This is a genomic window from Limosilactobacillus pontis, assembly GCF_002940945.1.
Taxonomy (GTDB): Bacteria; Bacillota; Bacilli; order Lactobacillales; family Lactobacillaceae; genus Limosilactobacillus; species Limosilactobacillus pontis_A.
Map to the genome: position 1 here is coordinate 1 of NZ_PNFV01000002.1, position 57,671 is coordinate 57,671.

The 57,671-nt window shown below is 50.3% G+C and carries 48 protein-coding genes and 2 tRNA genes (1 of these 50 running past the window's edge); 13 read left to right on the top strand and 37 right to left on the bottom strand.

The annotated features are described in order from the left end of the window. Both CK797_RS01765 and CK797_RS01770 read left to right on the top strand, forming a co-directional pair. Positions 1 to 598: helix-turn-helix domain-containing protein (locus CK797_RS01765; RefSeq protein ID WP_104688099.1), on the top strand; the 598-nt coding region annotated here is incomplete at its 5' end. 29 nt (positions 599 to 627) lie between these two features. Beyond that, entirely contained in the window at positions 628 to 1,446 is an 819-nt protein-coding gene (locus tag CK797_RS01770; RefSeq protein ID WP_263851295.1) for an IS3 family transposase, read from the top strand. A gap of 94 nt (positions 1,447 to 1,540) precedes the next feature. On the opposite strand, the gene CK797_RS01775 is transcribed toward CK797_RS01770, so the two are convergent. Together CK797_RS01775 and CK797_RS01780 are read right to left on the bottom strand one after the other, a co-directional pair. Further along, positions 1,541 to 3,325 (bottom strand): glycerophosphoryl diester phosphodiesterase membrane domain-containing protein, encoded by a 1,785-nt coding sequence (locus CK797_RS01775; RefSeq protein WP_104688101.1) that lies wholly within the window; start codon positions 3,323 to 3,325, stop codon positions 1,541 to 1,543. Positions 3,326 to 3,455: 130 nt separating this feature from the next. Beyond that, entirely contained in the window at positions 3,456 to 4,322 is an 867-nt protein-coding gene (locus CK797_RS01780; RefSeq protein WP_104688102.1) for an aldo/keto reductase, read from the bottom strand. A 128-nt stretch (positions 4,323 to 4,450) separates the two neighbouring features. Here CK797_RS01780 and CK797_RS01785 point away from each other — a divergent pair, with 128 nt between their 5' ends. Beyond that, positions 4,451 to 5,170, top strand: a complete 720-nt coding sequence (locus tag CK797_RS01785) for a gamma-glutamyl-gamma-aminobutyrate hydrolase family protein (protein ID WP_104688103.1) — start codon at positions 4,451 to 4,453, stop codon at positions 5,168 to 5,170. A gap of 33 nt (positions 5,171 to 5,203) precedes the next feature. On the opposite strand, the gene CK797_RS01790 is transcribed toward CK797_RS01785, so the two are convergent. The 11 genes from CK797_RS01790 to CK797_RS01840 all read right to left on the bottom strand — a co-directional run bounded on the left by CK797_RS01790 (position 5,204) and on the right by CK797_RS01840 (position 25,881). Then, the gene (locus CK797_RS01790) at positions 5,204 to 6,544 is read right to left on the bottom strand and encodes a glutamate--cysteine ligase (RefSeq protein ID WP_104688104.1); all 1,341 of its coding nucleotides are present in this window, start codon (positions 6,542 to 6,544) and stop codon (positions 5,204 to 5,206) included. Between the two features lie 191 nt (positions 6,545 to 6,735). Further along, the gene (gene pgmB, locus CK797_RS01795) at positions 6,736 to 7,401 is read right to left on the bottom strand and encodes a beta-phosphoglucomutase (RefSeq protein ID WP_104688105.1); all 666 of its coding nucleotides are present in this window, start codon (positions 7,399 to 7,401) and stop codon (positions 6,736 to 6,738) included. Between the two features lie 19 nt (positions 7,402 to 7,420). Continuing rightward, positions 7,421 to 9,673, bottom strand: a complete 2,253-nt coding sequence (locus CK797_RS01800; RefSeq protein ID WP_104688106.1) for a glycoside hydrolase family 65 protein — start codon at positions 9,671 to 9,673, stop codon at positions 7,421 to 7,423. A gap of 78 nt (positions 9,674 to 9,751) precedes the next feature. Continuing rightward, the gene (locus CK797_RS01805; protein WP_104688107.1) at positions 9,752 to 11,098 is read right to left on the bottom strand and encodes an SLC45 family MFS transporter; all 1,347 of its coding nucleotides are present in this window, start codon (positions 11,096 to 11,098) and stop codon (positions 9,752 to 9,754) included. Between the two features lie 213 nt (positions 11,099 to 11,311). Then, positions 11,312 to 12,487 (bottom strand): acetyl-CoA C-acetyltransferase, encoded by a 1,176-nt coding sequence (locus tag CK797_RS01810; RefSeq protein WP_104688108.1) that lies wholly within the window; start codon positions 12,485 to 12,487, stop codon positions 11,312 to 11,314. A gap of 98 nt (positions 12,488 to 12,585) precedes the next feature. Then, positions 12,586 to 13,521, bottom strand: coding sequence for a LacI family DNA-binding transcriptional regulator (locus tag CK797_RS01815; RefSeq protein ID WP_104688109.1), 936 nt, complete (start codon positions 13,519 to 13,521; stop codon positions 12,586 to 12,588). Next, on the bottom strand, positions 13,508 to 17,719 hold the full coding sequence (gene addA, locus CK797_RS01820) for a helicase-exonuclease AddAB subunit AddA (RefSeq protein WP_104688110.1): 4,212 nt from the start codon (positions 17,717 to 17,719) through the stop codon (positions 13,508 to 13,510). The genes CK797_RS01815 and addA overlap by 14 nt, the downstream gene beginning before the upstream one ends. Continuing rightward, positions 17,719 to 21,474, bottom strand: coding sequence for a PD-(D/E)XK nuclease family protein (locus tag CK797_RS01825; RefSeq protein ID WP_104688111.1), 3,756 nt, complete (start codon positions 21,472 to 21,474; stop codon positions 17,719 to 17,721). The genes addA and CK797_RS01825 overlap by 1 nt, the downstream gene beginning before the upstream one ends. Before the next feature lie 100 nt (positions 21,475 to 21,574). Next, a complete protein-coding gene (cls, locus tag CK797_RS01830) occupies positions 21,575 to 23,038 on the bottom strand; it encodes a cardiolipin synthase (protein WP_104688112.1) in 1,464 nt (487 codons plus the stop codon). Between the two features lie 333 nt (positions 23,039 to 23,371). After that, positions 23,372 to 25,567 carry an ATP-dependent Clp protease ATP-binding subunit gene (locus CK797_RS01835; protein WP_104688113.1) on the bottom strand — a complete coding sequence of 732 codons (2,196 nt, stop codon included), beginning with the start codon at positions 25,565 to 25,567 and terminating at the stop codon, positions 23,372 to 23,374. Positions 25,568 to 25,638: 71 nt separating this feature from the next. Continuing rightward, a complete protein-coding gene (locus CK797_RS01840; protein ID WP_104688114.1) occupies positions 25,639 to 25,881 on the bottom strand; it encodes a transcriptional regulator in 243 nt (80 codons plus the stop codon). 462 nt (positions 25,882 to 26,343) lie between these two features. Here CK797_RS01840 and CK797_RS01845 point away from each other — a divergent pair, with 462 nt between their 5' ends. The 3 genes from CK797_RS01845 to CK797_RS01855 all read left to right on the top strand — a co-directional run bounded on the left by CK797_RS01845 (position 26,344) and on the right by CK797_RS01855 (position 29,018). After that, positions 26,344 to 27,528 (top strand): aminotransferase class I/II-fold pyridoxal phosphate-dependent enzyme, encoded by a 1,185-nt coding sequence (locus CK797_RS01845; protein ID WP_104688115.1) that lies wholly within the window; start codon positions 26,344 to 26,346, stop codon positions 27,526 to 27,528. A gap of 2 nt (positions 27,529 to 27,530) precedes the next feature. Further along, positions 27,531 to 28,526: a D-2-hydroxyacid dehydrogenase gene (locus CK797_RS01850; RefSeq protein ID WP_104688116.1), complete on the top strand. Its 996-nt coding sequence runs from the start codon at positions 27,531 to 27,533 to the stop codon at positions 28,524 to 28,526. Between the two features lie 66 nt (positions 28,527 to 28,592). Then, on the top strand, positions 28,593 to 29,018 hold the full coding sequence (locus CK797_RS01855; protein ID WP_104688117.1) for an OsmC family protein: 426 nt from the start codon (positions 28,593 to 28,595) through the stop codon (positions 29,016 to 29,018). A gap of 92 nt (positions 29,019 to 29,110) precedes the next feature. Here CK797_RS01855 and CK797_RS01860 read toward each other — a convergent pair whose 3' ends face one another. From CK797_RS01860 to yycF, 11 genes are all read right to left on the bottom strand, one after another. Then, a complete protein-coding gene (locus CK797_RS01860; RefSeq protein ID WP_104688118.1) occupies positions 29,111 to 30,283 on the bottom strand; it encodes an iron-containing alcohol dehydrogenase in 1,173 nt (390 codons plus the stop codon). Between the two features lie 201 nt (positions 30,284 to 30,484). After that, positions 30,485 to 31,021, bottom strand: coding sequence for an NADPH-dependent FMN reductase (locus tag CK797_RS01865; protein WP_104688119.1), 537 nt, complete (start codon positions 31,019 to 31,021; stop codon positions 30,485 to 30,487). 83 nt (positions 31,022 to 31,104) lie between these two features. Further along, positions 31,105 to 31,380, bottom strand: coding sequence for a hypothetical protein (locus tag CK797_RS09035; RefSeq protein WP_146085273.1), 276 nt, complete (start codon positions 31,378 to 31,380; stop codon positions 31,105 to 31,107). Between the two features lie 120 nt (positions 31,381 to 31,500). Then, a complete protein-coding gene (rlmH, locus tag CK797_RS01870; protein ID WP_104688120.1) occupies positions 31,501 to 31,980 on the bottom strand; it encodes a 23S rRNA (pseudouridine(1915)-N(3))-methyltransferase RlmH in 480 nt (159 codons plus the stop codon). Between the two features lie 467 nt (positions 31,981 to 32,447). Next, positions 32,448 to 32,945, bottom strand: coding sequence for a phosphatidylglycerophosphatase A (locus tag CK797_RS01875; protein ID WP_104688121.1), 498 nt, complete (start codon positions 32,943 to 32,945; stop codon positions 32,448 to 32,450). An 87-nt stretch (positions 32,946 to 33,032) separates the two neighbouring features. Then, a complete protein-coding gene (locus CK797_RS01880; RefSeq protein ID WP_104688122.1) occupies positions 33,033 to 34,319 on the bottom strand; it encodes a S1C family serine protease in 1,287 nt (428 codons plus the stop codon). Between the two features lie 82 nt (positions 34,320 to 34,401). Next, positions 34,402 to 35,208, bottom strand: a complete 807-nt coding sequence (locus tag CK797_RS01885; protein ID WP_104688123.1) for an MBL fold metallo-hydrolase — start codon at positions 35,206 to 35,208, stop codon at positions 34,402 to 34,404. Positions 35,209 to 35,223: 15 nt separating this feature from the next. Beyond that, positions 35,224 to 36,063, bottom strand: a complete 840-nt coding sequence (locus CK797_RS01890; protein WP_104688124.1) for a two-component system regulatory protein YycI — start codon at positions 36,061 to 36,063, stop codon at positions 35,224 to 35,226. Between the two features lie 14 nt (positions 36,064 to 36,077). Next, a complete protein-coding gene (locus CK797_RS01895; protein ID WP_104688125.1) occupies positions 36,078 to 37,376 on the bottom strand; it encodes a YycH family regulatory protein in 1,299 nt (432 codons plus the stop codon). Next, positions 37,354 to 39,225, bottom strand: a complete 1,872-nt coding sequence (gene walK, locus CK797_RS01900) for a cell wall metabolism sensor histidine kinase WalK (RefSeq protein ID WP_104688126.1) — start codon at positions 39,223 to 39,225, stop codon at positions 37,354 to 37,356. Before walK ends, CK797_RS01895 begins: the two co-directional genes overlap by 23 nt. A 13-nt stretch (positions 39,226 to 39,238) precedes the next feature. After that, positions 39,239 to 39,946: a response regulator YycF gene (gene yycF / locus CK797_RS01905; protein ID WP_104688127.1), complete on the bottom strand. Its 708-nt coding sequence runs from the start codon at positions 39,944 to 39,946 to the stop codon at positions 39,239 to 39,241. Between the two features lie 159 nt (positions 39,947 to 40,105). Between yycF and CK797_RS01910 the strand changes: the two genes are divergently transcribed. Then, a tRNA-Lys gene (locus tag CK797_RS01910) sits at positions 40,106 to 40,178 on the top strand. Between the two features lie 176 nt (positions 40,179 to 40,354). Continuing rightward, positions 40,355 to 40,427: transfer RNA gene (locus tag CK797_RS01915), tRNA-Lys, on the top strand. A gap of 103 nt (positions 40,428 to 40,530) precedes the next feature. On the opposite strand, the gene CK797_RS01920 is transcribed toward CK797_RS01915, so the two are convergent. Continuing rightward, positions 40,531 to 41,244, bottom strand: a complete 714-nt coding sequence (locus CK797_RS01920) for a winged helix-turn-helix domain-containing protein (RefSeq protein ID WP_104688128.1) — start codon at positions 41,242 to 41,244, stop codon at positions 40,531 to 40,533. A 119-nt stretch (positions 41,245 to 41,363) separates the two neighbouring features. Between CK797_RS01920 and CK797_RS01925 the strand changes: the two genes are divergently transcribed. The 5 genes from CK797_RS01925 to phoU are packed head-to-tail and all read left to right on the top strand — an operon-like array spanning position 41,364 to position 45,492. Continuing rightward, positions 41,364 to 42,233: a phosphate ABC transporter substrate-binding protein gene (locus tag CK797_RS01925; RefSeq protein WP_104688129.1), complete on the top strand. Its 870-nt coding sequence runs from the start codon at positions 41,364 to 41,366 to the stop codon at positions 42,231 to 42,233. A 4-nt stretch (positions 42,234 to 42,237) separates the two neighbouring features. Next, entirely contained in the window at positions 42,238 to 43,137 is a 900-nt protein-coding gene (pstC, locus tag CK797_RS01930) for a phosphate ABC transporter permease subunit PstC (RefSeq protein ID WP_104688130.1), read from the top strand. After that, positions 43,137 to 44,018 carry a phosphate ABC transporter permease PstA gene (gene pstA / locus CK797_RS01935; protein WP_104688131.1) on the top strand — a complete coding sequence of 294 codons (882 nt, stop codon included), beginning with the start codon at positions 43,137 to 43,139 and terminating at the stop codon, positions 44,016 to 44,018. The genes pstC and pstA overlap by 1 nt, the downstream gene beginning before the upstream one ends. Before the next feature lie 9 nt (positions 44,019 to 44,027). Beyond that, a complete protein-coding gene (pstB, locus tag CK797_RS01940; RefSeq protein ID WP_104688132.1) occupies positions 44,028 to 44,783 on the top strand; it encodes a phosphate ABC transporter ATP-binding protein PstB in 756 nt (251 codons plus the stop codon). 10 nt (positions 44,784 to 44,793) lie between these two features. Next, positions 44,794 to 45,492: a phosphate signaling complex protein PhoU gene (phoU, locus tag CK797_RS01945; RefSeq protein ID WP_104688133.1), complete on the top strand. Its 699-nt coding sequence runs from the start codon at positions 44,794 to 44,796 to the stop codon at positions 45,490 to 45,492. 45 nt (positions 45,493 to 45,537) lie between these two features. On the opposite strand, the gene CK797_RS01950 is transcribed toward phoU, so the two are convergent. The 12 genes from CK797_RS01950 to gyrA all read right to left on the bottom strand — a co-directional run. Beyond that, positions 45,538 to 46,413, bottom strand: coding sequence for a PPK2 family polyphosphate kinase (locus tag CK797_RS01950; protein WP_104688134.1), 876 nt, complete (start codon positions 46,411 to 46,413; stop codon positions 45,538 to 45,540). A 131-nt stretch (positions 46,414 to 46,544) separates the two neighbouring features. Continuing rightward, positions 46,545 to 47,666: an NAD(P)-dependent alcohol dehydrogenase gene (locus CK797_RS01955; RefSeq protein WP_104688135.1), complete on the bottom strand. Its 1,122-nt coding sequence runs from the start codon at positions 47,664 to 47,666 to the stop codon at positions 46,545 to 46,547. A 216-nt stretch (positions 47,667 to 47,882) separates the two neighbouring features. Further along, entirely contained in the window at positions 47,883 to 48,191 is a 309-nt protein-coding gene (locus CK797_RS01960) for a hypothetical protein (protein WP_104688136.1), read from the bottom strand. A gap of 12 nt (positions 48,192 to 48,203) precedes the next feature. Then, positions 48,204 to 49,409, bottom strand: a complete 1,206-nt coding sequence (locus CK797_RS01965) for an MDR family MFS transporter (RefSeq protein ID WP_104688137.1) — start codon at positions 49,407 to 49,409, stop codon at positions 48,204 to 48,206. A 188-nt stretch (positions 49,410 to 49,597) separates the two neighbouring features. After that, positions 49,598 to 50,986: a replicative DNA helicase gene (gene dnaB, locus CK797_RS01970; protein ID WP_104688138.1), complete on the bottom strand. Its 1,389-nt coding sequence runs from the start codon at positions 50,984 to 50,986 to the stop codon at positions 49,598 to 49,600. A 48-nt stretch (positions 50,987 to 51,034) separates the two neighbouring features. Continuing rightward, a complete protein-coding gene (rplI, locus tag CK797_RS01975; protein ID WP_104688312.1) occupies positions 51,035 to 51,487 on the bottom strand; it encodes a 50S ribosomal protein L9 in 453 nt (150 codons plus the stop codon). A 5-nt stretch (positions 51,488 to 51,492) separates the two neighbouring features. Then, positions 51,493 to 53,517 carry a DHH family phosphoesterase gene (locus CK797_RS01980; RefSeq protein ID WP_104688139.1) on the bottom strand — a complete coding sequence of 675 codons (2,025 nt, stop codon included), beginning with the start codon at positions 53,515 to 53,517 and terminating at the stop codon, positions 51,493 to 51,495. 266 nt (positions 53,518 to 53,783) lie between these two features. Continuing rightward, a complete protein-coding gene (locus CK797_RS01985; RefSeq protein WP_104688140.1) occupies positions 53,784 to 54,770 on the bottom strand; it encodes an amidohydrolase family protein in 987 nt (328 codons plus the stop codon). Positions 54,771 to 54,843: 73 nt separating this feature from the next. After that, a complete protein-coding gene (rpsR, locus tag CK797_RS01990; protein ID WP_025022578.1) occupies positions 54,844 to 55,080 on the bottom strand; it encodes a 30S ribosomal protein S18 in 237 nt (78 codons plus the stop codon). Positions 55,081 to 55,108: 28 nt separating this feature from the next. Beyond that, the gene (gene ssb / locus CK797_RS01995) at positions 55,109 to 55,699 is read right to left on the bottom strand and encodes a single-stranded DNA-binding protein (RefSeq protein WP_104688141.1); all 591 of its coding nucleotides are present in this window, start codon (positions 55,697 to 55,699) and stop codon (positions 55,109 to 55,111) included. A 37-nt stretch (positions 55,700 to 55,736) separates the two neighbouring features. Next, complete coding sequence (rpsF, locus tag CK797_RS02000; RefSeq protein WP_104688142.1) at positions 55,737 to 56,033, bottom strand: 30S ribosomal protein S6; 297 nt, start codon at positions 56,031 to 56,033, stop codon at positions 55,737 to 55,739. Positions 56,034 to 56,240: 207 nt separating this feature from the next. Further along, positions 56,241 to 57,671: the 3' portion of a DNA gyrase subunit A gene (gyrA, locus tag CK797_RS02005; RefSeq protein ID WP_104688143.1), read on the bottom strand. Its footprint extends 1,074 nt past the window's final position; the window shows 1,431 of its 2,505 coding nt (coding positions 1,075–2,505); the start codon falls outside the window, past its right edge; the stop codon is at positions 56,241 to 56,243.

Consider the following 57,671-nt stretch of genomic DNA (forward strand, 5'->3'; position numbering starts at 1 on the left):
ACATTGGCAATTACTTTATAAATACCAAGGGATTGATGGATTGCGATCTACTCACCACAATCGTAGCTATTCAAAGGAATTTAAGCTGGCTTTGGTTCAACAATATCAGGAATCAACAGACTCCCTTGAAGTATTCGCAATCAAACATGGACTAAAATCAAAAAGACAATTATCAAATTGGATTATCCAGTATAATGAATCAAAACTAACGGCTTGTACGCCAAGAAAGCGAGATTCAATTATGCCAGGACGTAAAACTACTTTTGAAGAACGATTATCGATAATTGAGGAACTGATTAAACATGACATCAACTACAATTGGGCAGTAGATAAATACCACGTTAGTTACCAACAAGTCTATGGTTGGTATCAAAAATACCGTAAAAGTGGCAATGACCCGCAATCACTTCGTGATCGGCGGGGTAAAGCCAAGCCGAAGGAAGTATGGACAGAACTTGATCAGCTAAAAGCCGAAAATCGATTATTAAAGGCCCAACTTCTTCGTAAAGAAATGGAAGATGCCTATTCAAAAAAAGTAATGGAAATACGCAATCGGGAGGTGAACGGTTCCTCAAACAACAAGCCATCAAAGAACTAAATCAAGAACATGACTGGCCAATTAGTACCTTGTGTCAGATCGCTGGTATAACTAGAGATGCCTATTACAAGTGGCTTTATAGAAAGTCAAGTAATTATCAAGCTGAGCAGTCAGAGCTACTTAAAGCCATTTTAGAACTAGAAGAAGAACACAAATGGACACTGGGCTACCTAGCAATGACAACACAGTTAGCTTTCGAAAATAAGCTAAGTTTCAAGGCGGGACTAAAGCGGGTAACTAATTGTATGAGAAACCATGGAATCAGAGCTAATATCCGGAAGAGGAAACATAATCGCGTTAAGCGCCACGAAGAATATATCAATGACAATTTACTCAATGAACAATTTGATCGGCAGAGTAAAAACGAAGTTTGGGTAACCGATACTACAGAGGTCTTATATGGGATAGACCAGGTAAGGAAGGTTCGCGTACATGTCGTTTTGGATCTATATGGACGTTACGCTTTAAGCTACAATATCTCATCTACAGAAACCGCAGTGTCAGCAATTGAAGTATTTGAGCGTGCCTTCAAAGTGGAACCAGATGCCCATCCACTGATCCATACGGATCGCGGATCAGCATATTGTTCAATGGCTTTCAATAACTATTTAGCCGACCAAAACTGTATTCACAGCATGTCACACCCAGGCCATCCTTGGGAGAACTCGCCGATGGAACGCTGGTGGAATGATTTTAAGCTCATTTGGTTAGCCAAACGCTCGCGGCCTAAAACATTGACGGAATTAGAACAATCAGTAAAGGAAGCTATTAAATATTTCAACACTCAACGAGCTTATACATCCAAAAACGGCTTGACCGCGGAAAAATTCCGCGCTCAAGCCGCATAAACTATTTTTCTATTTGAACTGTATACTTGACAGGCGCTAGTGCCGATTCTGAATACCTGGCGTTTTTGTTGTTTACTTTCTTTCTTACTTTGTACTATGGCTCAAATTCCTGACTGCCCGGGATCACCATGATGTAGTTAAGAATCCGCTGGGCATAGGATTGCTTGTTTTCATAAGATTGAATGGCGGAATTAAGTTCAGCCAGGTTGTTGGTAATAAGTCCATCGACATTGTTATACATTTCCTGCATCATTACTGGCCGTTCATCAACTGTCCAGGCGTAGACAACCTTACCCTGAAGATGAGCCAGGCTAATGAAGTCGTCCGTTAAGGTCGAATACTCCATTGAGTAACCATTTGCTGCTGTATTCGGGTAGGTGAAATTGTAGGGCTGGATATAGATAACCGGAATCTGAGGTGCATACTTACGCATTCCCGTGACCACCCGGTAGTCCAAAGATTGCACCTGGTCGTGGTGACGCAGCAGCGTATCGGCGTAACGGTGGCTGAATCGTGTCAGCATATCTTTAGAGTCGTGCGGGGTTGTTTTAACTTCGACCAGGAGTTTCTGATGCAAACGATCGGCCGCTTTAAGGTAGTCGTCGAAACTGGCAATCTTAGCTTTGTGGCCGTTCTCATGGACCTTTAGGCTGGTCAGCTGGCGAAGAGTCAGTTGGTAAGGCGCCTTATTCACGCCAGCCAGTTCCTTGAGGTTCTCGTCGTGCATGACAACGAACTGGTGATCCTTGGTCTCATGAATATCCATCTCGATGTAATCAGGATGGAGATGGTGGGTCTTCTCCATCGCCGGAATCGTGTTCTGCACCCCGTTCTTCTCAGCAACTCCACGGTGAGAGATTGTCAGCGGCCGGCGGTTCGTCCCGACTAAGTAAAAGCTAGCGCTGACCAGGGTAACAAAGACGATCAGGCTGCCAGCCACAGCCAGCACCCGTTTGACCCCGCAACTAGCAGTGAAGGCAATCGGGTGATCAGGCAGGGCGTTCCCCAGTGGCGTAGTCAATGCCTGAATCGTTACCACGCCAATCCAGATGGCCAGGCACTCACTGCCCAGCTGGACCAGGGTTAAGTTGATGATGGCAGTCACCAAGGATAATTTCCCGGGTAATAAATCTAATAGGCATTGAATTCCCACCAACATGCCATAGAAGACAACCATGACAACGCTGGCGACCAGACCGATCAACAAGATTCTGGCAACCAGCGGCCACCACCGCCCATGATTGGTTAGGCGCCAGCTATTAGCCAAAGCCACCCGCGGCCGTTGCTTCTTATAGACCATCAGTGGCAGGGCCAGCAGGTAGCGAACACCTAACACAACCATCACCGTGTAGAACAGGATTAGTACCGTCAGCAGGAAGGTATTGCGGGTCATGAAGTCGAGAATAAAAGCCGGAATCTGCACCTTTGATAGCAATGGGGTTCGAAAGACAAGGTCGGCAAAGGGAATCACTAAGACAAAGTAGCCCAGCAGGACCAGAAGCGAGGAAAAACGCAGCTGACGAAGGGCCTGCCCGCTCTCCTTAAGCAGGTGTCGAACGCTAATCGTCCCATTCTGAATATCGCGAACACCAAGAAGGACGATCGCAAACTGCCAGTAGATAACAAGAAGAAGGGCTACCAACTCAAGCAGGAGCGCTACTACGACCAGAGGATGCTGACTGACAAGCGTCATAATATTTTGGTAGGAAACAAACGGGATCGCCCCCGCCTGGAGAACATAGGTGGTCATCAGACGAAAGACCGGGATGGCTACCAATTGGATCACCAGATCAACACTGACGAAGAGAGTCAGGTAGACCCACCAGTGTTGACGGAATCGCTGAGTACCCCGCTTGATTTCCGATAAGGTATTTTTCATGTTGCTGCTTCTTTCAAATAGTCTTTATTGAATATTATACGTGTTTCCTATGGTAAAGAATGACAGAAACGCAAATGACACCAGATAAATCCGCGGATTTATCTGGTGTCATAACTCAAAACCATTTATCCTAGAAATCAACCTCATCGGGGTCCTTACACTGGCCACCGAGGTTTGGCAGCTCGCTGATCGTCTTCATGTCCGAATCGCTCAGTTCGAAGTCAAAGATCTGTGTGTTCTGAACCATCCGATCAGGGTGGACCGACTTCGGTAACGGCAAGACGCCCTGCTGGAGAATCCAGCGCAGGCTAATTTGAGCAGTCGTCTTGCCGTACTTTGCAGCCAGCTTCTCCATCGTCGGATTGGTCAAGACCTTGGCACCCTGACCACCTAACGGCCCCCAACCTTCGACCAGAATGTTGTGGGCCTGGAGATACTTAATCTCCTGGGTGTGTGGCCAACCAGGGTGGACCTCAATTTGATCAACCGCTGGCGCTACCTTAGCCGTCTTCATTAGGTCAATAACATGGTGCGGCATGAAGTTGCTGAGTCCCAGCGCCCGAATCTTGCCCTCATGATAGGCATCTTCCATTGCTCGCCAGGTTTCAGCATTAATTTCAGCGGCCTGATCACCGAATTGCTTCTGATTAGCTGGCCAGTGGATCAGGTAGAGGTCTAAATAGTCCATTCCCAGTTTCTCTAGGCTTTCGTCCAGGGCCTTCTTAGTTGATTCATAGCCCCGTTCCGTATTCCAAAGCTTGCTGGTGACAAAGAGACGGTGCCGGTCAATCCCGGAATCCTTGATTCCCTTGCCAACAGCTTCCTCATTACCGTAAACAGCGGCCGTGTCGATATGACGATAGCCGACCTCGATCGCATCGGCGACAGCCTGTTCAGCGACATCGGCCGGGGTACGGAAGGTCCCGTAACCGACACATGGGATCGTGACCCCATTGTTCAGTCGCAGTGGCGAGTTGATATTCTTTAATTCTGCCATATTTCTCACTCCTTTTAATGTTACCTCAATTGTATAATCAATCTGTAATAATTGCACAGATCATGACTTCTACGGTAATATATGGTAAATTATTAAAATATAATTAGAAAAAACAAGGAGATCATCTTATGCGACCACGAATTGCCATCCCTGCTGACACCCTGAATGAGGCCACTAACATCATTAACGAGCGAAACGCCGCCTTCGCCCCGCGGCCTATGATCGAAGCAATCGTCAAGTCGGGTGGCCTTCCGGTGATCCTCCCCAGCGTTGATCCAGCCTTGGCCGTCGAATACCGTGACCTGTTTGACGGCGTAATCTTCGCAGGCGGAGCAGACGTTGATCCGGCTTTCTTCAACGAGGAGCCCCATGAGGCACTTGGTTTAACCTATCGCAAACGGGACCTCTTTGAGATTGCTCTGGTCAAGGAGGCAGTCCATGCCAACAAAGCCATCATGGGGATTTGCCGGGGGATGCAGCTAATTAACATTGCTCTCGGCGGCTCAGTCTACCAGGACCTGTCGGAAGACCCGCTCAAGACCCTCAAACACGATCAAGAAGCTCCAGGCAACCTACCTTCCCACCACATTAACGTTAAAAAAGACAGCCGGATCTTCCAATTAGTCGGCAAGCGTCCCTACGTTAACTCCCGTCATCACCAAGCCCTTCATAAAATTGCCCCCGTACTCCGGGTTACAGCAACAGCAGATGACCAGGTTCCTGAAGCTGTCGAATCCATCAATAATGACCGAATTCTCGCCGTTCAGTGGCATCCTGAGAATATGTTCAAGCACTATGAGTATTCTCAAAGTCTCTTTAGGGATCTGATTAAACGGGCGGCAGAATAATAAAAACTGGAGGAAACTGTCCTCCAGTTTTTATTATCTCGCCAATGCTGCGCGCAGTTCATCGGCGGTATAGGTCTTACCATCCTCAAACCCCTTGAAAGGATGGATAGTCTCCAAGGCCGCCTCTTGGTAGCGTTTGGCCCGGCGCAGGGCATAGGCAGTCAGGGAATTATCTTGGACATATTTGAGGAGCTTGGCACTCGGTGTCGTCACCGGGTTGATAATTCGATCCTCTAGGTCTTCAAGGATTTCGGAATACTCCGGCCCCAGCTGGATCTGGTTGGCGTAACGCTCCAAGTGCTTAATAACGGCAAGAGCTTTGGCCTGATAATGGCATGGATCTGTCGGTAGCTCCTCGGCAACCACCTCATTCATTTGGTTGGCCAAGGTGAGCACCGGATTGACCTCGTCGTCCTTTAGCGCTGGATGTGTAATGAAGTAGGAAGCCAGCAGGCGGATGAAGCGCAGGGTCCCCGTCCGTACACCCACTGAACTACTTGGATCTAAATCTAGCATCCGCAGTTCAAGGTACTCAACCCCAGTTTTTGGTAGCTGTTTAAGGTTTTTGTTCCCCTTAAATCGCACCGAATCGTGAAACTCATAATCTGAGGTCAGGATCCCTTGTTTAACCCCCTCCTCAATCCGGTCGACGTAACGCTGGACGTTCGTGTAGTCCCCCGTGAACTTGGTCCCAAAGCCACGGCTGCTTTGTCGGATACTACGGACAGGGTGAGGCATTTCATGACCAGGCGCAAAATAGTTTTCCTCGGCAATCGGACTGGCCCCAAACAGGTAGGTAATAAACCAGCGGTAGCGGACAAACCCTTGGGCGAGAACGGCGTAGAGGTAGTTACGTACCGCCACCTCATTTGCAAATTGATCGCCACACTTGTCTAGGACCAGCTGAATGACCTGCTTATCAATGCTTAGATTGATGTGGGCGCCACAGGGAGTTCCTTCAGAGTAGCCATGACGCTTGGTCCACTCCTTCAGGTAAGCCTCCATCTTTGACCCCCGCTTAGCTATTTGGAGCTGGGTTTTATCCTTAGGGAGTTTAGGTGGCATCGATAGCGGCCAGAGGAGCTCACCTGGTGCCAATGCAGACCGTAGAGTATTATTGATGACATAGAGGTAATGCATGGCGTCAAGAGCATGTTTAGCCGACGGTGTAACCATCTCAGACATTGTCTCCAGGTAGTCGTTGGTCAGCCAAGGATTGGTTTTCTCGTCGCCAATACCAGCAGGATACGGCTCTTGACTAATCTGGCCCATTTCGTCAACCCGTTGCATCTCAATCTCCAGACCCATCGTAAAGTTCGAGGTCTTGGCAATCGCCTCGTTATCAAAGATTAGTTGACCGATCCTGCTAAACATAACCCTTCCCCCTTAAATAAGATTTTTCTAATAATTAAATAATTTTTTAATAATATAACTTATTGTCAAACGATCAGCAAGTTTAGAAAATAATAAAATACGCCCGCGATATATCGTCGCGAGCGTATTTTACTTAAGAAACAAATGACCAATGATTGATCGGTTGTAGTATGAGAGTCATTTGTTATTTATTACTTGTCCATTTGTTCCTTAATGGCTGCCAATGAAACATCACTAGTGTGAGCGAACTTTACATCGGCATCCTGTAGTGATGAACCGAAGCCGATTGACGTTTCGCCAGCCCGGTTAATCGATTCGATCCCGGCTTGAGCATCTTCTAAACCAGCAACCTGATTAGCAGGCAGGTTCATCAGTTTGGCTGCTTCGCTGTAGATTTCCGGATCCGGCTTACCGTGTGTCAGCTTAGCCGGGTCAACAATCCCTTCAAAGTAGTCGGTAATTTGCAGGTACTTGAGAACCTTTGGCGCGTTCTTGGAAGCTGAAGCCAGTACAATATGATAATTATGAGCCTTCAATTCATCTAACAGGTCCTTCATCCCAGGCAGGATGTCGGCCGGCGTCAGGGTCTCAACCAGTTTAATGTAGTTGTCGTTCTTTTCCGTTGCCAGAGCAACCTTCTCATCCTGGCTATAGTCGTTTTCGTGGCCACCAGCCTTAAGGATTAGCTCCAAAGAGTCCATCCGGCTGACTCCCTTCAAACTGTCCGCGAGTTCGGGTGTCCATTCAGTGCCTACCTTATCGGCAAGCTGGTGCCATGCCTGGCCGTGAAAACGAGCCGTGTCGGCAATCACACCATCAAGGTCAAAAGCAAAACCTTTAAGATCTTCAAACTTCATTCTCTGTCTGCCCCCGTAATTACTTTAATTCGAGCTTCTTGCCAGCAAGGTCGATGGTGATTGGGTCCCCGGATACCAGGTCGATCTTAGTACCATGCTTATCAACCTTGACCTTCAAGATCCGACCACGGAACATCTGCCGGAATTGGTAGGAGTCCCATTTCTTTGGCAGGAATGGTGCATAGTGGAGTTGACCATCACGAACCCGCATGCCGGCAAACCCTTGTACAATATCGAGCCATGAACCAGTCATGGAAGTGATGTGCAGGCCATCGACGGTATCGTTATTGTAGTTGTCCAGGTCAAGACGAGCGGACCGTTCATACATCTCAACGGCCTTGTCTTCATAACCAAGGTCGGCAGCAATGATGGAGTAGACGGAAGCGGACAAGCTTGATTCATGAACCGTGTATTGTTCATAGAAGTCGAAGTTGTGCTTCTTCTGTTCCTTGGTGAAGTCGTCAATGAAGTCCCAAAGACCCTGGATAACGTCACCCTGCTTGATATATGGTGAGCGCAGAATCTTGTCCCATGACCAGTGCTGGTTGATTGGCAGTTGGTCGCTTGGGATGTCGGCGACTGGCTTGAGGTCCTTATCCATAAAGCCATCGTTTTCTGGGAAGATGTCGCGTTCCTTGTCGTATGGAAGGTACATGTTGTCCACGATTGCTTGCCATTGCCGTTTTTCGTCTGCAGAGACATTCAGCTTCTTAGCAACCTTGTCATCGACTTCCTTAAGGATTTCCAGGGTGTACTTCAGTGTCCAACGGCAGAGCAGGTTAGTGTACCAGTCATTGTTGACGTTGTTGTCGTATTCGTCAGGACCGGTTACACCATGGAGCATGTACTTGTTCTTCTGTTGTGAGTAGTGAACCCGGTCAGCCCAGAACCGTGAGATTTCGGTCAGAACTTCTGCACCCTCATTCAAAACGTAGGACTTGTCGCCGGTGTACTTCGTGTAGAGGTAAATAGCGTAGGCAATGTCCCCATTACGGTGAATCTCTTCAAAGGTGATTTCCCATTCATTATGGCATTCGATTCCGTTGAAGGTAACCATCGGGAATAATGCACCCTTGAGGCCTTGTTCCTGGGCGTTGATGAAGGCACCATCGAGTTGCTTGTAACGATACATCAGCAGGTTACGAGCAATCTCGGGGTTGGCAACCCCTAGGTAAACCGGAATACAGTAGGCTTCAGTGTCCCAGTAGGTTGCACCACCGTACTTCTCACCGGTGAAGCCCTTTGGTGAAATGTTCAACCGGTAGTCGTTACCGTAGTAGGTTGAGAAAAGCTGGAAGAGGTTGAAACGAATCCCCTGTTGGGCGCCCTCGTCACCTTCAATTTCAACATCAGACTTAGTCCACCGTTCAGCCCATTCGGCAACATGGTCGTCGAGCAGGGCGTCGAAGCTCTGGGTGTCAATTTGGTCGCTCAGTTCATCGAGGTGCTTTTCAATGGCTTCTTCGGTGTCAAAGTCACGAGAGGTTACCGTCAGACTCCGTTTTTCGAGGTTGACTTCCTTACCAGCAGCGACCGTGCCTGCAAATGTGTTGTAGGCGGTCTTGTCACTAGTACCATCACCGGCGTGGTCCAAGTTAGTCTTGGTCGTCGTCTTCATGCCAACAATGAATTGTGGTGTGCCGAAGTCGTTCTTCTTAGTCATGGAGGTCAGTTCGGCGTGTTCACCCGCAGCACTCTTGTTGAGGACATTCCAGAACTGTTCATCGTAGTTGGAATCCTCGTTGTAGACATCAGCATCGATCATGCTGGTGATTTCAACCTTAGCGTCATCAGCACCGCGGTTCTTGATGTGCAGACGTTGACCAACCAGTTCTTTCTGGGTAGCGCTGACAAACCGTTCAAAGTTGAAGTACATGGTCGTACCACCGATTTCAACGGTGAATTCACGTTCCAACACGCCCCGCTTCATATCGAGGTCCAGCTTGAAGTCCTTTGGCGTCTGCTTAGCCAGGTCCAGCTGTTCGCCATTAACCTTGATGACCAGCTTCATGAAGTTGACAGCATTAATCATCTTACCAAAGTACTTCGGATAACCGTTCTTCCACCAACCAACACGGGTCTTGTCAGGGAACCATACCCCACCGAGGTAGAGGCCCTGCATATGGTCGCCGGAATAACCTTCTTCAAAGAAGCCCCGCATCCCGAGGTTTTCGTTTGCCAAACTTGTCATAGATTCTTGGAGACGCTTGTCTTCAGGATCCCAGGTCTTGGTAGCAACATGCCATGGGGCGATATCGAATGTCCGTTTCATTGCTTTCTCAATCCTTTCATAGAAATAAGGGTGTATTAGCTACGCCCTTATTGTAAATCCATTTATCAACTATTTTAATTATTCAGCGTAGGTTTCCTTGATTGAGCCAACCGCCAAAGCACCACAGGCAAGGACGATCCCACCAACTAAGAACATGTTGACTTGGGAACCACCAAGCAGCGGGAACAGTGCGAAACTGAGCAGGGAGGCAACAATTTGTGGAAGACAGATAGAACCGTTGAACAGACCCAGGTAAGTACCCATGTGCTTACCAGAGAGGGCGTTCGTAACAATGGTCAGTGGGTAAGTGTTCATACCAGCCCAGGCAATTCCGACCAGGATGTAAGAAACGATCAGAGCACCTTGTGAGTGAATGAAGAACACTGACAGGAAGCCAAGGGCACCAAGCAGCAGACTGCCGGCATAACCAGCCTTGTGATACTTGTTAGGAACCTTGGCCAGTACGTATGACCATACAACGGCGGCGATTGATTGAACGGCGGCTAAGACACCGTACCAGTTACCAGCGGCTTGGTAGCCAGCGGAAGTAGCGTTAGTCGTGTTCCAAACATTCTTGGCAATCGCACCGGCGGAGTAAGTCCACAGGTATTGGAATGCGAACCAGCAGAAGAACTGAACCAGGGTAACGGTCCAGAAGGCCTTTGGTGCGTGCTTCAACAGCTCGAACCAGTTACCACCCTTACTGTTATCTTCTTCGGAGATCCCGTGATACATTGCGTAGGTTGCTGGGTCATATTCGTGAACACGGAAAACCGTGAACAGGCTGGTGATAACCAAGAGAGCGGCACCAACATAGAAGGAAATGATAACTGAATCAGGAACGACACCCTTCTTAGCGGTGTTGGCAACCCCGAACCAGGTCAGCAGGAACGGGAAGATGGCGGCCAGAACAGCACCAGTGTTTGATAAGAAACTCTGAATCCCGTATGCATAACTCTTTTGGTCGTCGTTGACCATGTCCCCGACCATCATCTTGAATGGTTGCATAGCCACGTTGGATGACAGGTCCAGGAGGGCAACAGTGATGGCTCCGAACCACAGAGCGGCCAGTGAACCATAACCAAAGCCAAAGCTACCAGAGTTCGGCAACAGCAGCATAACAATAACCGCCACGATCATCCCTAGCAACAGGTATGGAAGACGGCGACCACCGAGCTTTGGTGCCCAGGTACGGTCTGAGTAATAACCGATAATCGGTTGAACAATTAAACCAGCCAGTGGTGGCAGGATGAAGAACCATCCCAGGTTGTTAGGGTCGGCACCAATCGTTTGGAAGATCCGGCTCATTTGTGAACTTTGCAAGGTAAAGGCGGTTTGGACACCAAGGAACCCGAAGTTAATCATCCAGATGGTTGACTTCGAGAGCGCTGGTAATCCGGCACCGGCGGACTTTTCTTGACTCATTACAAACAACTCCTTAATTCATACAACAATAATTGCTCTCCTATGAAGTTTCTTGTAAGCGCTTCATAGACTTTACGGTAATAATATACCAAAATTATTCTAATTGTGCAACCGTTTGCGCAAAATTTATGCAAACGGTTGCAGTGAAAATAATGAAAAAGGCCGTGATCACGGGATTTCACGGCCAAAAATTTTAACTAAATTTTTAACTTATTAGCGACGGACCAAGGCCGCGATTCCCATTCCCCCACCAACACAGAGGGAGGCGACCCCAGTATGCTGATCATGGTCGCCCAACTCATGAACTAGGGTAACCAGGATCCGGGCCCCGGAACAGCCAACCGGATGACCGAGGGCAATCGCTCCACCACGGGGGTTAACCGTCGCCGGATCGAGTTTCAGCCAATTCTGACAGACCAGAGTCTGACTGGCAAAAGCCTCATTGATCTCATAGCAGTCGACGTCAGTAGGGGTCAGGCCAGTTGTTTGAAAGAGCCGGTTGATCGCGTAGTAGGGACCGAGGCCCATCACCGCCGGATCGATTCCGACTAGGGAGGCGCCTGCCCACTCGGCCAGCGGAGTCAAGCCAAATTCTTTTACCGCGCTGGCCGATGCCAATGCAACGGCGGCTGCCCCATCGTTGATCCCCGAAGCGTTACCGGCCGTGACGGTACCATCCGATTTGAAGGCCGGCTTCAGCTTGGCCAAGGCCGCTAAGGAGGTATCTGGGCGTGGCGCCTCGTCCGTGTTGACCACGCGGCTGCCATGACGGTCAGTGACTGTCACCGGGGTAATCTCCGCATTAAAGGCCCCGGCGGCTTGAGCACGGACCGCCCTCTGGTGACTGACCAGTGCGAACTCGTCTTGCTGAGCACGGGTGATCTGGTAGCGATCGTTGATGTTCTCTGCAGTAATCCCCATCGGGTAGTCACCATAGACGTCCTGAAGCGCATCCTTCTGCATGGCATCAATCAGGGTACCATTACCGAAATGGTACCCACCCCGCGCCTTTGCAAGAACGTAAGGGGCATTGGTCATGCTCTCCATCCCCCCAGCGACAATGACTCTGGCCTGACCGGACTGAATCAGACTCGCTGCCATATTAATGCTGGAGAGGCCGGACGCACAGACATCATTGATCGTTATAGCAGGCACCCCCTGGCCCAGACCTGCAGCCATAGCAGCCTGACGGGCCGGGTTCTGGCCGCTACCTGCCTGGATAACGTTCCCCATCAGGACCTGGTCAACTTGGCCGGCACTCAGGCCTGCCTTGGCCACCGTGTCTTTGATTACCGTCGCACCAAGCTGGACAGCCGTCAATGGTGCCAGGGCCCCATTGAATTTGCCAATTGGCGTCCGCTGAGCCGCCACAATGTAAACTTTCTCCATGAATTGATTCCCCCATCTCTCAGTTATCAACCCAATTAGTTTAGCGATATCCGTTATTTTAAGCAAGAAAAAGGAGTCCATGTCAGACTCCTTTTATACTAATCATAAATTTTAAAGTCCACCTGCTGGTGATCCTTGCGAGAATTGAAGAGCAATTCCACCGCTGCTTTACCCAGTTCGCGGGGCTGGAGATCGATCCGCTCACTCTCGTGCAACAGCATTCCCATCAACCGGCTGTTGTTGAAGCAGACTGTCGGCAGGTTATACCGCTGCAGTTTACGGTTCAACCGACCATACAAGATATCATCAGCACAGACAATCCCGTCAATCTCAGAATGATGATCTAGGAACTGGTCGATACTTTCGTCCCTGCTAGCTGCCCAGGTGAGGGCTGGCAACTGGTGAGCAGTCATGCACTGCCGGTAACCGTCACGCCGATCCAGCTCGTAGGTCCAGTTAGCCCCCGACTCGACGAAAACTGGCTGTCGGGCGCCATGACGGGTCAGCAGCTGTTCCGTTGCTACTTGCCCTGCTTTGATATTGTCATTGTCGACAAAACGGTCAGGGTGCTGGCCAGTCGGTCGCCCAATTACCACAAAATTAAGCCGATTTTTCCGCAGGTAAGCGGTCACCGGATCGTTAACCATCGTATAGAAGACCAAGAAGTTGTGGACCTTGGACTGGGTCACCATCGACTTGACACTAGCCAGAAGCTCCTGAGAATTAGGGGCAATTGCCACCACCATCTCGTACCGCAGCGGCTTAAGAGCGCTACTAACCCCCCGCATCAGGTCAATATGAAATGGGTTAGCTGGCGCCGTGTCACTGGTCACCGGAAATACCAGGCCGACCATGTTCGATTCGCCCCGTGTCAGGTTCTGGGCGTTGTAATTAGGCTGATAGTTCAACTCGCTAGCCACCTGTTTGACCTTCAGCCGAGTCGCCTGGCTGATACGCGGGTTATCATTGAGCGCCCGGGACGCAGTCGATACCGACACCCCGGCGCGCTGGGCAATATCCTTAATGGTTGCCACTCTGCTCACCTCTACCTTGAATTGATACAAACTCACTCAATTCTAACAGGTATAAGCCCATTTGAACAACTGGTCTTGGTTGCATGATGTTTAACGCCTCGGCATACAGGCGCAACTGACCACTGTACTTTTTAACGACCTGCTTAATGGCAGCAGGTGTGTGGGCTGGCAGGTGGTCAGTCTTGTAATCGACCAGGATGATCCCATCATCGGTGACCAGGTAGCCATCGATAATCCCGTGGATCAAGACCTGGTCATCATCGTCAGGGGCAATATCAGCAAACGGTTCGTGACCATTCATGATCATCGCAAATGGTTCCTCTCGATGATAATTATCCGGAGCGGCCAGGATCTGCGTACCGACTGCGGTCTTGAAGAAATTCACAATTCCGCTGATGTTGATCTGACTAGCAACGGCCGGAGTCACCAAGCCCTGACGCTGCAGGCCGGCAATCTCATTCTTAACCACGGCCGTTGTGACTGGCGAGTCAAGGGGCAGCTTCTGAAAAACGAGGTGGGTTGCCGTCCCCACTTGGGTCGCCTGAGGTCGGCTAGTGTCCTGCTGGATGAAACTCGGCACAGCAAAGTCAGGATTGATATAGATCCCACTATGCCGCCGTTCAGCTACCTGATCATCTAGCTGGTCTGGATTGTCAGCGTAATCGTACTGACCCAGGCGGGGATCATCATCCTCGAAGACCCGCTTGACGTCAGTGACCGACTGGTAGGCCGTCGTTTTGGTGGCTGCCTGGTGTGGGTATTGGTAGCCTAGGACTTGGGCAAAGTCCAATTGCTTAGCTGGTTGGTCTGAAGCCGGTGACGTGGTGCTAGCCGCAGTAGCTGAATTGCCAGTAACCGTCAACTTAGCAAGACCAGCCGCGTCGTAAGCCCGAACTACAAAATCCTGGGCAGCGGTTTCTTTGGCCCGCGAATCATTGCCTGCCAGGGCACTGGCCGTCAGGGATACGTCCCCCACCGTCAGAGCCGAGGCAGTAAAACCGTTAGTCTCATTGGCGTAGCGGGCGAGGGCCAGGCCAATCCAATCCATGAACGAGTTGGCATCAAGCCGCGGCTGGGGGCTCAGCACCGTCTCCGGACTCTGAAAGGCCTTCTGCCACCGCGACCAGGCGGTGACCAGACTCTTTTTCTTCATCTCTTCGTTGAAGGAACCAGTGATAAAGAGCCGCTGTTCGGCCCGGGTCAAGGCTACGTAGAGTACCCGCAGGTCCTCCGCCCGTTCACTACGACCGATCATGTCGACAATCACCTGTCGCTGAGGAGTATCATAAACCACTCGATCAGTATCCAACCAGCGGATACCAGCACCAACCTTAGCATCCACCACGGCAGACGTCCGTTTGGCGCTATCGTTGAAGCCATGGGTGGTATCGACCAGGAAGACGATTGGAAACTGGAGTCCCTTACTCCCGTGAATGGTCATTACGTTGACCGTGTTGGCCGTCAGCTGGGCCGGCGCTACCCCGAGATCCTTGTCGTGTTCCTGCATTTTCTCGATGAAGCGGATAAACTGGTAGAGGCCCTTGAAGCTGCTCTCCTCATAGGTACGAGCCCGTTGGTAAAGCGCATGCAGATTGGCCTGACGTTGCTGACCACCACGCATTGCACCCACGTAGTCCAAATAACCGGTCCGCTGGTAAATCTGCCATATCAAGTCAACCAGGGTCTCCTGCTGGGCGGTGTGCCGAAACTGATCAAGTTGGTCCATCAAGGTGACTAATTTCTGGTAGAGGGTCCGCTGACGGGTGGTGTTCAGCAGCTCATTGGCGTTCTTATAGGGCCGCATCTTATGATGGTGCTGGTAATTGAAGATAAAGGTCTTCAAAGCGGTGTAGTAGTCAGCCGCTTGATTCTGCAGACGGATGAAGGCCAGTTCCTGGTTATCCAGGCCAACAACTGGCGAGCGTAGGACTGCCACCAGGGGAATGTCCTGGTGGGGGTTATCAATCACTTTAAGCAGGGACAGCATAACCCGGACCTCGGTGGCCTGAAAGTAGCTCTCAACATCATGCACGGTCAGAGGGATATCGAGACGGCTAAACTGTTCCATCAGCGTATTATTTACTTCCTTAGTTCGCTCAAGGATGACGATATCACCGTACTGGACGGGTCGCATCTTCTGCTGGTCGGCATCATAGATCTGAGCGTGTCCCTCAACCAGCTGCTTAATCCGTCGGCCAACCATCTGGAACTCGCCAACTAACTTGTCGGTTTCACGCTGAAGACCCTGATCAGCCGAAGTCTCCTGCTGATGAGCATTGGCATCGTAGAGCATAATCTCAACCGGCTTAGGCTTGTCGGCATCATCGTAGTAATGAGCAGCATACTTAAGATCTGCATCCTGATCATAGGCAATCTCGCCGACGGTCGGATCCATCAGCTGACGGAAGAGAAGATTGGTGAAGGTAGTGACATTTCGCATTGAGCGAAAATTCTCCCCCAAGACGATTGCTGCGCTCCCAGCTGCGTGCTGGTAGCGCTGATACTTGTTAAGGAAAAGCGAGGGATCGGCCTCCCGGAAACGGTAAATCGACTGCTTAACATCCCCCACCATAAAGAGGTTATGGGCATCATCCTTGGCTAATCGCATCAAGATACTTTCCTGGAGCTGGTTGGTATCCTGGTACTCGTCAATCATAATCGCCTGGTAGTGGTCCTGCAGGTTAGCGACCAGGGCCTGCCAGTCTGGATCATCTGCTTTCGGACTGAGGATCTGGTAAGCGTAGTGCTCTAGATCACTGAACTCGAGAACATGACGGTTAAGTTTGGTTTGCTGGTATTGGTCCAGAAAGTCCTGGGTAACCAAACTCAGCTTGCGCAAGATCTCCTGAGCATGCTGCGAAACTGTCCGGAGCTGATTCTCATCATAGATAAAGAAGTGATCATTGAGCCGCCCGAGTTGTTCCCGAATCCCCTTACGTGTCGCCTTGATTGTCTCGTGGGCGACGATCATCTCCGCGGTTGCATCCTTGGGCTTGTTGGCGATGCGGCCAAAGGCCAGGTTGGTAAAGGCCGCCCGTAGTGAGTCCCAAGTCACAGGTTTGAACACATCAAGGACCACTTGGAGGCGCTGCTGGTCCTGGACCAGCACCTGTTGCGCCGACGGCAGATCTGCCGCTCGATCGGCCAAGTCGGCAAACTGTTTCTGCAGCATCTGAACCTGAGTCACCAGTTGGGCCTCGTCATTTTCGTTTCCTAGGTAGTCTGAGACCAGCTGCTCCCAATCTTTCTTGAGCTGGTTGCGGTCGTCTCTGAGGGAATTGTAGGTATCTAGCAGGTCGGTATCCTTTGGCTTACCCCGAAAGTTAGCGAAATTGACTTGTTTAAGGGCCACCTGCACGTCACGATCTGCCCCACCATTTACCTGATCAACTAGCTGCTGAAGGGCCGCTCGATCCTGGCGTACCGTTGCGGCGTCCCCGTCCAGCCCCGCCTGTTCGGCTCGCTGAATGGCTTCCTCCTCATCGCGTTGAAGCTGGTGAAGCCGTTCAATCAGCACTGGCCTAAGACGGCGCTGATAAAAGGCTGACGTCAGCACGTCCCCCGCTGCGAGGTCATAGCTGGATGGCAGCTGTTGCAACCAGGCAGCCGGATCGGCCTGGGCATTGGCCACATCGTAGAGTTTCAGGATCAAGTCGTCAAGGCCCTGATCATCCCGGTCACTTGAGAAATTGAGTACCAACTGGCGGAAGGAAGCCACACCGTCATCTTTCTGGTCGGCATCTGCGTAGTAACGCTCACTAACCGCACTCCAAACCTCTTCCTCAAGCAAGAGCTGCTCCGTTTGATCTGTCAGCATCCGAAACTGGGGATCTAGGTTGATTAAATAGTAATAGCGTTTAATAAGCTTTAAGCAGAAGGCGTGGATGGTACTGATATCGGCCGCGGCCAGACGATTAATCTGGTTGGTCATCCGATCGCGCAGCGCCTTGGGTTTGCTAGGATCCTGGGCGATCTTTTGAAGAGCCGCTCGAATCTTGTCGCGCATATTCTTAGCGGCCGCGTCGGTGAAGGTTACCAGCAGCATCCGGTCGATGTCCTGGCCTTCCTGGATCAGCTTAATCACCCGGTTGACTAGGACAGCGGTCTTCCCGGATCCGGCTGAGGCTGAAACCAGGATATTCTTTCCCCGGGTATCGATTGCCGCTGCCTGGGCTTTTGTAGGCTTAAATTCTGCCATTATTGATCCTCCCCATCGTCTTTATTCTGCTCTTCATGCTTACGTACATCCTCAAACTTCTCCTTGGCGATCCGGGCATCCAGCTCATGGTAGAGTCCCTGATCAAGCATGCTGTCAAACTGGTAAATATCTAAATAGTCTGTGTAATCAAGCCCAGTCTGCCGAGTACTACCATCAATCAGGCGGTAAGGATTCAATTTGAGCTGACCGCTAAGGATCCGCTTACCAGCCTCGATAATCAAGCGACGGTTATTATCCCGCAACCACTGAAGCTGCTGGGCATCAGCCAGCAGGGCTCCCTGCCCCGGCTTGAGATTTTTCTTCAGGGGATAAACCAAATCCGCATGCCCCTGCTTAGCAATATTGTTCAACAGGTCGCTGTTGTTTAAAAGAATTCCCTTGTATTGGTGAGCTTTGAGCCGAAGGTCGACGAGGCGCTGGGTCTGGTGGGCCGGGGACCCCTTCAATAACTTAGCCGCCGGGATCGTCGGGTTGCTTAGGTGGAGATAGAGTGCCCCTGCCAGGTCGGCCGAGTTCAAGTGGAGCTTATCAAGATTAACCGCGAGTCCGCTGAGGTAAGTCAGCAATTGGAGGGAGATTCCGTAGTAGGCCGCAGTCAGGTCAAAGAGTCGGTTACCCGACTTGTAGTCAACCACGGCAAGGTACTTTCGGTTTCCAACGTCGATCTGATCAACCCGGTCGATCCTTCCCCGCAGCTGAATGTGACGATGAGCGTCAAGCGGATACTCAAGCGGTGCCCAGGCATTCTCCCGCTGGCCATTGATCTGACCAAACTGGACCTCAGTTTCACGTGGAACAAAGTGGGCGTTGGCCGCCTGTTGACAGAGAGTCATCAGCATCGTCTTGACGATCGCCGTCAGCTGCTGATACTGGAAACGAGCCTGGGCAGATGAACCGACTAGCCGTAGCAGCTCAGGCTGAAGCTGGTCAGCTGCATCTAGAGCCCGACTAGTGAATTCCAACAAGGTCGGCTGATTCTCCGACTTGGCCAGGTCGGCAAAGGTCAAAGCCGAATCACGGACAAGGTTGACAAAAACCTCCATCGCCCGGTGAAAGTAGGTCCCGATCCGGTCATTGGAAAGAGCCAACTCATCACGCTTTCGCAGACGTAGGCCATATTTTAGAAAGTATTCGTACTGGTTAATGTAGAAATCCTGAAGCTGTGAGATCGACGCGTAAAGGACCCGGCCCGGTTCATCCGCCGCGGTATGCAGGTATAGAGCCTGGGCCATTGGAGCTGTAATACTCTTTGCATGATTTTGATAAGCAAAGCCGTGTTGGATGATGGCCAAACGTGCCTTCAGCTGATCGTCATCCTTAGCTAATCGACTGAGGGCTTGGCCGACCTGCTGCCAACTGGCAGTCCACCTTGGCCGTTGACCAACCGCGGTTCCCTGGTCATCACTGAACTGACGAACCACCTGAACTAACTGACTGGTAGTTGCCAGCGGCGCACTGACAAACGGGGTGGCGTCAACTTGACCGGCAGGGCTGGTGGCTAATGGGATCACCTTTCCGTCAATCTGGAAGTAACGGGCCGTATCGATCAGGTAGGGCGACGGCTTAAGTTCCTTATCGTCCTCCCCAAACTGGGGGGCCGAGATGACCAGCCGATCACGGGCACTCATAAAGCCCTGATAGTGAAGGAAGGGCTCATCGGCCAGCTGATCAACCACGGTGGCTGGCAGGTACTGAGAATCCTGATCAAGGTACTGGCTCAACAGGTCTTTATCGCTGTCGGTCAGCAGATCTTCGTCATCGCGAATCTCCGGCATGACATCATCGGTAGCCCCGATCATGAAGACGACCCGATGATCCTGACTCTGGGTGATCCCAGTTTCGGAGATAACGACCTGATCCAAGGTTGCCGGAATTTGGGAGTACTGGGCCGCCGCAAAGCCTGCTTGAAGAATCTCACTGAAGTTAGTCAGCAGGGTTGTACGACTGTCATCCCCTACCTGACGGTCACCAAGAATCAGAACGTACTCCTCAATGATCTGACAGAAGGTAGCCCAAACCTGTTTGGGTTGCCGAGCAAGATCCAGGTTGCCTTGATCGGCTTGATAGTTCTGCCAATTGTTCAGCCGGTCGGTTACCCCGTTGGCAATAAGAAAGTGGTAGAGCTTGGTGGCTAGTTCCCGCCCTGTTTGGACCTCCTTAAGTTCATCGAAGAAGGGAACCAGCGTCTGGCCGACAAAGTTGCGAATCAGGGCCAGCTGGTCATTAACCCTTTTCTGCCGAGAATGGGCGTAGTTAGCTGCCTGGGGGGTAATCCCCTTCGCCTGCCACAGGTCGGCAATTTCCTGAGGATCCTGGGTCGTCCATGCGTGCTTCCCAGCAATCGCCTGCTTGAGACACCAATTCTCTGTCGTGAAGACCGCTTCCGCTAATTTAGTCGGTTCTTCCCCTGCCGGTAGCAGAAGCCACGTCTTCAGGAGTTGGATAATGTCCGCTGTCTGATAGCCATAGAGTGGAATCTTCAGAAGGGTAGTCAGCAGGACAACCAGGGGATGCTTATCCATCCGCCGCTCGTGATCGTTAAAAATGGGAATCTGGTGATTGGCAAAGACCGGTTCAATCATCGTCTGATAGCCGTCCAGGTGCCGAGTCAGGATCAAAAAGTCCCGGTAACGGTACTTCCCAGTCGCCACTAATTGACGAATCTGCGTGGCCACATGGTTGAGCTCGGCCAATCGGTTTGGAACCGCTTGAACCTGGATGCTCCGTGAATCAGCCAGCCTCATCCCCGCCGTCAAATCAATTGGAGCAGCCGTGTAGCGCTGGAAAAAATGATCAAATTCCGCTAGATCCACACTGACTCGAGGGGTTTGGGCGTATTCAACGTTGGCCACCAACCGGACCTGTTGGGGATGAGCCTGGGCGAACTTCCAGAGACGATGATACTGCATCGCCGAATTGTAAAAGAGATTGCTCTTTGCAGGCAGCTCGCTGGTATTAGGGTGCCGCTGGTCTGGATAGCCACGATCGAGGGTGAGGGAAACCGTGGTTGTACCAGCGTTGAGAATAATGGCATCAACAACCTGTTGTTCCATAGCGGTGAACTGGGTGAAGCGGTCGAGGAAGAAGTGCATATGCTGGCTTGTTGGCTGCGAATAGAGGTAATGGGCCAGCTGCTGGTAGAGGTCGTTATTCCCCAGGAAATACTTCTGCATTTGCTCCTCAAAAGCGTGATATATCAGCCCAACGTCGTGCATCTTTGCCAACCAGGCCGGGTTGCCCTTAACCCGATCGTCAGCCTGAGCCTGCTGAATAATTGCGGAAAAGTCGTCAGCCGTGATATTTGCTTCCTGGAGCTCGGCCAGCTGATCGGTCAGTTTCTGAACGAAACCAGGATGCTGGATCTCGCTGCCATACAGACGCAGGTCCGCAGCGTGTTCTTGGAGGATTTTGGTCGTCAGCATGGCCGTCCCTACTTTAGACAGCCGGGTTCGTCTGAAGAGCGGGGTATCCCGCAATAAGTACCAGGCCAGCCGGCTAAAGGAGAGAACCTGGATTCGGCTAGCAGCGAAACGGTCCTGTTTGCTACCGTGATTCAAACGTTTACGCAGGCCGGCGAGCACGCTGATTTCCGTCTCAAACTTGATGTGGTTGGGCACAATGTAGAAGAAGGTGTCCGTGGCAGGGGCCATCCGCAGCTGGTCCGCTAGCTGATCGACCAATACCTGTTGATGGTCAACCGCCGCGGTCCCTAAAACAAAACCCAGGCTTCCCATAAATCATTCATCCTTTCACGTGTGTTATACCTGCATTTTACCATACGAACGCACGTTCTGAAAGCGACAAAAAAGACTGGTGAACCAGGTCACCAGTTTATTACAAGATCGGGGAAAGCAGGCGGGAGAAACGTTGCTTAAAGTGCAGCCAGTGAGACTGTTGATCAAAAGCAGCCACCGTCTTCACCCGGCTATCCCGAATGTCATTGACAAAGATCTGTTCCAGTTGGTCAGTGATGCTGCTATCGTAGATAAAAGCGTTAATCTCAAAGTTTAGTTTGAAACTCCGAAAGTCGAGATTAGCCGAACCGACCGAGGCCATCTTCCCGTCGATCATCATCGTCTTAGCGTGGAGAAAACCACGCTGATAAGTGTAAATGGTAACCCCCTCATTGGCCAGGGTATGCGCATAGTACTCAGTTGCCCGATATACAAAGGGGTGGTCCGGCTTGCACGGGATCATAATCCGGACATCAATTCCCGAATGGACGGCCACTCGTAAAGCATCCAAGACGCTGTCATCAGGAATCAGGTAGGGAGTCTGGATCCAGATGTGGTCCTGGGCAGCGTTGATCAGGCGCAGGTAACCCAGTTTGATCTTCTCCTGTTCCGACTCTGGACCGCTGGAAACCACCTGAAGAGCGGTACTGCCATACTTAACCTTGATCTCTGGAAAGTACTGTCGATAGTGGGCCAACTTCTCGGTAGAACGCACGGAGGCATTCCAGTCACCAATAAAGCGGCGTTGAAGGCCATAGACTCCCCCGCCGACGACCCGTAGGTGGGTGTCACGCCAGGGGCCAAACTTCGGTACCCGCCCCAAGTACTGATCCCCAATGTTGAACCCGCCAACGTAGCCGATCTGGCCGTCAAGGACAACAATCTTCCGGTGATCACGATAATTTAGCCGAAAGTCGAAGAGGTTATTGTGGGTCAGCAGGAACTGAGTGGCGTGTCCGCCACGCTCTCGTAAGCCATCATAAAAGCTTGGCCGAACCCCCATTGATCCCCAGGAATCGTAAAGGACCCGAACCTCAACCCCCTCAGACGCCTTACGCTCTAAAAGGGTTCGAAGCTGGTTTCCAATCTGATCATTGTAGATTGTGTAGAATTCAATGTGAATGCTCTTCTTGGCTGCTGCAATCTCATCAAACATCTTGGCGAAAAGCTCCTGTCCAGTCGTGTAAATTGTTACCTGGTTATGCTGACTGAGGAAGGAGTCGTCGAGGCTTTGGAACAACATCACCGTCCGTCGGTAGATCTGGGTAGTAGTATGCTGCGGTCTCGGCATATTGATAAACTGCTGCTTCTGCCGGTCGATGGCTTCCTGGATCCGAAGCTGGGTCTGGGTCTTCATCAGGTTCAACCGCCGGTGGGGCAGCTTCCGGCCGAGAAAGGCATAGATAATGAAGCCAATAACTGGGATCAGGGTCAGGACCAACAGCCAGGCCCAGGTTGCCGCAATGTCGCGTTTCTCACGAAAGACAGTGTAGATCGCTGCCACCTCGTTAATCAGGACGATCGTCAGCAGGAACCAACGAATGATTGTCCACGTTAACGCCATCACAACACCTCCCTTTAAAAATCATTATTATCATTTTAACGCACGGTCTCCCGATCGAATAGCAGCAAATATGCAAATCTGTGTTACGACGTACACAAAGTTAACAGCTAGTGCGTATCGCATCTCAAATTTATCCCCATTAAACCCTGTAATACGATGCCAGGCTCGGAGGCAAGATCCCCCTCATATCACTGAACACCAAGAATATTTCCCAGGAAATTAGCTGGATTCTCGTGGCCGATTGGCAGATAGCTTTCGGGACTATCACCTCAGATAACGCAAAAAGACCCGTCTGGGAAATCCCGGACGGGTCTTAGTGTTCAATCAGCTGAATTATTTATCTTCTTTTTCGTCCTTAGCATCAGCCTGGTCATCCTTGGCCGTATATTCCTTGCTGTCATCCTTGGCAGCATCCTTGGCGTCCACGATTACCAGCTTACCATCCTTCATCTCGGCAACCAAGTGCTTGGCGTCGAGGTGGTCAAGGTAGTAGTCAGTAACCTTGTCGCGGATTTCACGTTCGATAACCCGACGAAGTGGACGAGCACCCATGGTCTTGTCGTAACCTTCGTCAATCAAGAACTTCTTAGCTGTTGGCGTTACCTTAACGTCCATGCCCTTCTTGGCCAGTGTCTTGTTGACATCCGCCAGCATCAGGTCAACGATCTTTTGCAAGTCGTCCTTAGTCAAGCTGTGGAACTCAACAATGGCATTGAACCGGTTAAGGAATTCTGGACGGAAGTAATTCGTCAGCTTCTTAATCAGATCCTCTTCGTCCTCATTGTTACCCAACTTGATTGGTGCATCGTTGGAGTAACCAGCATTAGATGTTGCAATGATGATCGTGTTCTTGAAGTCGATGGTGTTACCCTGACCGTCAGTCAGACGACCGTCATCGAGCACTTGCAGCAAGAGGGTGATGACTTGCGGGTTAGCCTTTTCGATTTCATCAAGCAAGATGATGGAGTACGGGTGACGACGAACCTTTTCCGTCAGGGTGTTGCTGTTGTCATCGTAGCCAACATACCCAGCGGTTGTCCCGATCAGCTTAGAAACCGCAGTCCGGTCTGAGTATTCAGACATATCCAACCGGATAATATCATTCTTGGAGCCGAACATGTCAAGAGCTAACTGCTTAGCCAGCTCGGTCTTACCAACCCCGGTCGGCCCAACAAAGAGGAAAGAACCAATTGGTTGATCACCTTCGTCAAAGCCCGCCCGGTTACGCCGAATGGCACGAGCAACGGCTTCAACGGCTTCGTCCTGGCCGATAACCTTACCTTCAAGCCGCTTGTCCATGTCCTTAAGACGTTCAACATCGCTAGCTCCGATCTTAGATACCGGAATACCAGTCATCTGTTCAACGGCATTTGCAACATCTTCTGGCGTTGCCGTAACCTTTTCGTCTTCTGAGTTTTGACTGAGCTGCTTCTTCAGGTCAGCAATCTTATCCTTAGCTGCCTGAGCGGCCTTGTAGTCTTCCTTAGCAGCAGCGTCTTTCTGTTTCTTTTCTTCCTTCTTGATCTCGGCCTCAATCTGCTTTGCATCATGTGCTGGGTGCTTAGCAGCCAAGTGAGCAGCCGTCATATCAATTAAGTCAATGGCCTTGTCAGGCAGAGCCCGTTGCGGCATGTATTGAACAGAGTAGTCAACAGCTGCCTGGAGAACATCATCAGGCAACTTAACATTGTGGTGACGTTCGTACAGGTCCCGGATCCCCTTCAGGATAGCAACCGTGTCAGCCTTGCTTGGGGCGTTAACCGTAACCGGGTTAAACCGCCGTGCCAAGGCGGCATCCTTCATGATGGTGTTCCGGTATTCATCTTGGGTCGTAGCACCGATCACCGTAATTTCACCACGGGACAGAGCTGGCTTGATGATGTCAGCCATCCCCTTGGAGCCGCTATCGGAACCAGTAGAACCGGCACCGATGATCTGATGAATTTCATCGAAGAAGAGGATGATGTTCCCTGCCTTCTTGACTTCATCGATCAGCTTTTGCATGTTCTCTTCAAAGCTGCCCCGGTATTGGGTCCCAGCTTCAAGGCCGGAGATGTCAATGCTGATGATTTCCTTGTCCTTGATTGGTGCTGGTACGTCGCCGTGAATGATGGCTTGAGCCAATCCTTCGACAACGGCTGTCTTACCAACCCCGGCGTCCCCAACCAGTACTGGGTTGTTCTTGGTCCGCCGGCTTAAAATTTCCGCAGTTTCTTGAATTTCCTTGTTCCGACCGATTACAGGGTCAAGCTCACCTTGCCGGGCTTCCTCAGTCAAGTTTCGACCAAGCTTGTGGAGAATGCTCTCCTTACCTTCGTTTGGTTGTTGACCTGGGTGGCCAGCTTGTGGTGCTGCACCACCAGGTAATTGGCCAGTCTGCCGGTATTGAGCAAACTCTTCTGGTGTAACTTCACGACCATTAATCATGTAGCGCCGGTTCTCAGAATTGTAACCATTCATGCCACCCATTAATTGGTTAAAGATGTCATTCATATCACTGTTAAATGGATCCATTGGATTTTGAGCCATTATGCAGTACCTCCCTATTTTTTGATTTTTCAAAACTTGTAGTCATTATTAAAAGGTTCAACGCCCTTTGGCTACATCGACTCGCCACGGTCATGCTCCAGATAGTGCGTCTCAAGTTCGCGAAGGACCTGCCACATTGCCTTGTGCTGAGCACGTGCCAGTGCATCAAGGTCACGCAAATTCAGCGATGTGGAACTTGACTGTGGTTTGTTAAATGATTTATGTAAAGTCGTGTAGCCATAGCCGGAGCGCTTCGACACCTGGTAGATGGTTAAATTGTTAACCTCCAGATAGTGTTTTATATCGATCCGCATCGCTATTCACTTCCTTCACGATTATCATTATACCACATTTGTGATGTAACACAAGCGTGATATACGAAAAATGTGAATTAATTTTTTCTTATTTTCCACACTGATGAGTTGCTTCATAAAACCACATCAATCACTGTCAGCCACCTGGCCTCCCCACTATTTTAATCTTTTTTTAATTTAACTATTGACTTTGATTAAAAAGAGATTAAAATAAGCTCTAATCAGTTAATCAAAGGAGGCGCCAATGATGAATAACGCCATGCCCCAACTGAAGCAAGCGTATGACTTCTGGTTTAGCGACAGCTTGTCCGCTAGCCAGCAGTGATTTTATCATTGTGCTTTCCGGATAAGCCCCAAGTATCCGGAAACCTTCTTTTATATACTCATTCCAATCTGATGAAGGGTCCGGATACTGAAGCATTTCAGTATTAGGACCCTTTTTCATTTAAGGAGGATGATTTTATGCCAGCTGTTAAACCCTCAATTATGAATAATCTCAACCAGAATTTCGCCCGCCTCAAGCCGGTTGGTATTCGTGAATTCGACTACCAAGCGAGTGCAATCCCCGGCATCATTAAATTGACATTGGGAGAACCTGACTTCAACGTTCCTGATGCCATGAAGGAAGCCGCTATCACCAGTATCAAGGACAACGACTCCCACTACGCCCCCGGTAACGGAACGGTCGCCCTTCGTAAGGCAATTGCCCATTTTATGACAGACCGCTACGGATTGAATTACGATCCAGACAATGAGATCACCGTTACCATTGGTGCCACTGAAGGGATCTATGCATCTCTGGCTACCATCACTAATCCAGGTGACGAGGTTCTGATTGCCACACCAACTTTCCCCTTGTACGGAACTGTCACCACCTTGCTCGGTAGCAACCCGGTTGAGATTAACACTAGTGACGATAACTTTGTCTTGACTCCGGCCCGGCTCAAGCAAGCCCTTGCTGATCACCCACACGCCAAAGCATTGGTCCTGAATTACCCTTCTAACCCAACTGGTGTCACCTACACCCAAGAACAGGTCAAGGCCCTGGCCGATGCAGTCAAGAACACTGACTTGACCGTCATTGCGGACGAGATTTACTCTGAACTAGTCTACAATGGCAAGCACACTTCGATCGCCGAGTTCATCCCCGGCCAGACACTGGTTTTGAACGGGGCTTCTAAGTCCCACGCTATGACTGGTTACCGGATCGGCTTCATCGCTGGTCCCAAGGAATTGATGGGACCAGTCAGCGCCACCCACGCCATGATGGTCACTGCAGCCGCTGACCCGGCGATGGCTGCCGCTACGGCCGCGTTTGCGACGGATGCCGGAAAGAATGCTACCCAGCAGATGAAGGCCGCTTACCAGGAGCGACGGGACTTCCTCGTTGCCGCCCTGCGCAAGCTCGGCTTTACAATCACGATGCCAAATGGAGCCTTTTACGTCTTCGCCAAGTTACCGGCCAAGTTCGGTGACGACGACATCAAATTTGCTACCAAGCTGGCTCAAGATGGCAAGGTTGCCGTCATCCCCGGCTCCTACTTTGGTGCCGGTGGACAGGGCCACCTGCGGATCAGTTACGCTACCAGTCTCGATACCATCAAGGCCGCCGTGGAACGCATCAAGCATTTTGTAGAGGAGGGTTAAGTATGACCAAAATTTTAATGACCAGTGTCCGGGATGACGAGCAACCCGCCATTCGAGAGTTTGCCAAGAAACATAACGTTGATATCATCACCAGCCCCAAACTGATCGATGATGCTGTCGACTTGACAGCCGATGTAGACGGTCTTGTAATCCAGCAGCGCAGTAAGGTTGCCCCTGACGTCTACGCCAAACTGAAGGCCAACGGAATCAAACAGATTGCGACTCGGACGGCTGGTTTCGACATGGTGGACCTTAAGGCAGCCAAGGAAAACGGCCTAGTTGTCACCAACGTCCCGGCCTACTCCCCTCGCAGCGTCGCCGAGCACGCCCTAATGCAGATCTTTCGTCTCTTGCGCAAGTCCTACCGATTTGACCACCAGGTTGCCAATAACGACTACCGCTGGTTTAGTGATGAGCAGGCCCTCGAAATTCACACCGCCACTATCGGAATTATCGGCGTTGGCCGGATTGGCGGAACCCTCGCCAAGCTGCTCAGTGCCTTGGGCGCTACCGTCCTCGGTTTTGATATCCACCCCCGTAACGAGATGAAAGATATCGTGGAATACACCAGCAAGGAGAATCTCCTCAAACGCGCCGACGTAATCAGTCTCCACGTTGATCTCAACCCGACCTCGGAAGGGCTACTGACGGCTAAGGATTTTGCTCTGATGAAGCCCACCGCTGGCCTGGTTAATGCCAGCCGAGGACCAGTGGTCAACACCGCTGATCTGATTGCGGCCTTAAAGAACGGAACAATCGCTGCGGCCGCTCTCGACACGGTAGAGGGTGAGGGGCATGTCTTTCAAACTGACCGCAGTGAGAAGGGGTTGACGGATGAGCCTCAGATCCAGGAGCTCCACGACCTGGATAACGTCATCCTGACTCCCCACATCGCTTTTTTCACCAACCTGGCAGTCAAAAACATGGTCGACTTTTCCCTAGAAGATGTCCTGCTAATCCTGGATGGTAAAGAGTCCCCGCACACCATTTCAGCCTAGGCATTTAAATTGACGCCCTCATCGTCCTCAAGTACACTAAAGAAAAAAGCAAGGGAGCGTTTTGCTATGAGCACTTATAAGGTTAAAGCAACCAAGACGACAACGGGGATGCAGGTTGCCGCAGGGACCCGCGGCTTTGAGATTACCTTCGACGAGCCCGGTAGTACCAACACGGGGATGAACCCGGTAGAGATCCTGCTCGCCTCATTTGGGGCCTGTCAAGCGATCACCGCCACGGAACTGGCTCGTAAACGCGGCTTCGACCTCCGCGCCTTCTGGGTTGAGGTCGAGGGTGATTTAAATCGCGAAGACGTCGCTACTGGTGACAATCGCTACAAGTTTACCGAGATCCGCTACCAGCCTCACGTTCGTAGCGACGAATCCGATGAAGACATCAAGAAGTTCTTGGCTGATGTCGCCCGCAAGTGTCCGGTAGAAAACACCTTGGCGTTTGGCACCAAGTTTGTTCCGGACGGTTTTGTTAAGGAATAGTACTCAACAGTATTCAAAAACACCCGCAGATGATGAGAATTTCACCTGCGGGTGTTTTTTCGTGCCTAATTAAATTGTGCCCACACCATTAATTAGTAAATACCATCGTAAGCCTTTTGGTAAAGATCGATAATCTCTTGCTTGGTACCCTTACGAGGGTTAGAAAAGGCGTTCCCGTCCTTGAGAGCATTTTCAGCCATCAATGGGAAGTCTTCCGGCTTAGCACCGATTTCCTTGATGGAAGCCGGAATACCAACAGCCTTACACATCTCACGCATTCCGTCAATGGACTTTTGAGCGGCTTGCATGGTCGTCAGGCCAGTGGTGTCATAGCCCATGATTTGTGCCAGTTCAGCGAACCGGTCTGGGCAGGCGATCAGGTTATACTCTTCAACCGTAGTCAGCAGCAATGCACAGCAAACGCCATGTGGAGCATCGTATTGACCGCCAAGTTGGTGAGCCATGGCGTGAACGTAACCCAGGTTGGCGTTGTTAAAGGCCATCCCCGCCAGCATTTCGGCTTCAACCATCTTAGTCCGAGCTTCAACGTTTTGACCATTAGCAACAACTTCTGGCAGTGCTTCTTGGATCAGTTGAATAGCTTCCTTGCATTGACTATCCGTAATTGGATTATGGTCAACGGAAACGTATGGTTCAATAGCCTGAACAAAGGCATCGCAACCAGTAGCAGCGGTAACTGATTGTGGTACACCAAGCATCAGCATTGGATCGTTGAAGGATACCAATGGGATGTTACGCCAGGAAACAACGACAAACTTCAGGTGGTCTTCTTCGTTGGTGATAACCGCGTGACGGGTCAATTCAGAACCAGTACCGGCAGTCGTATTAACGGCCATCAGAGGCGGCAATGGATTGTCCAGAGTTTCAATCCCGGCCAGCTTGGTGATGTCATCACCGTTTGTCAGAATAATACCGATTCCCTTACCACAGTCATGAGATGAACCCCCACCAACAGTGATGATAGAGTCACAGTGCTCTTCTTCGTACATCTTCTTACCAGCCTTGATGTTACGAATCTTTGGGTTAGGCTCAACCCCATTGAAGATGGCGTAGTCTACTCCAGCCTTTTTCAGTGAATCGATTGTTTGAACAACAGGACCATTTTCAATCTTTTCCAAGCTCTCTTGGGTAACAATCAGTGGCTTGTGCATATTCAGCATTTTCGCACGGTCACCGATCTTGGCAATAACACCAGGGCCAAAGAAGTTAACGCTTGGCATTAAGAAATCAAATTGTCTATTCATAATAATAGCCTCCTCATGGCATTTGAATACGTTTCCATAATTGCATAAATCAACGACATTTTCAAGAAAAAGCGACCATTTCTGTGTAATAATGAACAAATTGCCGCAAATGTTTCATATTTTCCGTAATCTAGCGTTTTCCCGTATTCGACCAATAAAAAAACGACCATCAAATTTTGGTGGTCGTTTGAATCTACACAATCAACTCAGGCGACGTTCGAACTCTTGCCGAAGCAGGTCAGCCTCCCAGTCGTGGGTGTGAAGAAGACGGTCGGCCGTAGCAATGGAGTCACCTGGCATCAGACTAATCTGCAGGTTAACCGTCATCTGGATCATCTTCAGTCCAGCAACGACCAGCCGCATTGCCACCTGGGCCTGGGTACCACCATGGCCACCAAATGTTACCAGGCTGACCGGCTTCCCCTGCCATTCCCTGGCTAGGTAATCAAGGGCGTTCTTCAAGACGGCCGGGTAACCCCAATTGTACTGAGGAAAGACGAGGACAAAACCGTCATACTGGCTGACCAGGTTGCTCCAAGCCCGTGTCTTGGCATGGTTGTACAGACCGGTGAAGGGAATCTTTGGTTCATCCATCATTGGCAGGTCCACCCGTTTCAGGTCAATTACATCAAATTCTACCCGATTACTCTGCTGCAACTGGACCTTCAACCACGCGGCAACTTGGCTGCTCCGCCGATTAGGTCGGACACTCCCAACAATAATTGCGACTTTCTTCATTTCAGATGACCTCCTCAAGTTTTTGGCTAACTTTATTTTAAGCGGTCCAACAAAAAGAGGCCAGCAATCTGCTGACCTGAATATTAGATGATCTTGGTAATTGTTGGCCGGCGGGATATGGCAGCCATAAAAGGCCGCGGTTGCCACCAGTGGCGAAGCAGACGGGCCCGGAACTGAGACCTGCGCTCACATGACACCAGCCGGTCCTCTGCCGCCGGAGATGCAACAGTGGCGGTGACCATCATTGAATCCGGCGTAGTTAATTTATACTCTGCCGCATGAGCCCGATGACTAGCAACTAGGACACCGGCCACTACTAGGCAGAATAATAACAGACGTTTCAAGCTGTCTATATTCACTGAAGTAAATACCAACTCCCTCGTTAAATACTTTATCCTTATTCTACCATGTTGGACTGCCGGCTAAGGGGACCTAGCAAGACTATTAACCAGATTTTACATTCCCTTACCCTTCCTTAATTATTTATGGTAGGGCAGGCCGTTGATGATCGTGAAGGCCCGGTAGATTTGTTCGGATAAAACTAGCCTCATCAGCTGGTGGGGCAGGGTGAAGCGACCAAAGGAGATCTGAGTATCGGCCCGTTTCAAAACCGCTGGACTCAGTCCTAGAGAACCACCAATGACAAAAGTAATGTCACTGTGCCCATAGGTCGTCAACTGGCTGATCTCCTTGGCAAACTCCTCCGAGCTGCGTTCCTTTCCTTTAATCGCCAGAGCATAAACATACTCACGATCCTTGATTTTTGCCAGAATTCGTTCCCCCTCCTTAGCCATTACCTCATCCATCTCAGCCTGACTAAGAGATTCCGGCGCCTTCTCATCTGGCACCTCGACAATCTGAAACTTGCAGAACCGGCCCAACCGCTTAGCATACTCAGCAATTCCGGCCTTAAAGTACTTCTCCTTCAGTTTTCCAACACCAATGATTTTAATATTCACAACTATCCACCGCTTTCCACAAATTATCCACACACTTTTCCACAGGTGCATAAGTCGATTTTCGTATCTCCCGAATGTTCGGCTAGTTTTTAACCAATAAAGCCCTTTCTCTTTGAAAAGTTATCCACAGTTTTCCACAAAAACAATCGTTCGATCCTAGGTGTTCTTGTTACTAGTGCCACAATGGATTAGCCGATTATTTTTCTACAAGCATCCACTTATCAACACCGTCAGCCATCACCTGTGGATAACTTTTCAACCGCTATGAATGCCGTCATCACAGTAATTAAGATTTTCTAAAGCCCAAGAGCCAACTTTTCCACGAACTTATCCACAGCTCATTTCAATCTCATTTAGTTATAAAATTCCGAGTCATAATGCCACGGAACGTGCTAATCAGACAACTAAGTGTGGCTTGATAAACTTTTATGCCAATCGTTTGCCAAATTGTTCGGTTCTTTCCCCGTTCAGGCGTATTTATGGGCGATCTTTCCGCATGCTGCGGCAATAATCGCCGCCAGCAAGTCATCAATGAAAGTATTGACGTGCCGACCATCTTGATCAAACTTGGCCATGATTCCTTTCTTCACTCGGTCAAAGTAACCAAAGTTGGTTGTCCCAATTGTCCCGTAGATGTTGGCAATCTGGAGGGCCAGGGTTTCGTCCACCCCGAAAACTCCGACGTCATTCTTGATAATGCTAGAGAGTGGTTCATCCACCGCACCAGCCTCAGTCAGCCGATCGAGTTCCAACATTACCATGGCATTGTTCAAAAGCTCCCGCTTATGCATGGCATCGGTCAAATATTCCCGGCAGCGTTCCATCGTCAAGGCTGGTGCAAAGTCCTTCTGAGTCTGGTAGATCACATCAACAAGGTCCTCCAGCTCAACTCCACGCTCCTGGAGACGGTTGACCACAAAGTTGTAGGCTCGGGTGTCCGGGTACTTGAAGTTACGATTATTCATTCTTAAATCCCCCTATTTTTGGTTATTATCCAAATTTTAGCACAAAAAAGGATTGCGACCGTCTGAGATCACAATCCTTTTATCTTCCTATTGACCATCATTCTGCTGGCTAGTCTGACTGTTATCGTCGCTGGCTGCCTTGGTCAGGTGAACGGTACTGGTTTGCTGCTTACCGTTCCGGTAGTAGGTCACCTTGGCACTATCACCGACCTTGTACTTGTAGAGAGCAGCCTTCAAGGTATTGGCATTTGTTACCTTAGTATCCCCTAACTGGGTGATCACATCGTACTGCTTCAGACCAGCGTTAGCAGCGGCAGAGCCATCAGCAACCTGCATGATCACTACCCCTTTGTTAACACTGCTTGGCAGCTTGAGAACAGACTGCTGCTGGTCGGTCGTAATATTACTCAGGTCAACCATACCGATTCCCAGAGCGGGACGCTCAATCTTCCCGTTCTTGATCAGTTGGTTAATGATCGACACAACCTCATTACTTGGGATTGCAAAGCCCATCCCTTCAATTGAGGATCCTTCATTATCAGATGACAGCTTCATCGAGTTGATCCCGATTACCTGACCGGCCATGTTAATCAACGGTCCACCGGAATTCCCGGAGTTAATGGCCGCATCGGTCTGGATAACCGAAGTCAGTGTGCCATCGGTCCCAGCCTTCAGTGTCCGGTTCTTGGCAGAAACAATCCCCTTGGTTACCGTATTGGCATACTCGCTACCCATCGGTGAACCGATGGCCAGAACATCCTGCCCAGCAGCAATCGAATTAGAATTGCCAAACTGAGCCACAGTAGTAACGTTAGCAGCATTGATTTTCAAAACAGCCAAGTCGGTAGCAGCATCAGTTCCGACTAGGTCGGCATCAACCTTTTTGCCATTACTCATGATCACCTGCAGGGCGTTGGAACCCTTGACCACGTGATTGTTGGTGACAATGTAGGCAACCTTGCCATCCTTCTTGTAGATCACTCCAGACCCCTCACTGGCAGTCTGAAGCTTACTATTCTTATCAGAGTTTGATGAGTTGTTCTCCCCATTGGAATAGAGACCAAAGATCCCCAGAGAACCACCCTGCTGGACCTCCTGTTTATTAATGACGCTGACCACCGCCCCCTGGACGGATTCGTAGGCCTTAGTAGCTGTCCCATTTAGGTCGGCTTTATTCTTATTGACCTTGGTCCCACCTGATTTATTAGAACTGTCAGGAACCCGGGTACTGGCAACCTCATCATGGTGTTGAACAGCATTGCCAACACTAACGGCAGCGCCTCCCCCAATCAATCCAGCAACCAAACCGATCCCGGCAACCTTCAGCCAGAAGCGGTTGGGCCGCCTTGGCGACCGCTGGTTATCATTATTCATTACTATCCCTCCGTATCTTTTTCTTCACCATACCGATTAATTGTGAAGAATCAATGAAGTAATCCTTAATTTTCGTGACACTTTATAACGTTATTAGTTGACTCGGGGTTGACGGTTCAGCATCTGCCAGCTTAAAGTCATGATCGACCCCGAAGTCATGCTGTTCCATCATACTGGCAACGGTCAGGTGAGCCAGGGAGCGCATATTGTTGTGCTGACTGCGATGACCGAGGAAGATCTCCTTGGTCCGGGGACCAATAACGTCCATCAGAGCATCGGCCCCCTCCTCATTGGAGAGGTGCCCTGTATCCCCGAGGATTCGTTGCTTGAGTGGCCAGGAATAAGGACCCATCCGCAGCATTTCCGTATCATGATTGCACTCCATCAAGTAGGCGTCGGCGTTTCTAATCGTCCCAGCTACCCGGTCTGAAACATAACCGGTATCGGTTAGGATACAAAAGGTCTTATTATCGTGGTGGACCTGATAGAACTGTGGCTCGGCTGCATCGTGGGACACCGCGAAGCTCTCAATCTCCATGTCGCCCAGGTCGGCCACGCGATTGGGCGCCAGAATGTGCTTCTGTTCAAGAGGAATCTTACCGACCCGCTTAGCCATTGCCTGCCAGGTCCCCGCGTTAGCGTAAACGTCCATCCCGTAACGCCGGGCCAAAACGCCGACCCCATGGCTATGGTCGCTGTGCTCGTGGGTCACAAAGATCGCCTCTACCTCCTTTAATGAGCGGTCAATCTTGGTCATCAAATTCTCAATCCGTTTACCACTCAAACCAGCGTCAATCAGGATCCGGTGGTGGGCAGTCTCCAGGTAGGTCACGTTACCCGTGCTCCCGCTGGCCAGAATACTGTATCGAAAAAAGTCTCTTTCACTCACTTCAGAATCCGCTCCTTATTTTCCTAATGAACTTGTGTTAACGCTACCGGGTGTACTCCGCATAATCGTACTGTTGAAGGCATTGACCCGCAGCTGCTGAACCGTATCGTCATTCTTAGTCCGCACCTCAATAATCCAGGTTGGTACGTAGACCGCCTGGTTGTGGCTGCTGGTATTGAGAAGCTTAGTGTAGGCTAGTTCTGCCCAACGAACCTGGGAGTTGTTCGGGATCAGATTATGCTTATACAACCAGGTGACCGCATGCTGCTGACTGATCGTATTAGCCTTAGGTCGCAGGATTTTTGCCCCCTCCAGATAGGTTTGGGTGTAGCCGAGCACCTCATGATCATTATTGACCCGGAATCGGATCTGGCCGTCTGGAGACTTCAGTGTCCGACCGGCCAGCCGCTGGGTATAGACCACCGTGTGTTGGTCAGATAGCTGGGCGTCATACTGGTAGTGACTGCCCAAGGCGATCGAGTGGTCATCGCGGACCAAACGATCCAACCGCTTTTCCGGGTGCTTCGGGTTGACCTTGACTCCAGTCTCAAGGTCGCTGGCGAGCTCGTCAGAACTGAAGTGGTAGTTCTGGTCACGCAGCCTGTTAGCCTGCTGATTCAGCTCTCCATTCTCTCCAGACCGGGTCCCGGCGATGTAGTAGCCACTCTGGGCGTGCCTGGATAGGGGAATACAGGTGATCTCATCAGCCCGCATCTCCTTTAAGATAACCTCCTGACGGTTGGGAGCGCTGCTCGAGATCGTAAAGCGGTTTTGCAAAAAGAGGCTCCCGGCAACAACCAGGTCGAAGAGAAGAAAGGCAAATAGGAAGATCCACTGGATTCGTTTGAAATTCATCTTTATTCCCCTCCTTACTTCAACAGCTCCGTGTAATCAACCCAGTGGTGATGATACTTCACGAAGTAGGTTGGGACCATCTTGACTACCTTGTCGGACGACTGGTCACCCTTCCAAAGATAGCCAACTCGCAGATCGGTAATATCTTTAAAGTGGTTACTGGTATGCAAATCATTTAAGACGCTGGTAGTCGATGGCAGCTTGACGGTTTGCTTGCCACTAAGCGGGAGTGGTACCTGAACCGTGTAGAGACTCATCCAGTAGCGATCAATCCCGCTCTGACTCGCCTGAAGTTTAGCACCACCATAGCCGTTCGTGTTAATAATCGGAAAGCCCTCAACATAAGTCCGATAGATGAAGGTCCGGTTGTGATCCTTACTCTGGTCGAAGCGAATATTATCCAGTGGCATTCCCGTCTTCACCAGGACATTGTAGAAATGAGCATAGAGTTGGTCAGTCGCCACTACGTTGGAATGGCCAATGTCATTCTCATAGTCAATTGTGCCGGTAGCGTGATCATAAACCAGGCGTCGGTTAGTACCGTCCGTGTAGACCGTTTTATCACCATCTTCATGAGAGGTAACACTAGTGTGACGGTTGGTACTCAGCAAGTTGGTGCTGAGGTTATTGATCCGCTGATCACTGACCCGATATGCTAATTTTGGCAGGTTAAAAGAGTGTGGGTATACCATCATGGCATGCCCTTTGATGATCTTATGGTCAACCGGAATCGGCTGGACGTTCCGACCAGCCTTAGGCAGCTTAGTGATGTCACCTCTATTGACCCGAACGCGGTAGACCGCGTAGTGATAATCGCGTAATAGATAAATTTCGTGGGGTCCGTCGAGCGGGATCACAATGTGGTTAATCCCCTTGACTCGATTAGTGTCAATCGACTGGTTAAAGGTCTCGTTGAACACCTCGCTCGTGACGTTATCCGGGTAACTCAGCATCAAGGAGTGGCGATTACGCAAGTAGCTTAGGTAGACGTCGCTATTATTGGTCTTAACCTCGCTGGTCCGCCCTAGCTTCCAGTCGCGCAGGTTTTGCCGTACATCATTAACCAAGTCCGCCCGCTGGCTATAGAGCAGATTCTGTTGACCACCCTTGCTAGTCCGCACAATGGTCGTTGGCAGGTAGAGGTCACCCATCGACTGGGTCGTGAACTGACGCGATGAACTGGTGCTATTCTCCCGGCGGGGCCGCTCGTACTGGAAAGGGTTAGTCCAGATGATCCCTGATAGGAGAAAACTGAACAGAACCACCAGGGTCAGGGCAATCGTCAGCCAATTACTTTTCAGCTTCTTGATCATCCCAGTCATCCTCCTCTTCATATGGTACGTATGGCAATGAGATGTAGAAGGTTGATCCGTGCCCCTCTACACTGTCGACCCAGATCTGACCACCCAACATATTGACGACCTCTTTGGAAATGGCTAAGCCCAGGCCAGTTCCCCCTTGCTTCCGGCTCCGGGCCTTATCAACCCGGAAGAAACGGTCAAATATTCGACCAAGGTCCTTACGAGGAATTCCTAATCCCTGGTCAGAAATACTCATGATAACGTGGTTATGAGTCTCCAACAGACGAACCGTGATAATCCCTCCATCTGGCGAGTACTTGATCGCGTTGTTCACGATATTGTCGATTACCTGGGTGAACTTATCGGTGTCAATCTCCACCCAGAGGTCCTTCTTAGTAAAGTGGCGCTCAATTTTATACTTCTTTTTACTAGTGTCAGCTTCCTCATTCTTAATGATCATGTCAAATCGGTTCAGGATATAGTTAAGCAGTTCCTTGATATTGACGTATTCTAGATTAAGCTTGGTCGTCCCAGCATCCATCCGCGATAGGCTCAATAGGTCGTTGATCATCCGAATCATCCGGTCGGTTTCTCCCTGGATAACGTTCAGGAACTTCGGTGCAACCTCCTTATCCTGCCAAGCCCCGTCGCTTAAGGCCTCAACATAGCTGTGGACACTGGTCAGCGGTGTTCGCAGTTCATGGGAGACGTTGGAGACAAACTGCTTGCGCTCCCGCTCCTCCTTCTGCTGACTCGTCACGTCATGAAGGACGCAGACAAGACCACTGACGAAGCCGGATTCACGCTGGATCGGCGAGAAGTAGGCATTTAGGATCAGATTATTGCCATCGTTAGACATATCGATGATCATCTCCCGCTGGTCAGCATTGACAAGCTGGCGAACTGTGTAGTCATGGCGGATGTCGAGGACATCAATGATTGACTTACCAATCAGATCGTCCTCGTGGTCTACCCCCAGCAACTGAAGGGCCATGTTGTTGACGATTGTCACATTACCCCGCCGGTCAGTCGCCAGCACCCCGTCGGACATATGGGAGAGAACACTGTCCAAACGCCGCCGTTCCGAATCTGTTGACGCCTGGGCCTCCTCCACCCGGACGGACAGGTTATTGACCGCTCCAGCCAGCTGGCCGAGCTCGTCGTTGCCCATGACCCGGACCTGGCCCGAGAAGTCTCCTCGGGCAATCCGCAATGTCTGTTTGCGCATCTCCTCGATTGGCCGGGTTATTTCCTGGGAAATAAGGACCGCCAGGAACAGACCGATCCCAATCGTGATTAGGGCCGCTGAGAAGTAAATTAGGGTAATGCTATTAATATTGGCATAAACCGACTCTAGGCTGGCTCGCAGGTAGACCGCCCCGATGACATTATTGTTGCTATTGTCCACCAGAGGAATTACGTTGACATAGTAGCGGTTATGGTTCCCGTTATCGTAGACATTTTCCGAGTGCGACCGGTTGTTCAGCAAAGTCGCCTTCACTACTTGGTCAGTGGTCTTCTGGCCAACGGTACTCCGGTTATCAGAATCGCTGGTGCCCCGGATAACCCCCTTGTTGTCGATCACCCGAATTTCCGAGATATTATTATTGTTGACTTCGGACAGGATCTGACGAATCTGTTGATTAGCTTGTTTGGTGTTGGATCGGGCCAACTGCTCACTCAAGGAGTTATCGACATAGGACGGCAATTCAATCGACTGTTTAAAGGTATTAAGGTTTTGATGCTCCAATTGACGCACAAAAACCGCCCCGACACATTCTAGCGTTAGCATCAGCATCAGCGCAAATACGAGGGCGATTTTAAACCGAATCGACTGGTAAAATTTTAACTTGCTGTTCACAACTGTTCATCCTCTAATTTTGATCAGGATTTGCTAAATAGTAACCGACTCCCCGACGTGTGATCAGCCATTGCGGGTGACTCGGGTTGTCTTCGATCTTTTCCCGCAAGCGCCGCACCGTCACATCGACGGTCCGAACGTCGCCGAAGTAGTCATACCCCCAAACGGTCTGTAGAAGATGCTCCCGATTGATGACCTGACCAATGTGTTGAGCCAGGTAGTGAAGCAACTCGAACTCCCGATGAGTCAGGTTGATATTCTCACCCCGTTTGGTGACTGTGTAGGCCTCGGGATGAATCGTCAGATCACCGACTTTGATATCGGTATTCTTCTCCTCCTCGGCAGGAGCCTTCAAGGTTGCCTGTCGCCGTAGATTAGCCTTGACCCGGGCTACCAGTTCCCGGTTAGAGAATGGCTTGGTAACGTAATCATCTGCTCCCAGCTCAAGTCCCAAGACCTTGTCGAGTTCAGAATCTTTAGCCGTCACCATGATGATCGGCATCGTGTGCTTGGCTCGGACCCGCTTAGCTACCTCCAGACCGTCAATCTTCGGCAGCATCAGATCAAGGATAATCAGATCTGGATTTTCACTTTCGACCTTCTCCAGAGCCTCCTCACCATCGTAGGCAGTTACGACCTCGTAGCCTTCTTTTTCAAGATTGAACTTGATGATATCTGAAATTGGTTTCTCGTCGTCAACGACTAGTATCTTCTTTGCCATTTCAAAATCCCCTCCATGGGTGATTAGTAATTTAACCTAAACTTAATAACCGTGCCCCCATTATAGCACAGCTAAGCTTCTTATCATTTTTTGGTAAGTTTTTGTTGACAGTGGTAGTAAACGGTGGTAATTTAATTAAGTACCTTGTTAAGAGGTAATGGGCAGTTAGCTCAGCTGGCAGAGCAACGGACTCTTAATCCGTGGGTCCAGGGTTCGATCCCCTGACTGCCCATCAGAGGTTTACAGAGATTGAGATTTTTCTCAGTCTCTTTTTATTTTTTAAAAGTTAATTTTACAAAGCTGGACCACCTCCACCGATTATATTTGTTCAAAATAAAATAAATTTAAAAAAGTCCTTGCAAAAATTAGTAAAGATTGATAATATAATAGTCGTTGTCAATATGACATGGGCAGTTAGCTCAGCTGGCAGAGCAACGGACTCTTAATCCGTGGGTCCAGGGTTCGATCCCCTGACTGCCCATTACTAAGCACTCGTTTCGACGGGTGCTTTTTTATATCTTAAGGGAGCCGCTAGTGTTCGAACCTTACCGAACACTAGCGGCTCTTTGTGTTTATTCCGCTTATTACTCCACGATTTTATATCCGAATCCCCGGACCGTTAACAGGTGGGTCGGCCGATGGGGGTCATCCTCAAGCTTATCGCGGAGGTGACTGATATGGATATCGACAATCCGAGAGGTGTTCAACATATCATACCCCCAGACACCGGTGATGAGCTGGTCCCGACTGAGCACCTGGTCACGATGATCAACCAGATAGGAAAGGAGTTGGAACTCCTTAGGGGTCAAGTCGATGTGGACGCCATTCTTAGTTACGGTGTAGTTCTGCCGATCAATCTGCCACCGGCCGATAGTTGTAAGCTGCCTTGTCGACTGCCTGCTCGGTGCCACGGTTGGCTTGAATTGAATATGCTGATAAAGTCCCAGCCGTTGCTCCAACTGAGAACGCAGGACCGCAACGGTAAACGGAAAGGCAACGATGTCATCGACCTGAGCCTGATATAGTTTTTGCTGGATTCGGTCCGTCAAGTTTGGCACAAAAACGGTGATTGGCCCAAAGACCTGGTGGCGGATCAGAGTCATCGTAGCAATCGTGGTGTCCAGGTTTGTTGCGGAAAGCTCCCACCAAACCCCGGCTGGCTGCTGCTTTTCAAGGGCCACTACCAGTCCGGTCGGCGTAGTGACTTGTTCAAATGACCAGTGGGCCTGCTTACCAAGCTGGCATAACTGATATCGCAAGTCAGGGTCCTGCCCCATCAGCAAGAAGTGGTTCATCATATGTTCCTCCAAGGTTTACACAACTTTTACAATAAGCAGATTAAATATTTACATCACCTTGATATGATCTATTTGTATCATACAAAACTAACGAAAACAACAACCAGGGAGTTGCAGAGATGAAAAGAATTATCACAATCGTAATTTTGGCGATAATTATTAGCGGGCTCGGATTCGGCTGGACCGCTGCCAGAAAACAGCCACCGTTGGCCAAGGTAACAGTGGTTGGCTCAACTGCTCTCCAACCACTGACGGAAGCTGTCACCAAGGAATATCGTACTGTCAATCCCCAAACGAGCATCACCGTCCAGGGCGGCGGCTCAGGCACTGGTTTGAGCCAAGTGCAGGCTGGCGCTGTTAACATCGGTGCATCAGACATCTTCGCTGAGCAAAAGGACGGTATCAACGCCCGGCGGCTTCGCGATCACATCGTCGCAGTCTCTGGTATTGTTCCAATTGTCAACCGCCAGTTGGGTATCAAGGATCTCTCTATGAGCCAACTCCGCAAGATCTACACTGGCGAGATCACCAACTGGTGTCAGGTCGGAGGACCAAATCTCCCCATCACAGTTATTAACCGGTCTGCCGGCAGTGGTACCCGAGTGGCATTTGAGCAGGTCGTCTTGAAGGACCAGCAGCCTATCAATGCTCAAGAACAAGATTCCAACGGGACGGTCAAGGAGATCGTCGCCAGTACCCCCGGTGCAATCTCCTATATCGCTACCGCCTACCTAAACGGACAGGTTCAACCACTAACAATTGACGGAATAAATGCCTCCGCTGCCAACATCACGACTAACCGCTGGCCCCTGTGGTCCTACGAGCATATGTACACCCGCCAAGCACCGAGTCGGGCGACCCAGGAATTCATTGACTTCATGCAGAGCAAGCGCGTGCAACAAACCCTCGTAGAAAAAGCCCACTACATCAATATCCACGACATGCAAGTGCAACGAACTGCTGATGGAATAATTCGGTTAAAGGAGTAAGCACATGGATGATTTACAGCAACAATTAACTCAGCCATCCCCGGAGAGCCGCCAGGAGCAGACCGGTAAGCTCACCAGCCGCCTTGCCATCGTCCTAATCGGTGGTTTGGTCGGCACGATCCTCATCTTTTTAACGATCAAGGGGATAGCGCTGTTCACAAATGATCACGTCTCAATATGGCACTTCCTGTTTCAGACCGATTGGCAACCCAGTCATCACCATTTCGGGGCCCTGCCGATGATCGTAACCTCCTTTTGCGTAACCCTCCTCGCGGGCGTGGTCTCCCTGCCGCTGGCCCTGGTGGTGGCCATCGCAATCACGGAAATTCTATCCAGCAAGGTCAAGGCCTTTTTACAACCGCTGATTGAACTACTGGTCGGTATTCCCTCCGTAGTGTACGGCTATCTAGGACTAACCATCATCATCCCTGCTCTGCAACGCCTTTTTGGCGGGACTGGTTTCGGCATTCTTGCCGCGACTTGTGTTCTCTTCTTGATGATCCTGCCCACCATGACCGCGATGACCATCGATAGTCTACGCGCGGTCCCGCAAAAGTATCGACAGGCCTCGGCCGGCTTGGGGGCCACCCGCTGGCAGACCATCTCCCGAGTAATAATTCCGAGTGCCAAGGGCGGGATCTTAACGGCAGCAGTTTTCGGAATGGCCCGCGCATTTGGAGAGGCCCTGGCTGTCCAGATGGTGATCGGGAATACCACCGTGATGCCTACCGGGCTGGTTGATTCCGCTGCTACCCTAACCAGCGTCCTGACCACCGGGATCGGCAACACGATCATGGGCACAGCAGAAAACAATGCCCTTTGGTCGCTGGCCTTAGTCCTGTTGGGAATGTCTCTGGTCTTCAACCTGTTAATCCACCTTATAAGTAAGAAAGGAGCCGCTTGATGTCTCCAGAACGTATTGATAAAATCGCCACGACGATCATCATCGGATTGGCCGGACTCGTTGGGCTGATTATCTTGAGCCTTCTCGCTTACATCCTAGCAATAGGAATCCCCCATATCTCCTGGCACTTCCTGACCAGCGAGGCCGAATCATTCGCGGCTGGCGGAGGAATTCGCGATCAGCTGTTCAATTCCCTCTACCTGGTTGTCTTGACCCTGATCGTCTCCGTACCACTGGCGCTTTTGGCAGCCATCTATCTCAATGAGTACGCCCCTGACAACCGGGCAACCCGTCTGCTTCGCCTAGCAATCGAGGTACTAAGTTCCCTGCCTTCCGTGGTGGTGGGCCTATTCGGATACCTTGTCTTTGTCCTCAAGTTTGGCCTGGACTTCTCTCTGCTTGCTGGGGCCCTAGCCCTGACCATTCTGAACCTGCCGATCCTAACGCGCAGCTGTGAGGACGCCCTCTCCCAAGTCCCTGACCTGCAACGCCAGGCGGGGCTAGGCCTTGGAATGTCTAGGTGGCGGGTGACGACCAAGATCGTTCTGCCAGCTGCCCTGCCAGGAATTATCACCGGGGCTATTCTCAGCGCTGGCCGAATCTTCGGCGAGGCAGCCGCACTGATTTACACTGCCGGTCAGAGTGCCCCACTAGTCAGCTACACCGATTGGAACCCATTTAGCCCGACCAGCTTTCTTAACCCCATGCGGCCCGCTGAAACGCTCGCCGTCCACATCTGGAAGGTCAACAGCGAGGGGCTTGTCCCCGACGCCCGCGCGGTTTCCAATGGTTCCGCAGCCGTTTTGATTATCACAATCCTATTGTTCAACCTGGTTGCCCGCTATGTTGGGCACCGTATCAAACGACACCTAGCAAAGTGAGGAAAAACAATGCCAACCGATTCAATTTTAGAATTAAAGGATCTCCAGGTCTTCTATGGTGATAAGCATGTGATCCATGACGTCAACCTCAAGTTCCCGTCAAACCAAATCACGGCCCTGATTGGCGCCTCTGGTTCGGGCAAATCGACTGTTCTGCGAAGTCTCAACCGAATGAACGATGATCTCGCTACGGTCACCGGAATCATCAACTTCCACGGGGTCAATATTAATCGACCCCAGGTCAACGTCTACCGAGTTCGTCAGCGAATTGGGATGGTTTTCCAGCAGCCAACCCCTTTCCCCATGTCGATCTACGAAAACGTAATCTATGGGCTCCGCCTGGCTGGAGTAAAGGACCGGACCGTGCTGGACCAACGGGTCGAGGAGAGCTTACGCCAGGCTGCCCTCTGGAACGAGGTCAAAGACCAGCTGAAGTCCAGCGCCCTCGCGCTCTCTGGTGGTCAGCAGCAGCGCCTGTGCATCGCCCGAACTCTGGCAGTACGTCCAGAAATTATTCTTATGGATGAACCGACCAGTGCCTTAGATCCGGTTTCAACTTCGCAAATTGAGGACACTCTAGTACAATTAAAAGAGCAGTTTACGATCATCATGGTAACCCACAATATGCAACAGGCATCTAGGTCTGCCGACTGGACAGCCTTCATGCACCAAGGTCACCTGATTGAGTTCGACCAGACAGCTAATATTTTTATGAACCCGCGCGAACAACAAACCGCCGATTATCTGAGTGGTAAATTTGGTTAGGAGGAATAAGATGGGTGCCATTTTTAACGATGAACTGAAACGGCTTCGTGGCCACTTCATAGAGATGGGAATCGATGCCAGCGAACAACTCTACCAAGCGACTAAGGCCTTCACAGAGAACGACCCGCAATTGGCCAGGCAGGTTCTAGCAACAGACGCTAAGATAAATGACGAGGAAATTAACCTGGAGAAAGAAGCCCTAAAACTGATGGCCCTCCAGCAACCGGTCGCCAGTGACTTCCGGAAAATCATCAGTATCCTCAAGGCCAGCAGTGATATTGAGCGGCTAGGTGACTACGCCACGCACATTGCCCGGGCCGCAATTAACCTGAGCGACCGGGAGCATAACCGCGCAATCGAAGAACAAATTGAGAAGATGATGATGATCATTCGGGAGATGCTGGAACGAGTCCTCGATGCCTACGCATACACCAACGAGCAGCTGGCCTACGAGGTTGCCAACGAGGATATCCGGGTCGATATGATCTACGTCCAGCAACAGCAGGCAATCATGACCGCCCTAGCCAAGGCTGGAACTAATGTTAAGATATATGGTGACTATCTCTCAGTAATTCGCTTTCTCGAGCGAGCAGGCGATCACATCGTCAACTTGGCCGAATGGATCATCTACAGCAGCTCAGGGAAGCTGGTAGAGCTCAACCCCGGAAAGGCAGACCCCAATATGGTTAAGCGCAAACTAAATGAATAATAAAAGCAGCGATTGGCGTTTTACACGCTAGTCGCTGCTTTGCTTTTAGTCCTCATTCAGCAGGATCTGGTGGGCACGGGCCAGCTCTTTCTCCTGATCTGCCGACATCTTTGGGTAAGCCAGCGGAAGCTTCTCGATCCGCTTGGTGATGATGTCCGAAACAATCAAGCGAGAGTACCACTTATCGTCAGACGGTATGACGTACCACGGATTCTCCTTGGTGGCCGTGGCGTTGATTGCCTTGTCATAGGCCGCCTGGTACTTATCCCAGAACTGACGCTCATGAATATCGGCTGCGGAGAATTTCCAATTCTTCCGTGGTGTCTCGATCCGGGACAGGAACCGCTTCTTCTGCTCGCCCTTAGAAACGTGGAGGAAGAACTTCAGAATCACATAGCCATTGCGAGACAAATACTTCTCGTATTCACGGATATCCTCGTAGCGTCCAGCGAAGAAATCCTTATTGACGTCCGATAGGGTAGTGACTCCCGGCAGGTTAGCCTTGAGGACAATCTCAGGGTGAACCCGAGAGACCAGGACGTCCTCGTAGTAGGAACGGTTAAAGACACCGAATGAACCTCGTTTTGGTAGAGCGGCATTGATCCGCCAGAGATAATCATGCTGCAGCTCCACGGAGGTTGGCTGCTTAAAATTAGCTACTTTGAAGCCGACCGGGTTGACACCGGAGAAGATGTGCGAGATCATACTATCTTTACCAGCCGCATCCATTGCCTGAAAAACGACAATAACACCGTAACGGTGGCGGGCATACATTTTCTTCTGAGCATCCTTAATCCGCTTGACGTTCTTGTCGATTGCTGCCTTAATCTGGTCAAGTTCATCTGCAGAGTCAGCCACCCAGGTTGGCGCTTTCTTAATATCAAAGTTATCCTTGGTATAGCGGTACTGTTTCGTATCCATCCGTCATTCCTCCCTTAACTTATATAAACATCATTTTAGCATTTTCCGTAGGTAGGGAGGAGAAAAATATTTCCCGGGAAATTAAAAAGGGAGCGATGACCACTACCATCATCGCTCCCTATTTGAATTGATCATTCGCCCGGCTGGTAGTCCTTGTCAATGATCAATACCGGTTTAATCGTCTTTCCGGAGACAGAATCAGCATTAGCTTGGTTGATGTCGGCAAAATCATAGAACTTCTCGGTCTTATCGAAGTCAAACATTCCTTGTTTATAAAACTCGATCAGGCGTGGAATATCAACCTGCGGGATGGAATCACCCATGTTGACCCCAACGATTGTCCGGTCGGCTGGGCATAGATCCGTCCAAGTGTTAATGTCAATGTGGTTAGCTGTAACCGCGATTGCAGCTAGAACCCCACCTTGAGCCAGTGCCTGAATGGAGTCCTCCAGCACCTTGGTGACCCCAGTCGTGTCAACCAGATAGTCGACACCTTTGCCGTCAGTTAGATTCTGGACGGCCTTAACCATATCTACGTCGTTGGTATTGACTGTATCAGTAGCACCCAATTCCTTGGCTAATTCCAGCCGTTCGGGAACCCGGTCGATGGCAATAACCTTGGTACAACCGGAAATCTTGCCAGCCATCATAGCGGCCAGACCAACCGCCCCGGTTCCGGCCACCGCAATCGTGGAGCCTGGTTCCGGCTTTAGAGTATTAAAGACCGTTCCGGAGCCAGTCACGTAACCGCAACCCAGCGGTCCTAACTTCCGTAGATCAAGGTCCTTGGGTACCTTGACGGCGTTACGTTCCCGTACTACGGTCGTCGTAGTAAAGGAAGATTGGTCAAACATATCGTCAACTTGATGCCCATTCTCAGTGAAATGGGCACTACCGTCTGGCCGGACTCCGGACAGATTATTGGCCGCGTAATTTAGACACTTAGTCGGCTTGCCCTTTAGACAATTAATACAGTTACCACAACCGTAGAATGATAAAATGACGTGATCGCCCGGCTTGAAGTTTTTGACCTCTGGACCAACTTTCTCGACAATTCCGGCACCTTCATGCCCTAAAATGATCGGGTAGCCGATCTCAGCATCCCCCTTCCGTAGAGCCTCGTCGGAGTGACAAATTCCAGAAGCCACCATGTGAATCTGGAGATCGTCAGCCTGCATATCGGCAAGCTCGACGTCGTCACGAATATCAAACTTAGCACCCTTCTTATCAACAACGGCTGCTTTAATCTTCATTTCAAAGCATCTCCTTATGTTATGTCTAATTACCTTAACATTATTAACCATATCATAAACTAGAGAACTTTGTAAGCGCAACCATTTTAATATTAGTTAGTGGATGACGGTGCCATTACCCCAGGACTGCCATAAGTTTATCGTTTTGCATGATAAAATTTTCATATTATAAAAGAAGCTAGGATCTCGTTCACCGGGCCCCTAGCTTCTTTCCAATTATTTTAGTTGTTCCGGGCTGACCGGATGTTTGCTGTGTTTCAGCTTACTGATCTGTCCCTCACGACCATTATTGACGATAAACTCATCGACTGCTCCACAGTGCTCACAGGCCACCACGATCTGGTAGCGTTGTGAGTCATCCTGATTGGTATCCATCCAGTTCCGTTCGGCGATCACCAGAGGTTCCTGGTGACACCGGTAACACGGCACCAGCAACAGCCGATTCTCGCGAAAGCCATCACCGGTCTTGCCAACCATTCCGTAACGATCCTCACCATGAACATTATCAAAGTTATTGTAGAACACGCGATTACTTCCTTAATACTTAACCGTCCGGGACTTGTTTAGCTGAACAACCGCCCAGACAATAGCTTCCATCACAAAGATTGCGGCCGCACAGATCACAAATAAGATATGATAGGAAGCCGCCCCAATAATCAGCCCCCCAAACAAAGGCCCAAATGCCTTCCCCAACGACGAGAAGGCGTTAAGAATGCCCTGATACTTCCCCTTGACGTCAACCGGGGAAAGGCTATTGACAATCGCTGGCATCGTCGGAAAGGCCGTTGCCTCACCAATCGTCAGGATTACCATAGCGATAACGTACCAGATGTAACTCTTGGCAAATAACAAGAGGACAAAAGATAGGCCAATGGTGAAAATACCGATAAAGACTTGGGCATATGGGTTGTTGTACCAGCGATTCAGCCAAGTCAGCAGTAATTGGATAACCACAATCAGCACCCCGTTGAGGGTCCAAAGCAGACTGTACTTGGTCATTGAAATTCCCTGATCGGTCATGAAGACGGATAAGTTACTAGACCACTGCTCATACATCGTCCAGACCACACATAGGGCCACGAAGAAGATCCAACTGATCCACAGGTTGGCCCGGGGCAGAGCAGTTGTTTTCTCCAGCTCGTCGCTCTTGAAACGGGCCTCATCTACCGGCTCCGGATGTGGATCCTCTTTGAAGTAGACAAAAACAACGATCGTAAAGAGAACGTAGAGGACGGTCGTAATCGTAAAGAGCGGGGCGATGTTCCCGTGCGCATGCTGGTAGAGTGGACCGACAATTGTGGTCCCAATCACCATCCCTAAGTTGTTGGCGAAGTAGAGCATGTTGAAGACGTAGCGACCATCCTTGTGCAGTCGGGTCCCAAACGAGTTGACCATAGTGATGATCCAGCCGTTAAAGAAACCGATCGCCGTCAACAGAATTGCGTAGATTGGCCAGCCATTGAAGAAAATCATGGTCGCAATGACAACGGTTGCGGCAATGGTCCCACCTAACATCAAGTGGCGCGGATTCCGCTTGTCAAAAAGTAACCCGCTGATATAGCTACCAACCACATTGGCCCCCGAATAAAAGAGCAGCACAATACCTGATATAGTTAATGACTCATGTAACTGCTCATGCATGTAAATCGTGGTCAATGGCCAGACAAAACTGTTGCCGATGCTTCCGAAGAACATCCCCAGTAGCAGCCATTTCAACTCAATTCCTTGTGTTTGACGGTTCATCCTAACGCCTCCTTGTTTTTCCTTAAGCGAACGAAAAGAGCCCTCCAGTGAATCTGAAACGCCCCTTTCCGATACTAATTTTACTATGCAGTTGCAAAATTCTATATGTCTAGCTACGGCCAAAAACCGACACATCCAGCATTGACCGCTGGTCTAGTACTCCGCAACGATTGTTTTCCAACTTAATATTAATTCTGCTCTCCTGGCACATAGGCCACAGAGGCAAACTTATTGTATGACTTGGCGAACAACAGCTTGACTGTCCCCCGTGGACCGCTCCGGTTCTTCTCAATGATGACTTCAACCTCACTAACGTTGGAATCATCTCCATTATCCTGACCACCATCCTGTTGATCATCATCGCCATCGCCGTGCTCGTAATAATCGTCACGGTAGAGAAAACTGACGATGTCCGCGTCCTGCTCAATTGATCCGGACTCACGGATATCAGATAACACCGGCCGTTTATCCTGCCGCTGCTCAACTCCCCGGGAGAGCTGGGACAAGGCGATAACCGGCACTTCGAGTTCCTTAGCCAGTTTTTTGAGCTGTCGAGAAATTTCAGAGACTTCCTGCTGTCGGTTATCGGGATTGTTCCCTTCGATTAGTTGCAAGTAGTCGATCACGATCAACCCGAGGTTCCCGGTCTCCTTCTTCAGGCGCCGACAGCGGGCTCGGATTTCAGCCACCTTGATCCCGGCAGTATCATCGATGTAAAGGTGGGCGTTCGACAGGGTCCCAGCAGCAAAAAACAGGCTCTCCCATTCGTCGTTAGTCAGGTTCCCGGTCCGCAGGTGGTTGGCGTCGATGTTGCCCTCAGCACACAGCATCCGGTTGACCAGCGACTCAGCCCCCATTTCGAGGCTGAAGATTGCTACCGTCTTATCAGTCTTGGTAGCCACATTCTGGGCAATATTGAGAGCAAAGGCAGTCTTACCGACAGCCGGCCGCGCTGCGATAATGACTAGTTCGTCGGGGTGGAAACCGGTCGTCATCCGGTCTAACTGCGGGTAACCCGTCTCCAAGCCAGTGATCTCTGAATCATTACCCGACAGAGTCTCGATGTGGTTCATCGCACTGTTTAAGACCTGCTGGATATTCTGGAAACCATCCTGGCTGTTAGACTCCGATACGTGAAGAATCGACTGCTCGGCCTGGTCAAGCAGGTCGGTGGTATCATTATCGTCCGCATAGCCCTCGTTGATAATCTTGGTGGCAGTGTTAATCAGGTTTCGCCGCACGGCCTTGTCATGGACAATCTTAGCGTAGAATGCCACATTGGCCGCTGACGGAACCGACGAGGCCAGCTCAGCTAGGTAGACCATCCCGCCGACGTTCTCGGTCTGGTTATCCTTGTCTAGGGCGTTCTTGATCGTCACCACGTCAATCGGCTGGTCATCATCATTTAACGCTACCATCTTCGAAAAGATAATCTGGTGAGCCCGCTTGTAGAAGTCCTCGGGCTGCAGGTATTCCATTGCATCTGCCAGCGCGTTCTTACTTAAAAAAGCAGCTCCGAGAACTGCCTTTTCAGCTTCAATATCGTGTGGTTCTACTTGCATTGGTGCATTATCCATGACGATACCTCGCTTTTAATAAATCAAAACTAGATTATACCGGTTAAACTACTTTTCTGCAATGTGCACCCGAATCTCGGCACTTACTTCGGGGTGGAGCTTAATCGGCACGTTAACGTAGCCCAGGGCCTTAATTGGCGCCGCCAGTTCGATCTTGCGCTTATCAATCTTGACCTTGTACTGTTTCTGCAGAGCCGTGGCGATCTGCTTGGTGGAGATAGAGCCAAACATTCGACCGTCCGTGCCAGCCTTCCCGCTTAGCTCAACGACCGTCTTGTCGTCCTCTAGCACCTTCTTGAGCCGCTTAGCCTCTTCCAGTTCTGCGGCAGCGTGCTTGGCCTCAGCTCGTTGCTGACCAGCCAGCTGGCTCATTGCTGCCTTAGTGGCTTGCTTGGCCAGGCCACGCTTGATCAGGTAGTTCTGAGCATAGCCGTCGGGAACTTCCTTGACCTGACCGCGCTTGCCCCGGCCACGAACATCTTGCGTAAAAATAACTTTCATCTTATTCACTCCTCTTCATCTTCCTGACTACTATTATCATCCGTCTTCGTCAGAAGATCAATTAATTCCTTTTTAACCTGGTCAACCTTCTGATCAGCAATCTGAGTAGCAGCGTTGGCTAGGTGGCCACCACCGCCCATCTGCTCCATGATGATCTGAACATTGACGTCACCGGCCGACCGGGCAGAAATCCCGACCTTGCCATCCGCACGCCGGGTGATAACGAATGAAGCTTCAACCCCTTCAACCTGGAGAAGCATGTCAGCCGCTTGAGCAGCCGTGACGGAATCATAGACCCGGTCGTCCTCACCGGCACAGATTGCAATCTGGTCGTTAATTATTGCCCGGGAAATCAAATGGTTGCGAGCCATGAAGCTTTGCGGGTCTTCTTTCATGAAGGACTGGATCATCATCCCGTCAGCTCCGGCCGAACGCAGGTAGGAGGCAGCATCAAAGGTCCGCGTCCCAGCGCTCTTAGTGAAGGACTTCGTATCGATCTGGATCCCCGTCAGCATCGTGGTAGCCTCAAGCTTATTTAACCCCTTACCTTCTCGTGGCTGGTATTCAAACATCTCGGTAATCAGCTCACATGTGGAGGAAGCATACGGTTCGATGTAGACCAGAAGTGGGTTCTCAGGGAACTCCTCACCGCGCCGGTGGTGGTCGATGATCACCAGCCGGTTCTGCAACTGGTCGTATAATTCGGGCGAGATGGTGATACTGCGCTTAGCGTGATCCACCATCACCAGCAGACTGTTGTCGGTGGCCCTCTCCAGGGCTTCGTTCGGCGTGATGATGTGATCTTTGATTGTCTGATAGTTGTCAATCTCGTTCATCAGACGTTGAATATCGGCGTGAGGATGCTCATCATCCACCACAATCCAGCATTCTTTACCATTCATTTCGGCAATCCGCCGAATTCCCAGACAAGCCCCCAGTGAATCCATATCGGGGTTATGGTGCCCCATGACGAAAAGCTGGTCTGCCTGGTTAATCAATTCCTGAAGGGCCTGACTGATCATCCGTGCCCGAACCCGGGTCCGCTTCTCCATCGGGTTTGTCTTCCCTCCGTAGAAGCGGGCAGGCTGGTCTTTGGCTCGGACAACGACCTGGTCACCCCCACGGCCAAGCGCCAGGTCCAGGTTATTCTGTGCTGTGTCAGCCAGCTTGATGAGGTCGTTCTCAGCGTAGGCAATCCCCACACTGAGGGTAACTGGAGAGTTGCGCTGGGAAGTACTCTGCCGAATAACGTCGAGGATCTTAAACTTCTTCTTTTCTAGTTCCGCTAACGAGCTTTGGTGCCCAATGATCAAATAGTTGTCATCATCAATGATCTTCATCAAGAGATGGTTGTCACTGGCCCACTTACTGATCTCCGAGGTAACGTAGTTGTGCAGGTTGGAAACATCTGTATCGCTCATCCCCTGAATCAGTTCATCGTAATTATCCAGGTAAATATTACCCAGGAAAATCTGCTCTTGACGATAGCGCCGTTCCACCGCCGCATACTTGCTGATGTCCAGCAGATAAGCCACGTGGTAGCGAGGCTGAACCAGAAATTCAAACTGATGGTCGCGCCAAGTAACAATCTGCGGTCCCGAATGATGGTTCCCATCGTCAATCAGCTTTGCCAACTGGTCATCGACGCTGGCTACCGGCTTACCAACAACCTTTTCAAGCTTGAAGTAACGCGCCATGTAAGGGTTGATCCACTCGATCTCTCGACGGTCATTTAGCATGATCATTCCCACTGGCATCTCTAGCAGGGCTTCCTGCTGACCATGCTGAATCTGGTAAGTCAAATGGTTCAAGTACTCGTGGGTGTCGTTAACCAGCTGCCGAAGCCGGTGCAAACTAATGGTATTCCCGATGATTGCCAACACCAGCACCGTCAGACCGATCATCCAGTTGAACATGAATGCCAGAACCAGGCTGATCACGGTCATACATAATAGGTAATAGACATTCCAGCGGACCGCTGGGTGTTTCAGATAAAACAACCAGTTTTCACGACTGAAAAATTCACGCATAATAATCCTCCCAAATCGGATTTTTTTGCCAATCTTTTTTGACTTTTTGAATATTATGATGCAGTTACGAGAAGCCAACAGGTTAACTTCTCGTCGCAAGCGGAGCATTATTGATTATAAATGAAGGCCGGCGCGACTAGCGCTAATCTCTGTCTTCAGCCAGCTATACCGGGCGCCGAAAAGTTTGCTTCTCCGCCGCTACTAATCGGATATTTCTATCATATCACACCGACCACTAAAAACGATCTTAATCGCTTAATCCTCCCCTAGTGAAACTTAAAATCTTTCATAACAGGATCCGTTGCCTGCCGGGCTGCTTCCACATTATCAGGCTTGAAATAGACCCGCTCTGCGTTATTGCCCATTACGTCGGCTAACTCAGCCGGGGTAAAGATATCGGTGTGCTCTAGCCAAGTCGCCAGTTGATGGTAACTATTGAAAGTTGCAGACCACGGAGCGTCGCTACCCCAGATGATCCGCTTAGTTCCCAGTTTCTCTTTAGCGAGGCGGACAGCCCACTGGCTTCGTGGATAGGGGAAGTCATTATGTCCTTCACCTAGAATGTCCTGGATTGCCGAAATATCAACACTGATGTTATTCAGCGGAACAAATTGTTCAAGAACATTCTTTAGCTGGACCGGATGCTTAGCGTCAGGGAAGGAAAGATGACAAACAACAAAGTCCAATTGCGGATAGCGGCGAGCTAGGTTAACAACTGCTTCCGGCTGGTAGCTGGTCTGGTTGGCGGCCCCGTAATCCACCGTCACCACGAACCCTGGATAGTCAGCTAGGTAGTGGAAAATCTGGGAAAACCGGTTGTCAATGTCGAGTCGGAATGGCCGGTGAAAACCATGCAGTCCTCCACCTTGGCTGATTTCAAACTTGATGGCCCGAAAACCCAAGTCCTCAACATAACGGTGCACGATTGCCATTGCCTGGTCAGTGAATGGATCAACAGCAAAAGCCCCAATGAACCGATCTGGATAACGTTTGACTACCTGGTAGGTGTAATAATTTTGATAGCCATTCAGGGTTCCCTGAAGGATAACTGCCTTATCGATTTTCTCCTTATCCATAATTGACAGATACTTCTCAGCCAAGAAATTGTCATCCCCCCAGCCGTCTGGGATCAATTTGATAATCTCGCCGTCATCCCAGATAGCGTAGCCATGGCCGAGCGGACTAAGCCGCCCCTGCCCCTTAGATCCAGCCATTGTACGGACAAGGTGGATGTGACCTTCAATTTTGCGCATTTTACTGCTCCTTTCGATTGGCAACACAAAAAAGCTTGCTTCACAGATGGAAGCAAGCTTTTTTGATTTTGGATTAGTCTTCAGCGACGAATGGCAGAAGACCCATGATCCGGGCACGCTTGATAGCGACCGTTAACTTACGTTGGTTCTTAGCACTGGTCCCAGTGACCCGACGTGGTAAGATCTTACCACGTTCAGAGATGAAACGACGTAATAAATCAGTATCTTTGTAATCGATGTATTCGATGTGGTTTGCGGCGATGAAGTCGACTTTACGACGACGACGACCGCCCCGACGTTGTTGTGCCATGAAATTACCCTCCTATCTGGCAAAAATTTTAGAATGGTAAATCGTCATCAGAGATCTCAGTCGATTGGTCCCCACTATCGCTGTTGTTGGAGAATGGGTTGGCTGAGCTATTCTGACCGGCACCGAAGTTCGACGCCCCGGCATCGGTTGACGACTTAGATTGAGGAGCATTGTTAGTCGATTGCGGCTGATTATTGCCGTATTGACCCTGTTGACCACCGAATGGGGCCTGGTTGCCAAACGACTGTTGGTTGCCGTTGTTGAATGGTTGTTGACCACCCTGGTTCATTCCGCCATTTTGCCGGGGCTCGAGCAGGGCGAAGTTATCAACCACAACTTCGGTTACATATACCCGTTGCCCTTGTTGGTTCTCATAGTTCCGGGTTTGAATCCGGCCATCGAGTCCCACCAAAGAGCCCTTGTGGGTAAAGTTGCTGAAGTTCTCGGCAGATTTACGCCAGATAACACAGTTGATGAAGTCCGCATCCCGGTCACCATTTTGGTTCCGGAATTGCCGATCAACCGCAAGCGTAAATGAGACTACTGCAGTACCGCTGGTAGTGTATCGCAACTCAGGATCTCGCGTTAAGCGTCCAGTCAAGACTGCACGATTAATCATTCGATCGTACTCCTCTCTATTTACATTGACGATCTAATTAAGCATCAAGCTTAACGATCATGTGACGTAGGATATCGTCGTTGAACTTAGCTAAACGGTCAAATTCGTTTAATGCTTCGTCAGTGTTGGTGGTCAGAGTAACCACGTGGTAAGTACCTTCAGTGTACTTTTCGATTGGGTAAGCGAAGCGACGCGTTGACCAATCCTTTGATTCAGCGACATCTGCACCATTGTCCGTCAGAACCTTGTCAAACCGGTCAACCAGTTCGCTCTTGGCTGATTCTTCGATGTCAGGACGAATGATGTAAGTAATTTCATATTTACGTGTTTCCATGAATGTTACACCTCCTTATGGACTCTGGCTCTTCTAAAATTTAGAAGAACAAGGAGAGTAGACGTCTGTACGTATACTCACAGATATAAAATATAGCATATACTAGGCTTAAAAACAAGAAACAAATAACTAGAAATCCTGAGAGTTGCGCTCTATTAATATAATACGCAAGTTCTCAGGATTTTTATCTTAAATTAGTTAATTTTATTAATGGTCTTCCGTCTTGGCAGGTGTCTGATCTGTTTCTGGCTGATCAGACTTTTCATCTTCATCGTCTTCCTTTTCGACCTTGGCCATCGTTGCCACCTTGGTTCCCTTGTCCATCTTGATCAAGTGGACACCAACGGCGGAACGACCAGTCTGGGAGACGGTCTCGATGCCAAAGCGGATAATGACCCCGCGGTCGGTGACCAGCATGATGTCCTCGTCACCAGCAACCGTGGTCAGTCCAACCAGCGGACCGTTCTTAACCGTCACGTTGACTGTCTTGACGCCGAGACCGCCACGACCCTTAATCGGGTACTCAGTGGCTGGGGTTTGCTTCCCAAAGCCGTTCTCACTGATAACCAGCACGTTACCATCCTTCTTCAGCGGGGCCGCACCAATCACGTAGTCTTCATCACGCAACCGGATTCCACGAACCCCGGCAGCTGACCGACCCATTGACCGAACCACATCAGAGTTAAAACTCAGGGCGTAACCGTTGTGGGTTCCAATGATCATTGGCTGGCCATCCTTAATGACATTGACGTTGATCAGTTCGTCACCATCGTGGAGGTTGATAGCCTTTAGACCGTTGCTCCGGATGTTCTTGAACTCTGGAACCGGTGTCCGCTTAACCGTCCCCTGCTTAGTCGTGAAGAAGAGGAACTTGTCATCGTCGTTAGCCGCATGGGAGACGTTAATGACCGCACTGATCTTCTCCTTATTGTTAATTCCCAATAGGTTGATGATCGGAATTCCCTGGGCAGCCCGGCCATATTCAGGAACCTCGTAACCCTTCATAGAGAAGACCTTCCCGGAGTTCGTGAAGAAGAGCAGGAGATCGTGGGTCGAACTGGAAATCAGCTGTTCGATGAAGTCGTCCTTGTGAACGCCCATTCCCTTAACACCACGGCCACCACGGTGCTGGGACTTAAACTCATCGACCGGGAGACGCTTAATGTAGCCATTGTGGGTGAGCGTGACAATGATGTCTTCTTCCTCGATCAAGTCTTCATCCTCAATGTTGGTGATGTCACCAACCTGGAGCTCGGTCCGCCGCTTGTCGCCAAACTTACGCTGGATCTCTAGCAGCTCGTCATAGATGATCTGGTGGATCCGCTCATCATGAGCCAAGATGTCCTTGTAGTCGGCAATGGCATCCATCAGCTTCTTATATTCAGCCTCGATCTTTTCACGCTCCAGACCAGTCAACCGAACCAGCCGCATATCTAGGATGGCCTGGGACTGACGGTCAGACAGGCCATAGTTCTGCATCAGCTCGCCCTTGGCGATTTCACTGGTCTGGGAATTACGGATGATCTTGATGATCTCGTCGATGTGGTCAAGAGCAATCCGCAAACCGGCAACGATGTGGGCCCGATTCTGCGCCTTCTTCAGGTCAAACTCGGTCCGTCGCCGAACAACGTTTTCCTG

Coding starts and splice junctions, on each gene's coding strand:
- CK797_RS01775 (WP_104688101.1), bottom strand. CDS start 3,325: ATGAAAAATACCTTATCGGAAATCAAGCGGGGTACTCAGCGATTCCGT.
- CK797_RS01780 (WP_104688102.1), bottom strand. CDS start 4,322: ATGGCAGAATTAAAGAATATCAACTCGCCACTGCGACTGAACAATGGG.
- CK797_RS01785 (WP_104688103.1), top strand. CDS start 4,451: ATGCGACCACGAATTGCCATCCCTGCTGACACCCTGAATGAGGCCACT.
- CK797_RS01790 (WP_104688104.1), bottom strand. CDS start 6,544: ATGTTTAGCAGGATCGGTCAACTAATCTTTGATAACGAGGCGATTGCC.
- pgmB (WP_104688105.1), bottom strand. CDS start 7,401: ATGAAGTTTGAAGATCTTAAAGGTTTTGCTTTTGACCTTGATGGTGTG.
- CK797_RS01800 (WP_104688106.1), bottom strand. CDS start 9,673: ATGAAACGGACATTCGATATCGCCCCATGGCATGTTGCTACCAAGACC.
- CK797_RS01805 (WP_104688107.1), bottom strand. CDS start 11,098: ATGAGTCAAGAAAAGTCCGCCGGTGCCGGATTACCAGCGCTCTCGAAG.
- CK797_RS01810 (WP_104688108.1), bottom strand. CDS start 12,487: ATGGAGAAAGTTTACATTGTGGCGGCTCAGCGGACGCCAATTGGCAAA.
- addA (WP_104688110.1), bottom strand. CDS start 17,719: ATGGCAGAATTTAAGCCTACAAAAGCCCAGGCAGCGGCAATCGATACC.
- CK797_RS01825 (WP_104688111.1), bottom strand. CDS start 21,474: ATGGGAAGCCTGGGTTTTGTTTTAGGGACCGCGGCGGTTGACCATCAA.
- cls (WP_104688112.1), bottom strand. CDS start 23,038: ATGGCGTTAACGTGGACAATCATTCGTTGGTTCCTGCTGACGATCGTC.
- CK797_RS01835 (WP_104688113.1), bottom strand. CDS start 25,567: ATGGCTCAAAATCCAATGGATCCATTTAACAGTGATATGAATGACATC.
- CK797_RS01840 (WP_104688114.1), bottom strand. CDS start 25,881: ATGCGGATCGATATAAAACACTATCTGGAGGTTAACAATTTAACCATC.
- CK797_RS01845 (WP_104688115.1), top strand. CDS start 26,344: ATGCCAGCTGTTAAACCCTCAATTATGAATAATCTCAACCAGAATTTC.
- CK797_RS01850 (WP_104688116.1), top strand. CDS start 27,531: ATGACCAAAATTTTAATGACCAGTGTCCGGGATGACGAGCAACCCGCC.
- CK797_RS01855 (WP_104688117.1), top strand. CDS start 28,593: ATGAGCACTTATAAGGTTAAAGCAACCAAGACGACAACGGGGATGCAG.
- CK797_RS01860 (WP_104688118.1), bottom strand. CDS start 30,283: ATGAATAGACAATTTGATTTCTTAATGCCAAGCGTTAACTTCTTTGGC.
- CK797_RS01865 (WP_104688119.1), bottom strand. CDS start 31,021: ATGAAGAAAGTCGCAATTATTGTTGGGAGTGTCCGACCTAATCGGCGG.
- CK797_RS01875 (WP_104688121.1), bottom strand. CDS start 32,945: ATGAATAATCGTAACTTCAAGTACCCGGACACCCGAGCCTACAACTTT.
- CK797_RS01880 (WP_104688122.1), bottom strand. CDS start 34,319: ATGAATAATGATAACCAGCGGTCGCCAAGGCGGCCCAACCGCTTCTGG.
- CK797_RS01890 (WP_104688124.1), bottom strand. CDS start 36,063: ATGAATTTCAAACGAATCCAGTGGATCTTCCTATTTGCCTTTCTTCTC.
- CK797_RS01895 (WP_104688125.1), bottom strand. CDS start 37,376: ATGATCAAGAAGCTGAAAAGTAATTGGCTGACGATTGCCCTGACCCTG.
- yycF (WP_104688127.1), bottom strand. CDS start 39,946: ATGGCAAAGAAGATACTAGTCGTTGACGACGAGAAACCAATTTCAGAT.
- CK797_RS01920 (WP_104688128.1), bottom strand. CDS start 41,244: ATGATGAACCACTTCTTGCTGATGGGGCAGGACCCTGACTTGCGATAT.
- CK797_RS01925 (WP_104688129.1), top strand. CDS start 41,364: ATGAAAAGAATTATCACAATCGTAATTTTGGCGATAATTATTAGCGGG.
- pstC (WP_104688130.1), top strand. CDS start 42,238: ATGGATGATTTACAGCAACAATTAACTCAGCCATCCCCGGAGAGCCGC.
- pstA (WP_104688131.1), top strand. CDS start 43,137: ATGTCTCCAGAACGTATTGATAAAATCGCCACGACGATCATCATCGGA.
- pstB (WP_104688132.1), top strand. CDS start 44,028: ATGCCAACCGATTCAATTTTAGAATTAAAGGATCTCCAGGTCTTCTAT.
- phoU (WP_104688133.1), top strand. CDS start 44,794: ATGGGTGCCATTTTTAACGATGAACTGAAACGGCTTCGTGGCCACTTC.
- CK797_RS01950 (WP_104688134.1), bottom strand. CDS start 46,413: ATGGATACGAAACAGTACCGCTATACCAAGGATAACTTTGATATTAAG.
- CK797_RS01955 (WP_104688135.1), bottom strand. CDS start 47,666: ATGAAGATTAAAGCAGCCGTTGTTGATAAGAAGGGTGCTAAGTTTGAT.
- CK797_RS01965 (WP_104688137.1), bottom strand. CDS start 49,409: ATGAACCGTCAAACACAAGGAATTGAGTTGAAATGGCTGCTACTGGGG.
- dnaB (WP_104688138.1), bottom strand. CDS start 50,986: ATGGATAATGCACCAATGCAAGTAGAACCACACGATATTGAAGCTGAA.
- rplI (WP_104688312.1), bottom strand. CDS start 51,487: ATGAAAGTTATTTTTACGCAAGATGTTCGTGGCCGGGGCAAGCGCGGT.
- CK797_RS01980 (WP_104688139.1), bottom strand. CDS start 53,517: ATGCGTGAATTTTTCAGTCGTGAAAACTGGTTGTTTTATCTGAAACAC.
- CK797_RS01985 (WP_104688140.1), bottom strand. CDS start 54,770: ATGCGCAAAATTGAAGGTCACATCCACCTTGTCCGTACAATGGCTGGA.
- rpsR (WP_025022578.1), bottom strand. CDS start 55,080: ATGGCACAACAACGTCGGGGCGGTCGTCGTCGTCGTAAAGTCGACTTC.
- ssb (WP_104688141.1), bottom strand. CDS start 55,699: ATGATTAATCGTGCAGTCTTGACTGGACGCTTAACGCGAGATCCTGAG.
- rpsF (WP_104688142.1), bottom strand. CDS start 56,033: ATGGAAACACGTAAATATGAAATTACTTACATCATTCGTCCTGACATC.